Here is a 43,899-nt window from a genome sequence, read left to right as displayed (position 1 = left end):
GTATTGGGGCGGGTAACCGGGCTGGTACTCGGCGGGATAGCCCGGTGGCGGATACGCCGGCGGCGGGTAGTCGGGGGGCGGCGGCGGTGCTGGCGGTTCCCACGGAGCCCCAGGCTGTTCCGGCGCCTCGCCGGCGGCGGGAGACGGTTCGGCCTGGTCGTCGTGGGCGCGTTCGCCGAAGCCATCGCCGGGCGCTGTCATGGTGTTCAACCTAGCCGATGCGTGGGTGGCGATTCGGCCGCGAAGCGGCGTGCGTCGCCGCGCTGCGTCGGACGCCGCCGCCTTTTCCTCAGGTCGGGCCGGCGCCCCTGGATAGGCTAGAAGGCCCCGAGATGTGAGGTTGGCCAGGGCGGAGGAGAATGAGCACCAATGACTAGTCCTTTCCAGCCCGGTCAAGTTCCCGGCGCCACGCCCCCGGGCGCGGCGGCCGGTCGGCGCGGGGTCCCCTCGCTACCGACACCGCCCAAGGGCTGGCCGGTCGGGTCCTACCCCACCTACGCCGAGGCGCAGCGCGCCGTGGACTACCTCTCCGAGCAACAGTTCCCGGTTCAGCAGGTGATCATCGTCGGCGTCGACCTGATGCAGGTCGAACGCGTCACCGGCCGGTTGTCGTGGCCCAAGGTGCTCGGCGGTGGCGTGCTCAGCGGGGCATGGCTGGGCCTATTCATCGGGTTGGTGCTCGGCTTCTTCAGCCCGAACCCGTGGGCCGCGCTGGCGACGGGTCTGGTCGCCGGCGTGTTCTTCGGGTTGATCACCTCCGCCGTGCCGTACGCGATGGCCCGTGGCACAAGAGATTTCAGTTCGACCATGCAGTTGGTCGCCGGCCGGTACGACGTCCTCTGCGATCCGCAGAACGCGGAGAAGGCTCGGGATCTCTTGGCGCGCTTGGCAATCTGAGGCCACGCGCAGTTGTGAACTCGGTGGTGAATCGTCACGGGCGTCTGTGCCGGATGGGCGTCATCGCGTTGGCGACGATCACCATCGCCGCGGCGGTGCCGGCCTGCGGGTCCGTCCCCAGCGGCCTGGTGATCACCTTCTTCACGCCGGCCACCGATTCGGCGTCCTTCAGCGCGGTCGCCCAAGAGTGCACCCGGCACATGGGAGGCCGGTTCGCCGTCCAGCATGTGAGCCTGCCGCGGGGACCCGGCGAACAGCGGGTGCAGCTGGCGCGGCGGCTGAGCGCACACGACCGCGGGCTCGACGTGATGGCGCTGGACGTGGTGTGGACCGCGGAGTTCGCCGAGGCGGGCTGGGCACTGCCGCTGTCCGACGACCCCGAAGGCCGGGCCGAGACAGATGCCACCGTTGACACCTTGCCCGGCCCGCTGGCTTCGGCCCGCTGGAAAGGGAAGCTGTATGCCGCACCCGTCATCACCAATACGGAATTGCTATGGTATCGGCCCGATCTGGTGGGTCAACCGCCGCGGGACTGGGACGCGATGGTGGCCGAGGCCACCCGGCTGCACGCCGCGGGCCAGCCGGCCTGGATCGCCGTGCAGGCGAACGAGGGCGAGGGCCTGGTCGTCTGGTTCAACACGCTGCTGGTGAGCGGCGGCGGTCAGGTGCTCTCCGAGGACGGCCGCCGGGTCACCCTCACCGACACACCCGCGCACCGGGCCGCGACCGTCCACGCGCTGCGCATCCTCAGGTCGGTGGCCACCGCCCCCGGGGCCGACCCGTCGATCACCCGGACCGACGAAGGCACGGCGCGGCTGGCGGTCGAACAGGGCAAGGCCGCACTGGAGGTCAACTGGCCCTACGTCCTGGCGTCCATGCTGGAAAACGCCGTCAAGGGCGGGGTCCCCTTCCTTCCGCTGAACCGGGATCCGGCGCTGGCCGGCAGCATCAACGGCGTCGGCACGTTCGTGCCCAGCGACGAGCAGTTCCGCATCGCCTACGACGCCAGCCAGAAGGTCTTCGGCTTCGCGCCGTATCCCGGTGTGGCTCCGGGCCGCCCGGCCAAGGTGACGATCGGCGGGCTGAACCTCGCCGTGGCCAGCACCACGCGCCACCGCGCGGAAGCCTTCGAAGCCGTGCGGTGTCTGCGCAGCCTGCAGAGCCAGAAGTACGTGTCGATGGAAGGCGGCCTGCCCGCGGTGCGGACGTCGTTGTATTCCGACTCGCAGTTCCAGGCCAAGTATCCGATGTACACGATCATCCGCCGGCAACTCACCGACGCGGCCGTGCGGCCGGCGACGCCGGTGTATCAGGCATTGTCGCTGCGGTTGTCGGCGGCGCTGAGCCCCATCACCGGGATCGACCCCGAGCGGACGGCCGACGAGCTCGCCACCCAGGCGCAGAAAGCCATCGACGGCGAGGGGCTGTTGCCTTGATCGCGACAGCAGTAGAGGGCGAGCGGGTGGCCGTCGCGCGGCATGCGCGGTCGCGAAATCGGCTATCGGAGCGGCGACTTGCGCTTGCGCTCGTCGCGCCGGCGGCGATCCTGATGTTCTCGGTCACGGCCTACCCGATCGGTTACGCGGTGTGGCTGAGCCTGCAGCGCAACAACCTGGCCATGCCCGACGACACCGCCTTCGTCGGATTGAGCAACTATCAAACGATCCTGACCGACCGTTACTGGTGGACGGCGCTGGCCGTAACCCTCGGCATCACAGTGGTTTCCGTGTCGCTCGAGTTCGTGTTGGGCCTGGCGCTGGCGTTGGTGATGCACCGCACCCTGGTCGGCAGGGGCGTGGTGCGCACCGCGGTGCTCATCCCGTACGGGATCGTCACGGTGGTCGCATCGTACAGCTGGTACTACGCGTGGACGCCGGGAACCGGTTATCTGGCGAACCTTTTGCCGCACGGCAGCGCGCCGTTGACCCAGCAGATCCCGTCGCTGGGCATCGTGGTCCTTGCCGAGGTATGGAAGACCACGCCGTTCATGTCGTTGCTGCTGCTGGCCGGGCTGTCGCTGGTGCCCGAGGACTTGCTGCGGGCGGCCCAGGTTGACGGCGCCGGGCCGTGGCGCCGGCTGGTGCGCATCACGTTGCCCATCATCAAGCCGGCGGTCGTGGTCGCGTTGCTGTTCCGTACGCTGGACGCCTTTCGCATCTTCGACAACATCTACGTGCTGACCGATGGCGCCAACAACACCGACTCGGTGTCAATCCTGGGTTATGACAACCTATTCAAGGGATTCAACGTCGGATTGGGCTCGGCGATCAGCGTGCTGATCTTCGTCTGTGTGGGCATCATCGCGCTCGTCTACATCAAGGTGTTCGGCGCGGCGGCGCCCGGTGGTGGTCTCGATGGTCGGTGAACGGTCATGGGCCGGGGGGCGCCGCGCCCCGCGGACGGTGGCGTGGGCGGTGATCGACACCGTCGTGGTGGTGTACGCGCTCCTGCCGGTGATGTGGATTCTCAGCCTCTCGCTCAAGCCGACGTCAATGGTCAAGGACGGCAAGCTGATCCCGTCGTCGGTGTCCTTCGAGAACTATCGAGGCATCTTCCGGGGCGACCTGTTCAGCTCGGCGCTGATCAACTCGATCGGGATCGGTTTGACCACGACCGCGATCGCGGTGGTGCTCGGCGCGATGGCGGCGTACGCGATTGCGCGGCTGGCCTTTCCCGGCAAGCGGGCGTTGATCGGTGCCACCCTGCTGGTCACCATGTTTCCGGCGATCTCGCTGGTCACTCCGCTGTTCAACATCGAACGCTTCGTCGGGCTGTTCGACACCTGGCCGGGCCTGATCCTGCCCTACATCACGTTCGCCCTTCCGCTTGCCATCTACACGTTGTCGGCGTTCTTCCGGGAGATTCCCTGGGATCTGGAGAAGGCGGCCAAAATGGACGGCGCCACTCCGGCCCAGGCCTTCCGCAAGGTGATCGTGCCGCTGGCCGCGCCCGGGGTGGTGACTGCCGCGATCCTGGTGTTCATCTTCGCTTGGAACGACCTGCTGCTGGCGCTCTCGCTGACCGCGACGAAATCGGCGATCACGGCGCCGGTGGCCATCGCGAATTTCGGGGGCAGTTCGCAATTCGAGGAGCCCACCGGGTCGATTGCGGCCGGCGCGGTCGTGATCACGGTCCCGATCATCGTTTTTGTTCTAATCTTCCAACGACGAATCATCGCCGGGTTGACCTCTGGCGCTGTGAAGGGATAGCGCGCGATGGCCGAGATTGTGCTGGACCATGTCAGCAAGAGCTACCCGGACGGCGCCACCGCGGTGAGCGATCTCAGCATCACCATCGCCGACGGCGAGTTTCTCATCCTGGTCGGGCCGTCGGGGTGCGGCAAGACCACGACGCTGAACATGATTGCCGGCCTCGAGGACATCTCGTCCGGTGAGCTGAGCATCGGCGGCGAACGGATGAACGAGAAGCCGCCCAAGGATCGCGACATCGCGATGGTTTTCCAGTCGTACGCGCTCTACCCGCACATGACCGTGCGGCAGAACATTGCATTCCCGCTGACGCTGGCGAAGATGAAGAAGGCGGAGATCGCCAAGAAGGTCGAGGAGACGGCACGAACCCTCGACCTGACCGAGCTCTTGGACCGCAAGCCCTCTCAATTGTCGGGCGGGCAACGACAGCGGGTCGCGATGGGCCGGGCAATCGTGCGGCAGCCCAAGGCCTTCCTGATGGACGAGCCGCTGTCCAACCTGGACGCGAAGCTGCGCGTCCAGATGCGTGGCGAGATCGCCCGGTTGCAGAAGCGGCTCGGCACCACGACCGTCTACGTCACGCACGACCAGACCGAGGCCATGACGCTGGGGGATCGGGTGGTGGTGATGCACGCCGGAATAGCGCAGCAGATCGGCACACCGGACCAGCTTTACGAAGAGCCGGCCAACCTCTTCGTCGCCGGATTCATCGGCTCCCCGGCCATGAATTTCTTACCGGCCACGTTGACGCCGATCGGTCTGACGTTGCCCTTCGGGGAGGTGATGTTGACACCGGAAGTCCGCGAGGTGATCGCGCAACACCCGCCACCGAAGAACGTCATCGTCGGGGTGCGGCCGGAGCACCTGCAGGACGCCTCGTTGATCGACGGGTACCAGCGGATCAGGGCGCTCACGTTCGAGGTGAAGGTGGACTTGGTCGAGTCGCTGGGGGCCGACAAGTTCGTGTACTTCTCCACCGCGGGGTGGGCGGCGCGCTCCGCGCAACTCGACGAGCTGGCCGCGGAGGCCGACGCACACGAAAACCAGTTCGTGGCAAGGGTTCCCGCGGAATCCAAGGCGGCGATTGGACAGTCGATCGAGCTGGCGTTCGACACCACGAAGCTCGCCGTTTTCGATGCCGACTCCGGGGCGAACCTGACCGTTGCTGCGGCGCAGCGGCGGTGAGCCAGATCCTGGACCAGGTGCGCGCGCATCTGCGCCGCCACTTCACCGATGCCGAACCCGATTCGGCGAGCGTCACCTTCCTCGGTGCCGAGCCCATCGAAGTGCTGCGTTTCCGCGGGAGCGACCGCGTGATGCATTACGTGTCGGTGGGCTGCTCGCGCTATCCGATGACCGACCCGACGCAGGTCGTCGACGACCGCACGCGCGGGCCCCGCGCCGAAGTCGTGCTGCGCCTGCGCGATCCCGGCCCGGTCACCGGTATCGCCCGAAGCCTCGCGGTACTCGCGGCGACGCCCGCCGTCGAGGGTCTGGTGCTGACGGCCGACGCGTTGGTCGATCTCGGCTCGCCGCTGTGGGCAAGGGCGGCGGGACGGGTGCCGTTCACCGCGGTGTTGTTGGGCCCCGGCGAGATCGACGATCTGCCGCTGGAACCACCTTACGACCCGGTGCGATTCCTCTCGGCGACCCCCGTCACCGCGACCGAGGCGGCCTGGGTGCGGCTGAAGGGCGCCGAAGCCATGCGACAGGCGTGGGAGAACGACGGCGTCGACGTGCTGAACCCGAATCGGCCTGCCGCACAACCGAGCTGAACCGGTCGAGTGTGCGGTCAAGGCGTTCAGGGTGTACCCAGGGCGATTAAATCGCAAAGACTCGACCCTGGTTGCACACTCAAATCCCCAGGCGCACAACGGAATAAGCGGGCTACAGCCAGTTGTTGCGCCGGAATTGGAAGTAGAGCACCAGGCAGGTCAGCGTCATGGCGGCCATGACGCCCGGGTATCCCCACGTCCAGTTCAGCTCGGGCATGAAGTGGAAGTTCATCCCGTAGATCGCGGCGACCATCGTGGGGACCGCCAAGATACCGGCCCACGCCGCCATCTTGCGCATGTCGTTGTTCTGCTGCATCCCGACCCGCGCCAGCGCCGCCTGGATCAGTGAGTTGAGCATGTCGTCGTAGCTGGCGATGTGGTCGGCGGCCTCGGAATGGTGGTCGGCGAGGTCGCGCAGGTAGCGCCGCACCTCTTTGGAGATGAGGTCCTTGTTCTCGATCTGAATCCGGTGGAACGCGCCGGACAGCGGGTTGACGCACCGGCGAAGTTCGACGACCTCACGCTTGAGCAGATAGATCGGTTCGACGTCGATCTTGCGGCCCGGGGCGAACGCCACTTCCTCGATGCTGTCGATGTCGGATTCGATGAGGTGGCTGACCACCAGGTAGTGGTTCACGACCTCGTGGGCGATGGCGTGCATCACCGCGTACGGGCCCAGCCGCAGCTGCTCGGGGTCCGACTCCATCCGCTTGCGGACCTCGGAGAGCCCCCCGTGTTCGCCGTGGCGGACGGTGACCACGAAATCCTTTCCGACGAAAACCATCACCTCGCCGGTTTCGACGATCTGGCGGGCCTGCGCCACCGATTCGTGCGGCACGTAGTTGACCGTCTTGAGGACAAGGAACAGGGTCTCGTCGTAGCGTTCCAGCTTCGGCCGCTGGTGCGCGCACACGGCGTCCTCGACAGCCAGCGGGTGCATGCCGAAAAGATCCGCGACTTCCTGCATCTCGGTCTGATCGGGTTCGCGCAGTCCGACCCAGACGAACGCGTCGTGCCCGAGCGTTTCGATCTGGCGCACCTTCTCCCGCGCCGCGGCATAGCTGAATTTTCCGGGCAGCCGGTGGCCCTCGGCGTAGACGGCGCAGTCGACCAACGTGTCGTTGGGGGTCTGCGGCTGGGGATCCGGGCGTCGTTCGCGCGGCTCGTGCGCGAGCGGCCGAAGCGCTTCGGGCAGTGCGTCGAAACCCTGGAACACCTCCACCTCCGATCGCTGCGCAGGTCTGACCGGCGGTGCTCCATGCTACGCGTCCAGGGTTCCCAAAGCGCGACGATCCGGCCGTGGGACACCAGGCGGGTGTCGGACCGGGGGTTGGCGGCCCAGCAGAGTGCGCTAGTTTCGAGCCGAGACCCGAATCTGCATGACTACCTCCACAAGGAGCATTTCGACGTGAGCGCAAGTCCTCTCAAGGTTGCCGTCACCGGCGCCGCCGGCCAGATCGGCTACAGCCTGTTGTTCCGCCTGGCGAGCGGTTCGCTGCTGGGCCCCAACCGTCCGATCGAGCTGCGCCTGCTCGAGATCGAGCCGGCGCTCAAGGCGCTCGAGGGCGTCGTGATGGAGCTCGACGACTGCGCGTTCCCGACGCTGGCCGGGGTCGAGACCGGCTCGGACCCGAACAAGATCTTCGAGGGTGCCAACCTGGCCCTCCTGGTCGGTGCCCGCCCCCGTGGGCCGGGCATGGAGCGCAGCGACCTGCTGGAGGCCAACGGCGCCATCTTCACCGCGCAGGGCAAGGCCCTGAACTCGGTGGCCGCCGACGACGTCCGCGTGCTGATCACCGGCAACCCGGCCAACACCAACGGCCTGATCGCGATGAGCAACGCGCCCGACATCCCGAAGGAGCGGTTCTCGGCGCTGACCCGCCTGGACCACAACCGGGCCATCTCGCAGCTGGCCAAGAAGACCGGCGTCGCGGTCACCGACATCAAGAAGATGACCATCTGGGGCAACCACTCGGCCACCCAGTACCCCGACATCTTCCACGCCGAGATCGGCGGCAAGAACGCCGCCGAGGTCGTGGGCGACCAGAACTGGGTCGAGAACGACTTCATCCCGACCGTCGCCAAGCGCGGCGCCGCCGTCATCGACGCGCGTGGCGCGTCGTCGGCCGCCTCGGCCGCCTCGGCCACCGTCGACGCCGCCAGGGACTGGCTGCTGGGCTCGCCCGACGGTGATTGGGTCTCGATGTCGGTGATCTCCGACGGCTCCTACGGCGTGCCCGAGGGCTTGATCTCGTCGTTCCCGGTCACCACGAAGGACGGCAACTGGACGATCGTCACCGGCCTGGAGATCAACGACTTCTCCCGCGCCCGGATCGACAAGTCGACCGGCGAGCTGGCCGACGAGCGCAACGCGGTCACCGAGCTGGGTCTGATCTGACCGCAGCCCCCCGCGCCGATCGCAAGCGCGGCGGAGCCGGGGGCCGGGGGTACCGCCCGCTTGCGGGGGACGGGCTGCCTCCGACCTGGCCCGGAAATCCGGTCCCGCGCAGATTAGGGCTACTAATCGGTAGTCGCCTACCCTGGGGCGCGTGTCCGAGTTGATTGAATCGATACAGACTCGCGCCGAGCACGGCGCGATCACCGACGCGGAGATCTTCGAGGCACACGTAGGCGGCAAGCTTTCCGTAGGCCTGACGGCCCCGCTGGACACCCAGCGCGCGCTGTCCATCGCCTACACCCCGGGGGTCGCGCAGGTCAGCCGCGCGATCGCCGCGGACCACAGCCAGGCCGCGCGCTACACCTGGGCGAACAGGCTGGTCGCCGTCGTCAGCGACGGCAGCGCGGTGCTGGGCCTGGGTGACATCGGACCTGCCGCGTCGCTGCCGGTGATGGAGGGCAAGTGCGCCCTGTTTCAGGCGTACGGCGGCCTCAACGCGATCCCGATCGTCCTGGACACCAAGGATCCCGACGAGATCGTCGAGACCCTGGTGCGGCTGCGCCCGACGTTCGGCGCCGTCAACCTCGAGGACATCTCCGCGCCGCGGTGCTTCGAGATCGAACGGCGAGTCATCGAAGCGCTGGACTGCCCGGTGATGCACGACGACCAGCACGGGACGGCGATCGTCGCGCTGGCGGCGCTGATGGGCGCCACCAAGTTGCTCGGCCGCGACATGACGTCGTTGCGGGTGGTGGTCTCGGGCGCCGGGGCCGCCGGCGTAGCCTGCACGAATCTCCTTCTGGCCATGGGTGTTTCCGACATCACCGTGCTCGACTCGCGGGGGATTCTGCACACCGGCCGCGATGACATGAACAGCGTCAAGATGGTTTTGGCGCAGCGCACCAACCCCGGCGGCCTCACGGGCAGCATGGCCGAAGCGCTGCGCGGCGCCGACCTGTTCCTCGGGGTGTCGGGCGGTGTGGTGCCCGAGGAGATGATCGCGACCATGGCGCCCGAGGCGATCGTCTTCGCACTGTCGAACCCCGACCCGGAGATCCACCCGCAGGTCGCGGCCAAGTACGCCGCGGTGGTGGCCACCGGCCGCAGCGACTTCCCCAACCAGATCAACAACGTGCTGGCCTTCCCGGGCGTGTTTCGGGGGGCGCTGGATGCCGGGGCGCGCCGGATCACCGAGAAGATGATGGTCGCCGCGGCCGAAGCGATCTTCTCGGTCGTCAGCGACGACCTGGCCTTCGACCGGATCGTCCCCAGCCCGCTGGACCTGCGCGTCGGGCATGCGGTCGCCACGGCGGTGGCCCTGGCCGCCGATCCCGCAGACATCGCGGGGTGAGAATCGGCTGGCTGGCGGTGCCTTTGCTCGCCGCCGTACTCGCCGCGGCCGGCTGCGGGACCGACGCCGGGGACCACCGCCCCCGTCTGGAACTGGTGGTCGGTTCCGGCGCGGATCCCGAGGCCCGGCTGCTGGCCGGCGTTTACGTGGCCGCGTTGCGGTCATACGGTTTCGCGGCGCACGCGGAAACCGCCGACGATGCGATGGCGCGCCTGGACTCGGGCGCCTTCACCGTCGTCCCGGCCCTGACCGGGCGCGAACTGCAGAGCCTGCAGCCCGGTGCGACGGCGATGTCCGACGCCGAGGTCTACCGCGCGATGGTGGCCGCGCTGCCCGAGGGTGTCGCCGCGGGCGACTACACGACGGCCGCTGAGGACAAACCCGCGCTGCTGGTGTCGGGGTCCACCGCCAAGGCGTGGGGCGGCAGCGATGTCAGCGCCGACCTGAGCACGCTGCCGAAGCACTGCGCAGGCTTGACCATCGGCAGGGTCACCGGGCGTCCGGCCCCCTCGGCCGTCGGCACCTGTCGGCTTCCCGCCGCGCGCGAATTCCCGGACGACACAACGATGTTCGCCGCGGTAAGGGCCGGACAACTGACGGCGGGGTGGACGACCACCGCCGACCCCGGTCTGCCCGCCGACCTCGTCACGCTCGCCGACGGCAAGCCGGCGCTGATACGGGCCGAGAACGTGGTGCCGCTGTATCGGCGCAACGCGCTGAGCGATCGGCAACTGCTGGCGATAAACGAGGTGGCCGGCGTGCTGGACACCGCGGCCCTGGTGGACATGCGCCGTCAGGTTGCCGGCGGCGCCGACCCGCAGGCGGTCGCGGGCGGGTGGTTGGCCGAGCACCCGCTGGGACGGTGAGCCGTCAGCGCTTGGGCATCAGCCGGTGCACCACCTGCTGCACTCGTCGCATGACGGGCCCGCCCAGCAGCCGCTCAGGTCTCGACCCGGTCAGCCGCACCACCAGGTCCATGGCCTTCACGTCGGGGCCGACCAGCACCCGAGGCTTGTCTTTGCGCACCGCCGCCAGGATGATCTGGGCCGCCCGTTGCGGCGTCGTCTTGGCCTGTTGCTCCTCGAACAGTTCCGCCAGGCCATCCTGGTCGAGCCCGTCGGCGAAGACGGCGTTGCGGGCGAAGCCGGTCCGCACGCCACCGGGGTGCACCGTCGTCACCCGGACCGGGTGGCCGGCCAGCACCATCTCCTGCCGCAGCGCCTCCGTGAAACCCCGGACGGCGAACTTGGCCGAAACGTAGGCCGCCTGGCCGGGAGCCGAAAACAGGCCGAGCGCGCTGGAGATGTTGATGACGTGGCCGTCACCGGAGGCGATCAGGTGGGGGAGGAAGGCCTTGGTGCCGTTCACGACCCCCCAGTAGTCGACGTCCATCACCCGCTCGATGTCCTTGAACCGGGTGTCTTCGATGGACCCGACGAACGTGATGCCCGCGTTGTTGTAGATCTGGTTCACCCTGCCGAAGTGCTCGTGGACCGCGTCGGCGTAGGCCAGGAACGCCTCGCGCTCGGTCACGTCGAGCCGGTCGGCTTTGACCTCGGCGCCGATCGCCTTCAGTTGCGCCTCGGTCTCGGCCAGTCCCTCGACGTCGACGTCACTGATCGCGACCTTGGCGCCCTCGCGCCCCAGCTCCAGGGCCAATGCCCGGCCGATCCCCGAACCCGCGCCGGTGACGACGGCGACCTTCCCGGCGAACTCATGCATGGGTACTCCCTAGTGGCAGCGTGACCGCGTTGAGGCTATCCGTTACGCGCGATCACCGCTATGGCGCGTCATTGCTTGGGCATCATGCGGCCCATGACGGATCCGAACAGCTGCTGATATCCGGCGCCGGTCAACCGCACCAAAGCGTCCAACACCTTGGCGTCGGTGCCGACCAGCACCCGCGCCTTCTTCTTGCGCACGGCGTCCAGGATGATCTGGGCGGCCCGTTGCGGGCTGGTCCTGGCGAGCCGTTTGTCGAACACGCTGGCCAGCTGTTCCCGGTCGAGCCCCTCGGCGGCGGTGGCGTTGCGGGCGATCGCCGTTCTGATCCCGCCGGGGTGGACCGTGGTGACCGCCACCGGGTGCCCGGCCGCCAGCATTTCCTGCCGCAGGGCTTCGGTGAACCCCCGCACGGCGAACTTGGCCGAGTTGTAGGCCGCCTGCCCGGGCACCGAGAAGAGCCCGAACACGCTGGAGACGTTGATGACGTGACCGTCGCCGGAGGCGATCAGGTGGGGCAGGAACGCCTTGGTGCCGTTGACGACGCCCCAGAAGTCGACGTCCATCACCCGCTCGATGTCCTTGAACTGGCTGATCTCCACGTCGCCGGTGAAGGCGATGCCGGCGTTGTTGTAGATCTGGTTCACCTTGCCGAAGTGCTCGCGCACGGCGTCGGCGTAGGCCAGGAACGCCTCGCGCTCGGTCACGTCGAGCCGGTCGGCTTTGACCTCGGCGCCGATCGCCTTCAGCTGCGCCTCGGTCTCGGCCAGCCCCTCGAGGTCGACGTCGCTGATCGCGACCTTGGCGCCCGAGCGGGCCAACTCGACGGCCAGCGCCTGGCCGATACCCGAACCCGCGCCCGTCACCACGGCGACCTTGCCGGCGAACCCCTGCATGAGGCCTCTTTCCTATCGGCTCGTTTTGCGTCGAGGCTAGCCGGTACCGGCGGTCCCCGGTACCGGCGGGTGGCGCTGGGCTGAAGTTCGATTGCCCGGCTCCTTACTCGCGCCGTCCCGGCGAACTATATTGCCCGGCTCCTTAGTCGCGCCGTCCCGGCGGTCGCCGTCGCCGGGCGCGCCGTCGCCGGTCAGCGGAAGGCCGTGTCGAGGATCTCCTGCTGCTCGACCGCGTGCACCTTCGACGAGCCCGACGACGGGGCGGACATCGCCCGGCGGGAGATCCGCTTGAGCCCGGTCAGCTTGTCGGGTAGCAGCTCGGGCAGCTCGAGGCCGAAGCGCGGCCACGCGCCCTGGTTGGCCGGCTCCTCCTGCACCCAGAAGAACTCCCTGGCGCCGGGGTAGCGGTCCAGTGTCTCGTTGAGCCGCCGCTTGGGCAGCGGGGCGAGCTGCTCGATGCGCACGATCGCGACGTCGTCCCGGTTGTCCTTGGCCTTGCGCGCCACCAGCTCGTAGTAGATCTTGCCGCTGGTCAACAGGATGCGGGTGACCTTGCCGCGGTCACCGATGCCGTCCTCGTAGGTCGGCTCCTCGAGCACAGAGCGGAACTTGATCTCGGTGAAGTCCCGAACGTCGCTGACGGCGGCCTTGTTGCGCAGCATCGACTTCGGCGTGAACACGATCAGCGGCCGCTGGACACCGTCGAGGGCGTGCCGGCGCAACAGGTGGAAATAGTTGGACGGAGTCGAGGGCACCGCGATCGTCATCGAACCCTCGGCCCACAGCTGCAGGAAGCGTTCGATGCGGCCGGAGGTGTGGTCGGGACCCTGGCCCTCGTGGCCGTGCGGCAGCAGCAGCACCACGTTGGACAGCTGGCCCCACTTGGCTTCGCCCGAGCTGATGAACTCGTCGATGATGGACTGTGCGCCGTTGACGAAGTCGCCGAACTGCGCCTCCCACAGGACGAGCGCGTCCGGGTTGCCGACGGTGTAGCCGTATTCGAAGCCGACCGCCGCGTACTCCGACAGCGGGGAGTCGTAGACCAGGAACTTGCCGCCGGTGGGGGTGCCGTCGGGGTTGGTCGCCAGCAGCTGCAGCGGGGTGAACTCCTCGCCGGTGTTGCGGTCGATGATCACCGAATGCCGCTGGGAGAAGGTGCCGCGCCGGGTGTCCTGGCCCGACAGCCGCACCAGCTTGCCCTCGGCGACCAGCGAACCCAGCGCCAGCAGCTCCCCGAAAGCCCAGTCCACCTTGCCCTCGTAGGCCATCTCGCGGCGCTTCTCCAGCACCGGCTGCACGCGCGGGTGGGCGGTGAAGCCCTCCGGCAGGGCGAGGAACGCGTCACCGATGCGGGACAGCAACGCCTTGTCCACCGCGGTGGACAGGCCCGCGGGCAGCATCTGGTCGGCCTCGACCGATTCGCTCGGTTGGACGCCGTGTTTCTCCAGTTCGCGGACCTCGTTGAACACCCGCTCCAGCTGACCCTGGTAGTCGCGCAGCGCGTCCTCGGCCTCCTTGAGCGAGATGTCGCCGCGGCCGATTAGCGCCTCGGTGTAGCTCTTGCGGGCGCCGCGCTTCACGTCGACGACGTCGTACATGGCGGGGTTGGTCATCGAGGGGTCGTCGCCCTCGTTGTGGCCGCGGCGCCGGTAGCAGATCATGTCGATGACAACGTCCTTGTGGAACTCCTGGCGGAAGTCCACGGCCAGCTTCGCCACCCAGACGCAGGCTTCCGGGTCGTCGCCGTTGACGTGGAAGATCGGCGCCCCGACCATCTTGGCGACGTCGGTGCAGTACTCGCTGGACCGTGAGTACTCCGGCGCGGTGGTGAAACCGATCTGGTTGTTGACGATGATGTGGATGGTGCCGCCGACGCGGTAACCCGGCAGGTTGGCCAGGTTCAGGGTCTCGGCGACGACGCCCTGGCCCGCGAAGGCCGCGTCACCGTGCAGCATCATCGGGACCACCGAGAACGCCTTCTGGCTTTCGGCGGCGCCGTCGAGCAGGTCCTGCTTGGCCCGCACCAAACCCTCCAGCACCGGGTCGACGGCCTCGAGGTGGGAGGGGTTGGCGGTCAGCGACACCTGAATGTCGTTGTCGCCGAACATCTGCAGGTACACGCCGGTGGCTCCGAGGTGGTATTTGACGTCGCCCGAGCCGTGCGCCTGCGACGGGTTGAGGTTGCCCTCGAACTCGCTGAAGATCTGCTTGTACGGCTTGCCGACGATGTTGGCCAGCACGTTGAGCCGGCCGCGGTGCGGCATCCCGATGACCACCTCGTCGAGGCCATGCTCGGCGCACTGGTCGATCGCCGCGTCCATCATCGGGATCACGCTCTCGGCACCTTCCAGCGAGAAACGCTTCTGCCCAACGTATTTGGTCTGCAGGAAGGTCTCGAAGGCCTCGGCGGCGTTCAGCCGGCTCAGAATGTACTTCTGCTCGGCGACGGTCGGTTTGACGTGTTTGGTCTCCACCCGCTGCTGCAGCCACTGCTGCTGTTCGGGCTCGAGGATGTGGGTGTACTCCAGCCCGATGTGACGGCAGTAGGCGTCGCGCAGCAGGCCCAGCACGTCGCGCAGCTTCTTGTACTCGCAGCCGGCGAACCCGTCGACCTTGAACACCCGGTCGAGGTCCCACAGCGTCAGGCCGTGGTTGAGGATTTCCAGGTCCGGGTGGCTGCGGAACCGGCTGCCGTCCAACCGCAGCGGGTCGATGTCGGCCATCAGGTGGCCGCGGTTGCGGTAGGCCGCGATCAACTCCATCACCCGGGCGTTCTTGTCGACGATCGAGTCCGGGTTGTCGGTGCTCCACCGCACCGGCAGGTACGGGTTGCCCAGTTCGCGGAAGATGTCGTCCCAGAACGTGTCCGACAACAGCATCTCGTGGATGGCACGCAGGAAGTCCCCGGACTCCGCGCCCTGGATGATCCGGTGGTCGTACGTGGACGTCAGGGTGATCAGTTTGCCGATCCCCAACTCGGCGATGCGTTCCTCGCTGGCGCCCTGGAATTCGGCGGGGTATTCCATGGCGCCGACGCCGATGATGGCGCCCTGGCCCGTCATCAGCCGCGGGACCGAGTGCACGGTGCCGATGGTGCCGGGGTTGGTCAGCGAAATCGTCACGCCGGCAAAGTCTTCGGCGGTCAGTTTGCCGTCGCGGGCCCGCCGGACGATGTCCTCGTAGGCGGAGACGAATTCCGCGAAGCGCATCGTCTCGCAGCCCTTGATGCCGGCCACCACCAGCGAGCGCTTGCCGTCTTTGCCCTGCAGGTCGATGGCCAGGCCCAGGTTGGTGTGCGCGGGGGTGACGGCGGTCGGCTTGCCGTCGACCTCGGCGTAGTGCCGGTTCATGTTGGGGAACTGCTTGGTCGCCTGCACCAGCGCGTAGCCCAGCAGGTGGGTGAAGGAGATCTTGCCGCCGCGGGTGCGCTTGAGCTGGTTGTTGATGACGATCCGGTTGTCGATGAGCAGCTTGGCCGGCACCGCGCGGACGCTGGTCGCGGTCGGCACCTCCAGCGACGCGGACATGTTCTTGACGACCGCGGCCGCGGCGCCGCGCAGCGTCTGCAGCTCGTCGCCTTCGGCCGGTGGGGGAGTCGGGGCTTTGGCCTTGGCCGGGGCCGCCGCGGGTGCGCCGCCGGCACCGTTGCCGCTCCCGGCGGCCCTCGCGGGGGCAGCGGCCGGGCCGGACGGCGGGGCGGCGGGCGCGGGCTTTGCTTGCGGGGCGCTCGCGGCGGGCTGGCCGTCACCGGTGGCCGGGGCGCTCGAGGGCGGTTCGCCGGTCGGCTCCGGGTTGTAGTCGACCAGGAACTCGTGCCAGCTCGGATCGACCGACGAGGGGTCATCGCGGAACTTGCGGTACATCTCCTCGACCAGCCATTCGTTTTGCCCGAATGGTGAACTTATGTTGCTCACGACCGCTGTTCGCCTCAATTCCTCTGTCCTGCAAGCGCTTTAAGCAGCTGCTGCGCGGCGCCTGTACGTTTGTCAGCCCCGGATTGTGGAGCATGTCACACCAAAGTCGATGCTCAACGTTTCCGCCCTATAAAGGCTAACCTTTCGCCAGCAATCCGCCAGGGAGAAGGGGGTAGCGGGGGCGCCCGCTAGCCGGCTTCGTGGTAGGGCGGCACCAGGTGCAGCGCCCGGGGCCAGCGCACCGGAGGGGGTCCGAACGCCCGATCGGCGTTGCGGACGATCTTGCGGCCGGCGAAGTAGTTGCCGACGGCGCCGACGACGATGCCGATGCCCACCGGCAGCAGCTTGCCGAACATCAGGGCACCGCGCCGCAGCGTGTACCGCTTGACCCACGACTTGAGCAACCGCGAGTTCAGCCGCGACATCGACGACAGCGGCAGGGCGGCCACGCTCTCGGAGATCCAGCCGCCGTTGGTGCGGGCCGGGCCGAGCAGCTCGACCGCCTCCTTGCTGTGGTCGCCGGCCAGCACGGCCAGCACCAGGGCCCGGCGCCGTTCCCGGTGCTCGGCGGGAATGTCGTAGACCACGGCGACGGCCAGCACGAAGAACGCGGTGGCTTCCAAAAACGTCACGGTCTCCGCCGCGGCGGCGGACAGCGCGCTCAGCGTGCCGATTCCGGGGATGGTCGCCGCCGCGCCCACCGCCATGCCGCTGGCGGTGACCATGCCCACATAGCGCTTCCGCAGCTTGGCCAGGATGTCGGCCGGGCCGCTGCTCGGGTGCGCGTTGCGCAGCCGGGACACGTAGGCCTCGACCGCCGGGCCCTGGATCCGCGAGCTCCGCTCGATGACCTGGGCCAACGCGCGCGCCGACGCCTTCGGCCGGCCGATGGTGGCCGGCCGCGCCTGGTCCGCTTGCGACAAGCTGAAAAATCGGTTCGAAGACCGCTTCCGTCGGGCCCGCATCTTGCCTCTCCTGAAATGCCGTCCTACCAGGCTAACCTGCCCGCCGGCGCAGACCGCGCGAACACGAAACCTGCCCCGGTGGTGTACCCCGGATCGGAGCCATGGCTTCCCCCGATTGTCCCAGCGGCAATAATGCAGGCTGGATGTCCGTGACGGTCCGGGCCGGTCGACCAGGCGGCCCCGTGCGGGCGGGCATCGTCGGGAGCGGAAACGAGGTGGGTAGATGACCACGGCGACGCCTCCGTCGTCCGGGGGCACCCGGCGCGCGGCGCCGAACTTGCCTCACGCCACCAAGCGCTGGGACTTCCTCACCCGGAGCTCGCCGCAATCCCACAAGCCCTGGAACGCGCTCTGGGCGATGATGATCGGCTTCTTCATGATCATGGTCGACTCGACCATCGTCGCCATCGCGAACCCGACGATCATGACCAGCCTGCGCATCGGCTACGACACCGTGGTGTGGGTGACCAGCGCCTACCTGCTGGGCTATGCGGTGGTGCTGCTGGTCGCGGGGCGGCTCGGCGACCGGTTCGGCCCCAAGAACCTGTATCTGATCGGCCTGGTGGTGTTCACCGTCGCCTCGGTGTGGTGCGGGCTGGCGGGCAGCGCCGCCATGCTGATCGCCGCCCGCGTCGTGCAGGGGGTCGGCGCCGGCCTACTCACCCCCCAGACCTTGTCGACCATCACCCGCATCTTCCCGCCGGAGCGGCGCGGCGTCGCGGTGAGCCTCTGGGGTGCCACCGCCGGCGTCGCCAGCCTGGTCGGCCCGCTGGCCGGCGGCGTGCTGGTGGACGGGCTGGGCTGGCAGTGGATCTTCTTCGTCAACGTCCCGATCGGCGTCGCCGGTCTCGCGCTGGCGTACTGGCTCGTCCCGGTGCTGCCCACCCAGTCGCACCGCTTCGACCTGGTCGGAGTCGCGCTGTCCGGGGCGGGCATGTTCCTGATCGTGTTCGGGCTGCAACAGGGCCAGGCCGCGCACTGGGAGCCCTGGATCTGGGCGATGATCGTCGCCGGCATCGGGTTCATGACGGTGTTCGTGTTCTGGCAGTCGATGAACACCGACGAGCCGCTGATCCCGCTGGTGATCTTCCGGGACCGCGACTTCGGGCTGTGCAACGCCGGCGTGGCCGTCGTCTCGTTCGCCGCGACGGCGATGATGCTGCCGCTGACGTTCTACGCGCAGGCGGTTTGCGGGCTGTCGCCGACGCGCTCGGCCCTGCTGATCGCGCCGATGGCGATCGCCAACGGGGTGTTCGCCCCGTTCGTCGGCAGGCTGGTCGACCGCTACCATCCGCGGCCGGTCCTCGGGTTCGGTTTCTCGGTGCTGGCGGTGGCGCTGACCTGGCTCACCTTCGAGATGTCGCCGGTGACGCCGATCTGGCGGCTGGTGTTGCCGTTCTTCGCCACGGGCGTCGGCATGGCGTTCGTGTGGTCGCCGTTGACCGCCACCGCCACGCGTAACCTGCCGCCGGGCCTGGCCGGCGCGGGCTCCGCCGTGTATAACTCGGTCCGCCAGCTCGGCGCGGTACTCGGAAGCGCCGGCATGGCCGCGTTCATGACCGCACGGATCGGCGCCGAGATGCCGCCGCGGCCGCGCGGTGGTGCCGAGGTCGAGCCGACCGCCGGCCTGCAACTGCCGGAGTTCCTGCGCGACCCGTTCGCGGCCGCCATGTCGCAGTCCGTGCTGTTGCCCGCGTTCGTCGCGCTGTTCGGGATCGTGGCCGCGCTGTTCCTGGTCGGGTTCGTCCCGTCGGCGACCGCCGGTGACCAGGCCGGGGCGGGCGACGGGGTCGACGACGACTACGACGACGACGAGTACGTCGAATTGATCCTGCTTCGGGAAGCCGAGCCCGCACCCGTCCGGCGGGCGGGCTACGCGCACGAGGGCGGCGCCGCACCGAAGGCCGATCGGATCGTCCGTCCGCGCCCCGCACCCGCCGGCGCGCGGACCAGCCGGCGGGACGACCCGGTGCCGGAGGGTGGGCCGATCGGGCTGGCGCACAACGGTTCTCATGTCGACAGCCGCCAGCGTTTCCGTCCGGTCACCGAGCTTTCCGCGCGGCCCTACCGGCCCGCCCCGGCCGATCGTCCCGCGCCACCGGGACGGCAGCAGAACGGCTCGGCGCGGGCTCAGCGGCACCGCCGCGATCCCGACGACACGGGCGGCCACGGCCGGCACTCGTCCGGCAACTAGGCGCGCGGCCGGCCGTCAGGCCGGCTCCGTGAGCGCCAGGAACGCGCCGAGGTCGGTCAGACCGGCGGGCGTGGTGGGCAGGTACTCGGTCAGCGACGCCGAGCGCACGACGACCGCCGCGAACTGGGCCCGGCTGATGGCGACGTTGAGTCGGTTCCTGTTGAGCAGGAAGGAGATTCCGCGCGGCACGACGTCCGCGGAGGAGGCCGTCATCGAGATGAACACCACGGGCGCCTGGGCGCCCTGGAACTTGTCGACCGTGCCGACCCGGATTCCCCCGAGCCCGGCACCGGCCAGCCGCCGGCGCAGCAGCGCCACCTGGGCGTTGTAGGGCGCCAGCACCAGCACGTCGGAAGCGGTGAGGGGCCGGGTGCCGTGCTCGTCGGTCCACGGCGTGCCCAGCAGTCGATCGATCTCGGCGGCGATCGCGTCGCCCTCCTCCGTGCTCTCGGTCGAGTTGCCGTGGTGCCCGACGGTGAGGGTCCGCACGCCCGGCCGGCATCCGGCAAGGCGCCGGGCGGCGGCGCACTCGTGGGAATGCAGCCTGCCCTCATACGCCAGCGCGGAGACTGCGGCGCAGACCGCGGGGTGCATGCGGTACGACCGGTCCAGAAAATAGCCCCGTTCGTCGGGCAGGGTGCGCTGGCCGTCCACCAGCCAGTCGAGCGCGGACGTGTCGACCGGCTCGGGATGTGTGCCCTGGCTGACCTGCGGCAGTTGCTGAGGGTCCCCGAGTAGCAACAGGTTTGCGGCCGCCGGCGCCACGGCGATGGTGTTGGCCAGGCAGAACTGGCCGGCCTCGTCGATCACCAGCAGGTCGAGGCTGCCCGGCGGCACCCGCTTGCCGTTGGCGAAATCCCATGCGGTCCCGCCGATCACGCAGCCGGCGGTGTCGGCGATGAACGCGGCGTAGGCGCTGCTGTCGATCTCCTGCCAGCGCGGAGCGTGGTGGTCGTTGCGCTTTTTCGCCACCCGCGCCGGGTCGAGCCCGGCGTCGATCACGCAGCCCAGCAGGTTCTCCACGGTGGCGTGCGCTTGCGCCACGACGCCGACGCGCCAGCCATGGCCGGTGGCCAGCCGCTCGATCACCCGCGCGGCGGTGTGCGTCTTGCCGGTTCCGGGCGGCCCGTGCACCGCCAGGTACGACGAATCCAGGTCCAGCACCGCGGTGGCGATGTCGGTCGCGAGGTCGGCGCCGCGCGGCAGTGCGGAGCCGCTTCGTGTGCGGGGCGCGCGGCGCAGCAGCACGTCGAGGACGGCGCTGCGGGGCAGCCGCGGCAAAGCGGCCGCCACCGCGGCGGCCGTCGCCTCGATCGACTCGCGCAGGGCCGCCGTCGGGATCGGCGGGCCCGGGGTCAGCGCGAACGGGAGTTGATGGAACGGCTCCCCGTCGTTGCCCACCCGTTCGACGATGGTCACTTCGGTGGGCAGCGCCGGATCGTCGGCCGCGACCACGGTGGCCCGTCCGGCAGCGCGCCGGTCGCGATCGCCGGACATCCCCGGCGGAGCCGGTGGGTCGTACAGCGCGAACACGTCGGTCGTCAGCTCGCCGCGCGCCAGCTCGCCGCACAGGCGCACCCGTCGCTGCGGCTTGCGGGCGCGGGGAGGGGTGCTCCAGTCCGTGCTGACCGACGCGTGCTCGGCGACGAAGACATCGGTGTCGTCCGCCCACTCCTCGATGGGGAAGTTCAACCGGTCGAAGTGCGCCCACCAGAACGGCTTGTCCTCGCGCCGGTGGTAGCCGCGCGCCGCGGACAGCAGCGCGACCGCCGTCTGCTCGGGCGTGCGGTCGTCGACGGCGGCGTCGCCGGTGAAGGCCGACAGGGTCAGCGAAAGCCGGTCACGGTCCTCGACGGTGTTGCCGCCCCGGACGGGCTGGGCGCCGACGGGCACGACCCCGGATTCGTAGGCGCGCAGCATCAGCCAGTTGCGCAGTTCCTGGGTCGAGCGGCAGTCGTACTGGTTGTATTCCTCGATCTCCTTGAGCACGGACGCGGCCTCGTCGCGGCGGCCGTCGGCCTGCAGTTCGCAGTACCGGGCGTAGGAGGTGATCGAACCGGCGGCCGTGGTCACGTCACCGGCGCGCAGTTGCGCCCCCATGTACAGCGGCTCCAGCGCTTTCAGGCTGAACGACTCCGCACCCACCCGAATGCTCTTGCGCACCAACGGGTAAAGGTCGACCAGCGTCCCGCTGCGCAACAGTTCGTCCACCTGGTCCTCGCCGGCGCCGTAACGGCCGGCCAGCCGCAGCAGCGCCGTCTTCTCATAGGGCGCGTAGTGGTAGATGTGCATGTTCGGGCGGCGCTTACGCCGCTTGGCCACCAGCGCTAAGAAATCGGTCAGGGCCTTGCGTTCGTCTGCCCGGTTGTGCGCCCACAACGGACGGAACGCGCCGGCGGGCCCGGCTTCCAGGACGCCGAACAGGTATTCCAGACCCCACTCCCGCCCGTCGACGGTCCACAGCGGGTCGCCCTCGAAGTCGAAGAACAGGTCGCCGGGGTCCGGTTCGGGCAGCAGGGCCAGGGGCTGCGGGTCGACGATCTCGTAACACGGACGCCCCGTTTCGCGTTGCCGCACTTGGAGTCTCGCCTGGCCGGCCAGTTTTTCGAGGGCGCCGGGCGCCAGGTCCGGCACCGGACCGGCATGCTCGGCCAGCGCGGACACCGTGGCGATCCCGGCGTCGATCAGCTTGTCCCGCTGGCCCACTCGCATGCCGGCGACCAGCAGCAGGTCGTCAGTGGCCTCCAGCTGCTCGGTGCACAGCGGGCACCTCAGGCAGGCGCCCACGTCGTCGTCGTCCCAGCGGACCGCGGCGCCCCCGGCATGATGTTCGTCGAGGAGCCGCTGCAATCGCGCGCGCTGGGATCGGTACACCGGAACCAGGTCGTGGACGCGATAGCGCGCGGCCGTCCCGTCGCCCAGGTGCAGCTCGGCCTCGGGCGCCACCGGGACGCCGGAGGCGGCGAGCGCGTCGGCGTACGCGGCCAGTTGCAACAGCGCGGTGACGTTCGCCGACCGGGCCAGCTTGGTGTCGACGACCCGGTACCGCTCGCCGTCCCGCACCAGGAAGTCGGCGAAGCCGACGAAGCGGCCGTCGAACATGGCGGCCTGGTAGACCGCGGGCGCACCGCCGTCGATGGCGCGCCGGGTCGCCTCGGCGGCCGCCGCGAGGCCGGCGGGCGTGTAGGCCGGGCGGCCGATCACCGCGACGCCGGCGCCGAACTGCTCGCGCAGCCGGTCCAGTTCGCGCCGCTCGTGTTCGTTCCCCAGGACGGCGGTCCGCGCGAGGAGCTCGTCTTCGGCCGGCGCGGCGGGTCCCCGGCCGAGTTTCGCGTCGAATTCCCGCAACAGCGCGTATTCGCAGCGGGCGGCGGCGGCAAGGTCCGACGCGCTGTAGACGATGCTGTCGCCGGTGACGAACACAGCAGCAACTGTAGGTGAGGGGACCGACGGCAAAGGGTCTCGCCGAGACGCCTAGCGGCCCGGAGCGTTACCGATCAGCTCGACGCCGTTGCCGTTCCAGTGGAATCGCACGTCGGTGTTCAACCCGTTGATGCCGCTGGGATAGGTCAGCGCCACCGTGTCCCCGGTGGTCTGGGCGGGGTCGACCCCGTTGAACCCGTAGGTGTCGGGCACGCCCTGCGGGATGAACTGCCCGAGATGGAACAACACCGCGCGGGTGGTGGGGTTGACGGCGTTGGTGTTCGCCTTGACGATCACCGCCGACAGCTGGGCGCACTGGTTGTAGTTGCCGGCCAGCGGCTCGGGGTTCCACGGTTGCTGGCTGCGCGGATCGCGGGGCAACTCCGAGACCACCTTCGCGATGACGGGCGAAGCGAGGTTGACCGCGCACGGGTCGGCCGGCGGGGCGAGGCTGCCGGGCGGCGCGGCGGCGCCCGAGGGCTGCGCCGGGGCGGTGATGGACGGGGTCTCGGTGGTCGTCGTGGCCTGCGGCGTCTTCGCGACCGTGGAGTCCCCCGAACCACACCCGGTCAACGTCAGGGCGAGCAGAGCGACGGCGGCCGGGCCGGTCAGTGGCCCGGTACGGCGGGGTAGCGACCACACATCGGGCACCGTACCGTCACCGCCCGCGCGGGTGTGACAGGCATGGCCGGACCCGGCGCGGCTGTGCTCATGATCACGCGCCCCGCGGCGCTCAGGTTCCCCCACCGACGATCCGACCAAGACCACTAGACTCCTTGGACGATGACCCTCCCGGACAGCTCGCCCGAGGCTGCCTCTACGACGTTTGCCGACCTGCAGATACACCCCTCCGTCCTGCGGGCGATCGCCGACGTCGGCTACGAGTCACCCACGGGCATCCAGGCCGCGACGATTCCCGCGCTGATGGCGGGCTCGGACGTCGTCGGGCTGGCGCAGACCGGCACCGGCAAGACCGCGGCCTTCGCGATCCCGATCCTGTCCAAGATCGACGTCGCCAACAAGGCGACCCAGGCGCTGGTGCTGGCGCCCACCCGGGAGCTGGCGCTGCAGGTCGCCGAGGCGTTCAGCCGGTACGGGGCACACCTGCCGAAGGTCAACGTGCTGCCGATCTACGGCGGCTCCTCCTACACGGTCCAGCTGGCCGGGCTGCGGCGCGGTGCCCAGGTGGTGGTCGGCACTCCCGGCCGGGTCATCGACCACCTCGAGCGCGGAACGCTGGACCTGTCCCACGTCGACTACCTGGTCCTCGACGAGGCCGACGAGATGCTCACCATGGGTTTCGCCGAAGAAGTCGACCGCATCCTGTCCGAGACGCCGGAATACAAACAGGTGGCCCTGTTCTCGGCGACCATGCCGCCCGCGATCCGCAAGCTGACCACCAAGTACCTGCACGATCCGCTCGAAGTCAGCACCAAAGCCAAAACCGCCACCGCCGAGAACATTTCGCAGCGATACATTCAGGTCGCCGGCCCGCGCAAGATGGATGCGCTGACCCGGGTCCTCGAAGTGGAGCCGTTCGAGGCGATGATCGTCTTCGTGCGCACCAAGCAGGCCACCGAGGAGGTCGCCGAAAGGCTGCGCGCCCGAGGGTTTTCCGCCGCCGCCATCAACGGCGACATCCCACAAGGCCAGCGCGAACGGACCGTCGCCGCGCTGAAGGACGGCGGTATCGACATCCTGGTCGCCACCGACGTGGCCGCGCGTGGGCTCGACGTGGAGCGGATATCGCACGTGCTCAACTACGACATCCCACACGACACCGAGTCCTACGTGCATCGCATCGGTCGCACCGGCCGGGCCGGCCGCTCGGGGACCGCGCTGTTGTTCGTCTCCCCCCGGGAACGCCACCTGCTCAAGGCGATCGAAAAGGCCACGCGGCAAACGCTCACCGAGGCCGAGCTGCCCACCGTCGAGGACGTCAACGCCCAGCGGGTGGCGAAGTTCGCCGATTCCATCACCGCCGCACTGGGCAGTCCGGGCATCGAGTTGTTCCGCAAGCTGGTCGAGGACTACGAACGCGAACACGACGTCCCGTTGGCCGACATCGCCGCGGCGCTGGCGCTGCAGTCCCGCGACGGCGAAGAGTTCCTGATGACACCCGAGCCGCCGCGTGAACGCCGCGAGCGGCACGCCGAATATCGCGAGCGCCCCGAAAAGCCAAGGCAATCACGGCCCTTCACCACATATCGCATCGCCGTCGGAAAGCGGCACAAGGTGGGCCCGGGCGCGATCGTCGGCGCCATCGCCAACGAGGGGGGCCTGCATCGCAGCGATTTCGGCCACATCGCCATCGGCCCGGACTTCTCGCTGGTGGAGCTGCCGGCCAAGTTGTCCCCCTCGACGCTGAAAAAGCTCGAGCGCACCCGCATCTCAGGCGTGCTGATCAACCTTCAGCCCGATCGGTCGGCGACCAAGCCGCGCGGCCGTGACGGCGGAAAGCCGCGCAGGAAACACTCCGGATGACCCTGTCCGAAGAACAAGACGCCCAGGGCGGACTGGAGCAGACCGCCCACGTCGACCGGGTCGCGTCGCTGACCGGAATCCGCGCCGTCGCCGCCCTTCTCGTCGTCGGCACGCACGCCGCCTACACCACGGGCAAGTACACGCACGGCTATTGGGGGCTGGTCGGCTCCCGCATGGAGATCGGCGTGCCGATCTTCTTCGTGCTGTCCGGCTTCCTGCTGTTCCGCCCGTGGCTGAAATCGGCCGCCACCGGCGCGCCGCCCCCGTCGCTGAGCCGCTATGCGCGGCACCGGGTTCGCCGCATCATGCCGGCCTACGTCATCACCGTGCTGTTCGCCTACGTGCTGTACCACTTCCGGGAGGCGGGACCCAACCCCGGGCACACCTGGCTCGGGCTGGTGCGCAACCTGACGCTGACGCAGATCTACTGCAACGGCTATCTGGGCAAGTACCTGCATCAGGGCCTGACCCAGATGTGGAGCCTCGCGGTCGAAGCGTCCTTCTACGTGCTGCTCCCGCTGCTGGCATACGTGTTGCTGGTGCTCGTCTGCCGCCGGCGGTGGCGGCCGAGGCTGCTGCTGGGCGCGCTGGCCGGTTCGACCCTGATCAGCCCGGCCTGGCTGATCCTCGTGCACACCGATCACTGGTTTCCCGACGGCGCGCGGCTCTGGCTGCCCACCTACCTGGCCTGGTTCCTCGCCGGAATGTTGCTGGCCGTGCTGCAGGCGATGGGCGTGCGCGGCTACGCGTTCGTCGCCATACCGCTGGCCGTCGTCTGCTACTTCATCGTCTCCACCCCCATCGCCGGCGCGCCCACCACGTCGCCGGCCACGCTGAGCGAGGCCTTGTTCAAGACGTGCTTCTACGCCGTGATCGCCGCGCTCGCGGTGGCGCCACTGGCGCTGGGGGATCAGGGTTGGTATTGGCGGTTGCTGGCGACGCGGCCGATGGTGTGGCTGGGGGAGATCTCCTATGAGATCTTCCTGATCCACCTGATCACCATGGAATTCGCCATGGTCTACATCGTGCGCGCCCACGTCTACACCGGTTCGATGCTGAACCTTTTTCTCGCGACGATGCTGCTGACCATTCCGCTGGCCTGGCTGCTGCACCGCTTCACCCGCGTGCGGACCTGAGCGCCACGCGCTAGCCGCGCGCGGAAACCGGTGTCACGATCGGCGCGACGAACTCTTCGATCATCGCGCGCTCGTCGGCGTCGTCTCGGCCGGGAAACTGCAACAGCGACGTGATCACGCGCACCACCCAGCGCGCCCGTCGCTCCACGACGGCGGGGTCTTCGGGGCCGAGCGAGCCGACGAACGCGGCGGCCAGCGCGGTGATCACCTCGGACTGCCCGGCCACCTCGGCACCGATCGGGGGTCGGGTAACGGCGAACCACGACGCCAACGCGCGGCTGCCGCGCACCATCCCCAGCGTGGCGACGATGCTCGCGACGAGCCGTTCCCGGGGATCGTCGATCCCGCCAATCTGCTCCTTGATCGCGCGGCTGAGCCGACGGGTTTCGCGGTGCACGTAGGCGGTCCGCAGCGCCTCGCGGTTCTCGAAGTACCGGTACAGCGTCGCGCGGGAACAGCCTGCGGCTCTGGCGATTTCGTTCATGCCGATCGAAGCCTGGTCGCGCTCGGTGTAGAGCCGCTCGGCCGCGTCGAGGATCCGGTCGACGGCCGCTTCGCTGCGGTTCGCGCCCAGCCAGTCGTTCGGCATCAGGACTTCACCCGGATCGGTACCGACAACGGGCGGCGCACGTAACTGCCGCCCGACCATACGATCGCGGACTCGTCGACCTCGAAATCCGGGCAGCGGGTGAGCAGTTCGGTCAGCGCGACGCGGGATTGCATCCGCGCGGCCGCCGCGCCCAGGCAGTGGTGTGCGCCGTGGCTGAAGGTCAGGATGTTGCGCGGGCAGCGGGTGACGTCGAGTTCGCCCGCGTTCGGCCCGTATTGGCGCTCGTCGCGGTTGGCCGACCCATACAGCAGGAACACTTTGCGACCGGCGGGGATGGTGGTGTCGCCGATCGTCACGTCGCGGGTGGTGGTTCGGGCCAGCCCCTGCACCGGCGAGGTCAGCCGCAGCAGCTCCTCGACGGCGTCGGGGACCAACGCCAAATCGTCGACGAGAAGCCGCCGCTGGTCGGGCCGCTGATGCAGCAAAGGCATTGACCCGCCCAGCATTCCGGTGGTGGTGTCGTTGCCGCCGGTGACCATGGTGAACGTGAACGCCAGTATCGACAGCGTGCCGGCGATGTCGCCGGCCCCGCCGCTGCTGCCGATTCCGGCAGATACCAGGTGCGAGATGGTGTCGTCCCCGGGTTCGGTGCGGCGGCGTTCGATCAAGTGAGTGAAGTAGGCCATCATCGACCCGACCGCGTCGCCCACCGTCTCCAGCGCCCCGGCTAATCCAGCTTCCAGGCCGCCGTCCGCGGTGTTGGCGGCGACGATCACGTCCGTCCACCGGTCGAATTGGGTCCTATCCGCTTCGGGAACGCCGAGGTAGTGCGCGACGACCATCGACGGCAGCGGTTTGAACAGCTCGGTGACGATGTCGCCGCCGCCGGCCGCGCGCAATCGCTCGATGCGTTCGACGACGAACTCGCGCACCTTGGGCTCCACCGCCTCCACCTGTCGGGGCGTGAAGCCGCGCGACACCAGTTTGCGAAACTCGGTGTGTACCGGCGGGTCCTGCATGACGAACGGTGGATTGTCTTGCAGTCCAATCATTTCCAGGTCGCCGTAGGTGACGGTCAACCCCTGCGCGGAGGAGAAGGTCTCGTGATCGCGCGCCGCGGCCCATACGTCGGCGTGCCAGGATAGCACGTAGTAGTCGTGCTCGGGCCGGTTGGTCGGGACGACGTGGTGCACCGGATCCCGGTCGCGAAGCGCCCGGTACATCGGCCACGGATTCGCCCAGGTGTCGGCGGTGGCCAACTCGAAGACGGCAGGCGCACCGTGAGACATAATCGCAGCCATGTCTCATTGGTACGACAATGCGGCTCAGATGTCAATGCCCGCGGCCGGCCCGGTGCCTCAGTGCCCGGCTGGCCGGGCGCTCGGCAGCAGGTGCCCGGCCGGCCGGGCGCTCGGGCAGGAACGGAACTAGATGCCGGCGCCGGGGTTCAGGATGCCCTGGGGGTCCAGGGCCTGCTTGATGCGCCGGTTGAGATCCATCACCTCGGGCCCGAGATAGCCGGCCAGCCACGGCCGCTTCAGCCGGCCGACGCCGTGCTCGCCGGTGATCGTGCCGCCGAGTCCCACGGCCAGGTCCATGATCTCGCCGAAGGCGAGATGGGCCCGCTCCGTCATCGCGGCGTCCGCGGGGTCGTACACGATCAACGGGTGCGTGTTGCCGTCGCCGGCGTGGGCGATGACCGAGATGGTCAGGTCGCGTTCGGCCGCGATGTCCGCGATGCCGGTGACCAACCGGCCCAGCGCCGGCAGCGGCACCCCGACATCCTCGAGTAGCAGCGACCCCTTCGCCTCGACCGCGGGAATGCAGAACCGGCGCGCGGCGACGAAAGCCTCGCCCTCGTCGGGGTCATCGGTCGAAAACACCTCCACCGCACCGCATTCCGCGAACACGGCGGCCATGATCTCGGCGTCTTGTGAGCCCGCGCGCCCCCGTTCGTCGGAGCCGGCCACCAGCATGGCGGCCGCCCCGCGGTCCAGGTCCATGCGCAGGGTGTCCTCGACGGCGTTGATGGCCACCGCGTCCATGAACTCCAGCATGGACGGGCGCAGCCGCGCGGTGACCCCGAGAACCGCATCGACGGCCGCCTCGACGGTTGCGAAGGAGGCCACGACGATGCTGGATGCGTTCTGCTTGGGCACCAGGCGCAGCGTGACCTCGGTGACGACGCCCAGGGTGCCTTCGCTGCCGACGAAGAGCTTGGTCAGCGAAAGCCCGGCCACGTCCTTCAAACGGGGGCCGCCGAGCCGGACCGCCGTACCGTCGGCCAGCACCACCTGCATGCCCAGCACGTAGTCGGTGGTGACGCCGTACTTCACACAACACAGGCCGCCGGCGTTGGTGGCGATGTTGCCGCCGATGCTGCAGATCTCGAACGACGACGGGTCGGGCGGGTACCACAGGCCGTGCTCGGCGGCGGCCTCCTTGACCTCGGCGTTGAACAAACCGGGCTGGCACACCGCGGTGCGGGTGACGGGGTCGACGGTGATGTCGCGCATCTTCTCCGTCGACAGCACGATGCCGTTGTCCAGCGCCGTCGCCCCGCCGGACAGGCCGCTGCCGGCTCCCCGGGTCACGACCGGCACTCCGTGCGCACAGGCCCAGCGCAGCACCGCCTGCACGTCCTCGGTGCACCGCGGTCGGACCACCGCCAAGGGCTTGCCGGCGGACGGGTCGAAGGCGCGGTCCTGGCGATAGCCCTCGGTGACGGTCGGGTCGGTGACCACCATCCCGTCGGGAAGGTCGGCGATCAGGCTCGCCAGGACATCAGCATTCACGACCCGATCCTACGAGCCCGCCAGCGCTGTATAGCGATCTTGCCGCTGGTGCCACCCCGAGGATCACGGCCGCGTTCAACCCGACCACCGGCCGGGCGCCACGGCCGATGTGGAGATCGACGCCGTGACCGCGGCCCGCCCCGACCTGGCGGGCGCTCAGGTGATCGGCATGACGATGACCGATGTTCTCCGCCAAGCCATTGCCGATCCCGCCACGTTTCGCGAGGAGATGACGCGGCACCGAGCCGAGACGCCACAGCAGGCGCGCGGCGCGATGCGGGCGGCGCAGACCCAACAGGACCCGATGCTCGGCGGGGACTGCTCACCGACGAGGAATTCGAACAGTAAGGCGCAGAATCCTCGGTGACTGACGAATCACAGCGGCGAATGCCGGGGCGCTTCGAACTCTGGCGCGCGGTCCAATTCGCGCAGCGACGGCAGCCGCACGGCGATCAGCCCGATCAGCAGGATCGGCACCGCCAAGGCGAGGAATGTGACCGTCAACCCGCCGGCATCGGCGAGCGGGCCGGCCACCAGCAATCCCAACGGCCCCGCGGCGTACATCAGGCCGGTCATCACCCCGACCACCCGGCCGCGCAATCGGTGCGGCGCGCGGGTCTGCATGACGTAGTTGTAGATGGGCTGGATCGGCCCGTACACCAGGCCGGTCACCGCGCACAGCAGCAGGATCACCGGCAGCGGCGGCAGGAAGGCGATGCCCACCGTCGCCGCGCCGAAGGTGAGGGTCGCCGTCAGCACGGCCGTCCGCCGGCGGGTGTGTCTCGACAGCACCGCGTAGCCCAGCGCGCCCGCGACGCCGCCGACCCCGAGCGCCATCAGCGCCCAACCCAGCTGTGCGGGCTGATGCCGGTCGGCGAAATACTTTGGGAACAGCACGCTTTCCATCGGCAGATAAAGGGCGGTCACGGCCAGGTCGATCAGGCCGAGCGTTCGCAGCACCCGCAGGTTCCAGACGAACCGCAGCCCTTCGGCGATGCCGGACATCAACCCCTCGGGTCGGTTTGCATGGTACGGCTTGCCGGCGCCCTCGAGCCGCAGCGCGCCAATCGCCAACAGGGACGCACCGAAGCAACCCGCCGTGACCCACATCGTGTTCACGCCGCCGACCGTGGCGATCATCAGGCCGCCGATGCCCGGGCCCACGATGTACGCCAGGTTGAGGATGGCCTCGTAGACACTGTTGGTGCGGTCCAGCGACCAGCCCGCGCGCGCGGCGGCCTCCGGCAGCATCGACTGCCGCGCCGTCGTCCCGGCCGGGTCGAACGCGGCCGCGCAGAAGGCCAGCACCGCCAGCTCGGCGACGTTGATCGCGTCCACACCGAACAGCCGGGCGGTCAGCGGGACGGCGGCCACCGCCGCACAGGACAGGGAATCGGAAACCAGCGAAATCAGGCGACGCCCGAAAAAGTCGACCGCGGTGCCGGCGACCAGCGTGGACAGCACCAACGGGAGCGTCATGGCGGCGGCCACGATCGACGCGTCGCGTGCGCGGTCATGGTGCTGCAGCGCCAGCCAGGGGAACGCGATGATCGAAATGCCGGTACCCGTCGTCGCCAGCAGTGTGGCGGACAGGATCAGAAACGCCGGGCCGCGGCTCGGATGGCTCATGGGTATCCCGGGGAGAATGTAGCCGCTGGCCCGCCGCGCGACCACCGAATATTCGGGGCGTTCGGCCGTCGACCACCGGCCGACTGCAGGATGTTCATGTGCTTGTCCACCCGCGTACCGGTCAGCCGTTCGATTCTCCCGTGGTGCCCGGGACCGGATGGCCGGGCGATCCGGCGACCCCGCAGACCGCCGCGGCCGCCGACGCCGCACAGGCGGCCGCGCTGGCCCGCGCGACCACGTCGATACCCGAACTCGACGCCCTGGTCAGCGTCTGCCGCGCGTGCCCGAGGCTCGTCGACTGGCGCGAGGACGTCGCCGTCCTCAAGCGCCGCGCCTTCGCCGACCAGCCGTATTGGGGCCGGCCGGTGCCGGGCTTCGGGTCGGAGCGGCCCCGGCTGTTGATCGTCGGGTTGGCGCCCGCCGCGCACGGCGCCAACCGGACCGGACGCATGTTCACCGGCGACCGATCCGGCGATCAGCTCTACGCGGCGCTGCACCGCGCCGGGCTGGTGAATCAACCGACCAGCGTGGACGCCGCGGATGGGTTGCGCGCGAGGCAGGTTCGCATCGTGGCACCGGTGCGGTGCGCGCCTCCGGCCAATGCCCCGACACCGCTGGAGCGTGACACCTGCTGGCCGTGGCTGGAGGCCGAATGGCGGCTGGTGTCCGGGCACGTGCGCACGATCGTGGCGTTGGGCGGGTTCGCCTGGCAAATCGCGCTGCGGCTGCCGGGCGCGTCCGCGATGCGCAAACCGCGGTTCGGCCACGGGGTGGTCGCGCAATTCGCGCCCGGAGTGCGGTTACTCGGCTGCTACCACCCGAGCCAGCAAAACATGTTTACCGGTAGGTTGACACCAGCAATGCTCGACGACGTTTTCCGCGACGCGAAAAGGCTGGCAGGGATCAAGTGACTGACGTTCTGGTGTCCGGCGCCAGCGTGGCCGGTGCGACGGCGGCTTATTGGCTTGGGCGGCACGGCTATTCGGTCACCGTGGTGGAGCGACACCCCGGGCCGCGGCCGGGCGGTCAGGCGATCGACGTGCGCGGCCCGGCGCTGGGGGTGCTGGAACGCATGGGGCTGCTGGCCGCCGCCCAGAAACGAAAGACGCAAATCCGCGGCGCCTCCGTCGTCGACCGCGACGGTAACGAACTGTCGCGCGACACCGAGGCCACGCCGACCGGCGGGCCCATCGATAGTCCCGACGTCGAGCTCTTGCGCGATGACCTGGTCGAATTGCTCTACGGCGCAAGCCAATGGACGGCCCAATACCTCTTCGACGACACCATCACCGGCCTGGACGACGACGGCGCCGCCGTGCACGTGACGTTCCAGCGCGCCCCCGCACGCAGCTTCGACCTGGTCATCGGTGCCGACGGACTGCACTCCAACGTGCGCGGGTTGGTGTTCGGCGCCGAGGAGCAATTCATCGAAAGGCTGGGCACCCACGCGGCGATCTTCACCGTGCCCAATTTCCTGGACCTGGACTACTGGCAGACCTGGCACTACGGGGATCACTCGATGGCCGGTGTCTACAGCGCCCGCAACAACACCGAGGCCCGGGCCATGTTGGGTTTCATGGACACCGATTTGCGGATCGACTACCGCGACACCGAGGCGCAGTTCGCCGAGTTGGAGCGGCGGATGGCCGACGACGGCTGGGTGCGGCCCCAACTGCTGCAATACCTGCGCGGCGCGCCGGATTTCTACTTCGACGAGATGTCGCAGATCAAGATGGACCGCTGGTCGCAGGGCAGGGTCGCGCTGGTCGGCGACGCAGCATATTGCTGCTCGCCGTTGTCGGGTCAGGGCACCAGCGTGGCGCTGCTGGGCGCCTACATCCTGGCCGGCGAACTCGCCGCCGCGGGTGACGACTACGAGCTCGGTTTCGCGAACTATCACAAGGAGTTCAACGACTACGTCAAGCGCAATCAATGGCTGGTCGTCGACAACATCCCGGGCGGGGCGCCGATACCGCAGGAGGTCTTCGACCGCATCGTCAGCTCGATCACGCTGAAGGATTACTGACAGTCCTTCGGCCGAGCAGACGCAAAATCACCCGATAGGCCGGGCGGGCGTGCGATTTTGTGTCTGCTCGCGAGAAGGCCGGGAACGTTCGCGCGGGCTCCGGCGTTGACGCCTGCGTGCGTCTTTCCGTCCTTGATCTCGTCCCGGTGCGCACGGACCAGACGACCGGCGATGCGCTCGCGGCGACCGTGCGGCTGGCGCAGGCCGCGGACCGGCTCGGTTTCACGCGCTACTGGGTCGCCGAGCACCACAACATGCCGTCCGTCGGCGCGACCAGCCCGCCGGTCCTGATCGCCTATCTGGCCGCGCAAACCTCGCAGCTGCGCCTCGGGTCCGGCGGCGTCATGCTGCCCAATCACGCGCCGCTGGCGGTGGCCGAGCAATTCGCGCTGCTGGAGGCCGCCGCCCCGGGCCGCATCGACCTGGGCATCGGCCGAGCGCCCGGCTCCGACCCGGTCACGTCGTACGCCCTGCGCGCCAGCCGCGGCGACGAAGACATCGAGAAGTTCCCGGAATACCTCGACGACGTGGCGGCGCTGATGAGCGCGCGCGGCGTGGTGGTGCCGCTGCGCTCGGGCGACTACCGGCTCAAGGCCACCCCGGCCGCCGCCGGCGAACCGCGGCTGTGGCTGCTCGGCTCGTCGATGTACTCAGCGCACTTGGCCGCCGCCAAGGGGCTGCCGTACGTGTTCGCGCATCACTTCTCCGGCCACGGAACCGAAGAGGCGCTCGAGGTCTACCGCTCCCGCTTCCGGCCCAGCTCCCTGACGCCCGAACCCCTGACGTTCCTGACGGTGAACGCAGCGGTCGCCGAAACTCGTGACGAGGCAACGGCTTTGATGCTGCCCAATCTGCAGATGATGGCAAAGCTGCGCACCGGGCAACCGCTCGGGCCGGTGCCGCTGGTCGAGGAGGCCGAACGTGCGGAGCTGACGCCGCAGCAGCACATCGTGGAGAGCGGGCTGCGGCGTGCGGTCCTGGGTACGCCGGCCGAGGCCGCCGAACAGGTGCGGGAGCTCGCCCGACGGTTCGACGTGGACGAGGTGATGGTCAACCCGGTGGCCTCCGCGCGCCGCGGCACGGCCCCGTCCACCGCGCCGGCGCGGGTGGCCACCCTGGAATTGCTCGCCAAGGAGTTGTTCTGACGGTCAGTCCGTCAGTGCCGACCGCTCGGAATCGACGCGGCCCGCGGTGGCGGTCCTGGCGGTGACCCAGCGCCGCAGGTCTTCGGGCGGCAGCGGCGGGCTGTGCACGAAACCCTGGGTGATCGTGCAGCCGTAACGCCGCAGCGCGGTCAGGGTGACTTCGTCTTCGACCCCCTCGGCGACCAGGTCGGCGCCCAGGTTCTGCGCCAGATCCACGGTGGACTGCACGATGGCGACCGACCGTGGGTCCTGGGCCAGCCGCGCCACGAATCGCCTGTCGAGTTTGAGCTCGTCGACCGAGACGTCCTGCAGGCGCGCCAGCGAGGACCATCCGGTGCCGTAGTCGTCCAGCGAGATGCGAACGCCGAGAAGCTGCAGAGCGGCGACGGTGTTGCGGGACCGGTCCGAATCCACGAGGGCGCTCTCGGTGATCTCGACGATCAAGGCGTCGGGGGGTAAGCCGTGGGTCCGCAGCAGTCGCTCGATGGTGACCGCGAGGTCGAGGTCGAGCAGGTTCGTGGTCGACAGGTTCACGGCGACCGTCAGCGGAATGCCCTGGTCACGCCACGACCGGACCTGCTCGAGCGTGAGGTTGATGGTGCGGTTGGCCAGCGTCCGCATCAAGCCGGCACGTTCGGCGGCCGGCAGGAACTCCTCCGGCAGCAGCAGCCCGCGGTCGGGGTGCTGCCAGCGCAGCAGCGCCTCGACGCTGTGGACGCTTCCGTCGGTCGCGTTGACCTTGGGCTGGTAATGCACGGTCAACTGGTCGCCGTCGATCAGCGCGGCGCGCAACTCCCCGACGAGGTTGGGGTCGTGGTCGCGATCCATCTCGAAGCCGGACTCGTACACCGCGATCCTGCTGAGGGCCGACTTCGCGTGCGGAATCGTCGCCTCGGCCCGGTTCAACAGTTCCTGCGGATGGTCGCAATGGTCGGGATACAGCGCAATGGCGATGGAGGCGTCGATTTTCACGCTGATCGCGTCCAACTCGAACGGGATCCTCATACCCTCGAGCAACCGACCGGCCTGGGCGCGGGCGGCGACGAGGTCCGACCCCTCGCCGAGCAGGATGGCGAACTCCTCGTCGCTCACCCGCGCGAGCAGATCATCGCGCCGCACACTGTGCACGAGGCGATTTGCGATGTGCCACAACAGTTCATCTCCGAAGTGGCGACCGACCGATTGGTTGATCTCCCGCAGCTTGTCAAGGTTGAGCAAAAGCAGCGCACGATGCGATGGCCCCCGGGCGTTCGACGCGGAAGCCGACAGCTCGGTCAGCGCCGTCGCCAGTGACCGCCGGTTGGGCAGGGTCGTCAGTTTGTCGGTCATGGCCTGCAGGTGGCTCTCGGCCAGCAAGCTGACGTCGCGGAAGGTCACCGAGAACCGCGCGGCGACCGCGACGAGGCTGAGCGCGGCGAGCGTCGAAGCCAGCCGTGAATCGTGCCCCAGGATGGCGACCCCGAGCGCCACGATGGTGCACGTCACGGGAACCGCGTAGGAGCCGAGTCCGCGCCGCTGCGCCGGAGCCGCCGACGACCAACGCGCCCAGCTGGCTATCGCGACCAGCAGCGACGAGGCCGGCCAGAGCGCGTCGAGCGGGCTGCCCACCCGGTACGAGCCCGCCGATGTCTGGAACAGGTAGGCCGTGTCCGCGACGGCGAAGCCGACCAGCCCGACGACGAGAAAGCCCCAGCGAAACTCGCTGCGCCACCCCAGGATTGGCAACATGCTGACGGCCAGGGCCAGCAGCACCAGATCGCCCCACGGGTATACGAGGCCCACCAGTACCGTCGCCGGAACCCGGGCCGCGGCGGCGTGCATGGGCCCGGCATGCAGCGCCGCGGCCAGCGCGGCCACCGCCAACGCGCACACCAGGGAATCGATGCGGATGGGCATCGGCACCCGCTTCAGGCTGGATCGCATCAGCAGCAAGATCCCGGCATAGACGAACGGATAAAAGGCCAGGTATTCGGGATCGGCCACGGACGGTGACTGAGCGCTCGGCACCCATACCGCGTAGACGACGTCGCCGAGCGCCGACAACGCCATGCCCGCCGCGATCAGGGACCACGCGAGCCGGTCGGCCTTGAGGCGGTATGCGCGGACGGCGATCAGCCCGGCCGCCAGGAGGTTCAACGCCGAATACAGCGATTTGGCGAAGAAGACGCTGTGGCTGGCGTTCGGGGCGAGGGCGCTGGTGACGGCGAAGGAGACGACGCCGATCGTCAAGACCGCGAGGACGATCCGGATCGTCGTCGGGGGCCACCGGACGCCGTCGACGCCCTCTTGTCTATGCGCCGGTCGTTGCGCTTGCCGTTGCGCCGGTATCGACGTCGCGGCGTCACCGGCCCGCCTCAGCAGCGGGTCGGTGCCCGCCTCGGTGACCGTCGGGGGCGACTCCGCGGCCCGGGCGGCCGGAAACGAGTAGGAGAGCGGCAGATCGGGCACGAAGGTGCGAACACACTGGCCGCCTTCGCGTTTGGCGGTGTACATGGCCAAGTCGGCGTGCCGGAGAAGTTGTTCGACGCTGCAATCCGACGAGGCGGTGGCCACCGTGTATCCCACACTCGGTCGGACCGGTATGGGAACGCCGTCGACCAGGATCGGGGCGTGGAACGCCTCGAGGACGCGATGGGCCGCCGCGTGCGATTCCTCGATGGGACCCTCGATGACCACGGCGAATTCGTCGCCACCGAGGCGGGCGATGACGCACTTGTCGTCGCCCAGGGTGGCGGTGAGCCGGCCGGCGACCCGGACCAGAAGTTCGTCACCGGCCGGGTGGCCCAGGGCATCGTTGACCGCTTTGAAATTGTCGAGATCGAGGCACAACACCGCGATGGGCGCTATGTCGCAGCTCTGCCGGGCGACGGCCTGTTCCAGCCGGTCCAGGAAGTACGCCCGGTTGGCCAGGCCGGTAAGGCTGTCGCGGAACGCTTCCCGCGCCACCTCGGACAGCAGGCTCTGGTTCTCCATCAGCACGACGAACTGCCGCACGAGCACCGCGGCCACCAGGATTCCGAGCGCGGCGAGCAACGGCCCGTGCGCCATCAAACCCACGGCGTGGCCCAACCCGACGGCCGCGGCGACCAGCAAGGGCAGATAGGGCAGCCACAGCCGGGTACGCGACCGGATTTCGTCGTCGCGCGAAAACGGCACGAGGGGCTCGTAGACGCTGGACAACGCGGCCAGTGCGAGCATGCCCAGCCCGCCCACTCGGCCCAGGTCCACCAGATCGCTGACCTGGTAGCTGCCGATCCCGCTCTTGAACACCATCGCGATGTCGGAGATGCTGATCGTCGCCACGCCGCCGGCCAGCAGGTTGCGGCTCGGCTCGTCGCCGGGACGCCCCCGGGACAGCATCAGGATGGCGGTCGTCAGCAGGACGACGTCGTTGAAGATCTCGGCCACCGTCGTCGCCCGCGACTCACTGTCGTGGCGCAGCTGCTGGTCCAGGACGAACACCCACGACACGACGAACAACGACGTCGCCACGATGAGACCGTCCAGGACCAGCCGTCGCGGACTGTGGCGGGAGAACCGCGACAACAGCACCAAGGACGTGAAGGCGCCGAACGGCCAGAGCAGCAGCACGATCTCGGACGCGGCCGGATGGGTGGCGTGCGCCAGCTCGGGCCGCACGTCGTAAACGGACCAGATGACCTCACCCGCCGCCCAGCCCAGCAGGGCCATCACCAGCGCCAGCCATCCGTATCTGTGTCGCGGGGACGCGAATCGGGCCGCGTAGCCGGCACACACCGCGGCGAACAGCAGGCACATTGCCAGGGCGATTTCGTCGACCGGTCTGCTGGCGTAGGCGCCTTTCCAGCCGGCCATCGAGGAGGCGATGACCAGCGCGGCCGCCACCGCGTACGCGCCCACGACGGACCAACCGAGGCGAGGCGGCAGCCTGAACCACCGCCAGGGTTTTTCCGCCCACGGTTTCATCGCCGCTCCAGCCGATCCGCGCCGTGCGGTGAGCTATCGGTGTTCACCGCGCGCTAGTGGAGAATAAACCGCCGCGCCAGGTTCAGGGTCAATGCCGTGGGATGCTTGCCCAGGTTGTGACAGCCGCCGGGTGACCAGTGCCCCGGGCCGCGATCCGCTCGGCTACTGGCTGGCGTCGATGCGGGCCAGCGCCGAACGCAGAATCTGGGCGGTCGCGTCCCGATCGGGGTCGCGCCGCAGCAGCATCCCCTTGGCGACCGACAGCTTGTCGCCGTTGCGCCGGGGCAGCACGTGCAGGTGGATGTGGAAGACCGTCTGAAAGGCGGCGCTGCCGTCGTTGATGGCGATGTTGGTCGCGTCGGCCAATTCCGTCGCGCGAGCGGCCCGGGCGATCCGTTGGCCGACCGTGACCATCCCGGCCAGCGTCTCCGGCGGCGTATCGGTGAGGTCGACACTGTGCCGTTTGGGGATGACCAGGGTGTGCCCGCGGGTGAACGGGCGGATGTCGAGGATGGCCAGGTAGTCGTCGTCTTCGCAGATCCGGATGGCCGGGGCCGCCCCGGCGACGATCGCACAGAACACGCAGGACATGTCGCCCACGGTACTGGCCGCGCCGGCATGGGGGATACGCTGCCGCGGTGGACGCTCGCGACGTGGCCCGCGATGTGGCTTTTGCCGGCGCGGCCGCTCAGGCACGGATGCTGGCCGACGGCGAACTCACCGCGCCGGAACTGCTCGAGATCTATCTGGAACGCATCGCGCGACTGGACAGCCAGCTGCGCTGTTACCGCGTGGTGCTCTCCGACAGCGCGCGCTACGAGGCGGCCGTCGCGCAGGAACGCCTGGACGCCGGTGAGCGGCTGCCGCTTCTCGGGGTGCCGATCGCGATCAAGGACGACGTCGACGTCGCCGGTGAGGTGACGACGTACGGCAGCGGTGGGCACCGCCCGGCCGCGACCTCCGACGCGGAGGTGGTCCGCCGGTTGCGCGCCGCGGGCGCCGTCATCCTCGGCAAAACCAATGTGCCCGAACTGATGATGTTTCCCTACACCGAGTCGTTGACCTTCGGCGCGACCCGCAATCCCTGGGACCTCAGGCGGACCCCGGGCGGCAGCAGCGGCGGCAGCGCCGCCGCGGTGGCCGCCGGGCTGGCGCCGCTGGCGCTGGGGTCCGACGGTGGCGGCTCGATCCGCATCCCGGCCATCTGGTGCGGCCTGTTCGGTGTCAAGCCGCAACGGGATCGGGTGTCGCTGGAGCCGCACGACGACGCGTGGCACGGGCTGAGCGTCAACGGCCCGTTGGCCCGGTCGGTGCTCGATGCCGCACTGTTCCTCGATGCGACATCAACGGTGCCGGGGCCGGAGGGCGAGTTCGTGGCCGCGGCGACGCGGGAACCCGGCCGCCTGCGGATCGCCTTGAGCACCAAGGTCCCAACGCCGCTTCCCGTCCGGATCGGTAAGGAGGAGCTCACGGCGGTCGAGCAGGCCGGCGCGCTGCTGCGCGAGCTCGGCCATGACGTCGTCGACGCCGACCCGGACTATCCGCCGTCGGCCATCATGACCAACTACCTGCCCCGTTATCTGCGGGGCATCAGCGACGACGCCGATTCGCTGGCTCATCCCGAGCGTCTCGAAGCGCGCACCCGCAATCTGGCGCACGCCGGTTCGTTCTTCTCGGACCGCCGGATGGTTGCCCTTCGGGACGCGGAGCCGGCCGTCAGCGCCCGCATTCAGTCGATCTTCGACGACGTCGACGTGGTCGTCACGCCGGGCAACGCGACGGGGCCCTCCCGCATCGGCGCCTACCAACGCCGCGGCGCGGTGTGGACACTGCTGGCGGTGGCGCAGCGCGTCCCCTTCCAGCAGGTGTGGAACCTGACGGGACAGCCCGCCGCGGCCGTGCCGTGGGACTTCGACGGTGACGGGCTGCCGATCGCCGTGCAGCTGGTGGGGCGTCCCTACGACGAAGCGACGCTGTTGTCGTTGGCCGCGCAGATCGAATCCGCGCGCCCGTGGGCTCACCGTCGACCGCCGGTGTCATGACGCCGGCACGGAGATTTCCCGCCAGGCCGCCAGCTTCACTCCCGGCCGGACGGCGTGCGCGGGGCTGGTCGAAGGCAGCCGGCGATACTCGACCTGCTCGTCGGCCCCGGCTAGCCTGCGGTACAGCTCGGCGGCCTTCGCGCCGTTGAAGTACACCCGCGTGATCGCGGGGTAGGACGCGAACAGTCGACCGAAATCGTTGGGCACCAAGCTTTTCGGTTCGATAGCCGAATCCGCGCTGCCGGCGCGCCGGCACGCTCGCAACACGTCCCAGAGGGCCACGCCGGCCGACCGCAGCGCGGCCAGCCGGGTTTCGTAGGGGGCGGCGGCGTCGAACCCGAGCAGCTCGCCGGTGATCGGCCAGAACGCATTTCGCGGATTGGCGTAGTACTGGCCCACCGCCAGCGATCGCGCGCTGGGAAACGAACCCAGGATCAGTATCGTGGCGTGTTCGTCGACGACCGGCGGGAATCCCCGCCGCACTGGCGCGCTCATCATCGCTTCACCTCATCACGCGACATCATGACGCGCCCTACCGGCGCCGACCCGCTTCGCGCGCCCCGTTGTACGTTGGCGAAGTGGACGACGACCTGCTCGACGGACTCGAGGGCCGCGCGCGCACCGAGCGGGCGCAATTGGTGGAGTGGCTGATCGGGCAGGGCATCACCCCGGACGAGATCAGGGCGACCAATCCGCCGTTGCTGCTGGCCACCCGCCACCTCATCGGCGACGACGGCACCTACGTATCGGCCCGGGAGATCAGCGAGACCCACGGCATCGACCTGGACCTGCTGCAACGAGTGCAGCGCGCCATCGGTCTGGCCAGGGTCGACGACCCCGATGCGATCATCCACATGCGCGCCGACGGCGAAGCCGCCGCCTACGCCCAGCGTTTCGTCGAGCTGGGCCTGGACCCGGAGCAGGTGGTGCTGGTCGTCCGGGTGCTCGCCGAAGGTTTGTCGCGCGCGGCCGAGGTGATGCGGTACACCGCGCTTTCGGCGATCATGCGCCCCGGCGCGACGGAGCTCGAAATCGCCAAGGCGTCAAAGGCTTTGGTCGGCGAAATCGCGCCCGAGCTCGGCCCGATGATCCAACAGATGCTGTTCATGCAACTGCGCCACATGATGGAGACCGAAGCGGTCAACGCCGCGGAGCGCGCCGCCGGCAAGCCGCTGCCGGGAGCCCGCCAGATCACCGTGGCCTTCGCCGACCTCGTCGGCTTCACCCGGATCGGGGAGGCGGTGTCGGCCGAGGAGTTGGGACATCTGGCCAACCGGCTGGCCGTCCTGGCCCGCGACGTCACCGTCCCGCCCGTGCGGTTCATCAAGACGATCGGCGACGCGGTGATGTTCGTGTGCCCCGAGCCGCTGCCCATGCTCGACGTCGTGGTGAAGCTCGTGGACGCCGTCGACACCGACAACGACTTCCCGCGCCTGCGGGCGGGCGTGGCCTCCGGCATGGCGGTGAGCCGGGCGGGCGACTGGTTCGGCAGCCCCGTCAACGTCGCGAGCCGGGTCACCGGCGTGGCACGCCCGGGCACCGTGCTCGCGGCGGACTCGGTCTGGGAGGCGGTCGGCGACTCCGGCGAGTTCAGTGGGTCGTTCGCCGGCGCGCGCCGACTCAAGGGCATCAAGAACGAGGTCAAACTCTTCCGGATCCGCCGGGGCGACGGGTTCGACGGCGACTGACGCCCGAGCCGGCGGACATGGGCAGGCCCGGACGACTCTAGGGGGCGTGGGCTCCGTCATGCGCGGGTCCTACGCGGCCGGTTTACTACCCTGACTTCCGGCGCTTCGAATTGGTCGTTCCGGGCCTGCTTCGCTACCAAAAATACAACTTCGATCAGCCCAGATCAACGGGTTTTGCGCACTTGGACGGACCTTTGCGCGCGGTCGCCGGGAACTCGCGATGCACCCCGAGGTGCCGTGATCGCGTTCGCGGCCCGCGAAACCCATTCCGTTGCGGTTGTAACGATGTAATCATGTAATTATGAAATCCCATCACGCGCACGGCCGGCGTTACGGCCGCCCCGGGGGCTGGCAACAGGCCCAGCAACCCGACGCCAGCGACGCCGCGGAGTGGTTCGCCGGGCGTCTGCCCGAAGGTTGGTTCGACGGCGACCCGACGGTGGTCGTCGACCGCGAAGAAATCACGGTCATCGGACGGTTGCCCGAACTCGCGGGCTCGGAGAACGAGGAGAGCGAGGCCCGGGCGGCAGGACGCGCTTCGCGCTTCCGCGAGGAAACCCGTTCGGAGCGAATGCATATCGCCGACGAAGCCCAGGACCGCTACGGCCGCAAGGTCTCCTGGGGCGTCGAGGTCGGCTCCAAGGCCGGCGTGGAGCGAATCCTGTTCACGCACATCGCCGTACCGGTGATGACACGCTTGAAGCAACCGGAACGGCAGGTGCTCGACACGTTGGTCGACGCCGGCGTGGCCCGGTCCCGCGCCGACGCACTGGCGTGGTCGGTCAGGCTGGTCGGTGAACACGCCGAGGAATGGCTGGCCAAGTTGCGGAGCGCCATGTCCGCGGTCGACGACTTGCGCGCACAGGGGCCCGACATCCAATAGTTAAGCGCTGCTTGCATTTTCGTGCTATACGTTGTTGACCTTCTCGACGATCTTGTCGACGATCTGGGTGCCCTGATCGACGATGTGGTACCCGCAGGCGTTGACGTCGACGACCACGTTGTTGGCCGCGCTCATGGCGCGCTGGCACTCCCAGCCGTCGGCGCCTTCCTGGGTTTCCAGCACGGCGATCTTGGGGGGAACGCCTTGCACCTGCTCGAACGTCCACCGATAGGTCTTGCCCTTGTTGGTGACCGTCACCGTCTTGCCCGCGCAGCCCTTCCACTTCCCCGCCGAGGTCTGCAGGAAGTCCTTGGCCTTGTCGGCGGAGGGGAAAAGGACGACCGCCTGGTTGACCCAGTGGTCGTAGTTGTCTCCCGGCTCCGACGACACCAGGCCGCTCACCGCCGAGTAACCGGTGCCCGCGTACACCCTGCTCTGGGTGGTGTAGAGCGCACCCTGGCAATCGGGCTGTGACACCGTCAGCGACGAGGTGTCCATGGCCTGAATGGGCTTGCCGGGCTCCATCGTCGAGGAGCCCATCACCGCGTTGATGTTGGAAGCGCCGAGCAGCAGTGCGTTGAGGCGCTCGGCCGGGATCGGGTCGGGAGGCGGCGCCGGCTTGGGCCGCACGACGAGCCAGATGCCCACGCCGCCCACGATGACGACGAGCACCGCGGCGACGGCGGCGATGATGGGCCAGGGGTTGCGCCGTTTGGGTGGGGGCGGGTTCCACCCCGGTGAACCGCTGAAGGGCTGGGGGGTGTGCGGCGGCGGGGTGATGCTCAGGGTGGGGGGGGGGGGGGGGGGGGGGGGGGGGGGGCGGGGGGGGCGG

The 43,899-nt window shown here is 69.1% G+C and carries 34 protein-coding genes and 1 pseudogene; 19 read left to right on the top strand and 16 right to left on the bottom strand.

Features of this window, described 5'->3' with window-relative positions; all coding sequences use genetic code 11:
- Positions 1-210: pseudogene (locus BST44_RS29705) on the bottom strand (DUF4190 domain-containing protein); the annotation flags it as partial.
- A gap of 159 nt (positions 211-369) precedes the next feature.
- On the opposite strand from BST44_RS29705, the gene BST44_RS23075 reads away from it, so the two are divergent.
- Genes BST44_RS23075 through BST44_RS23050 form a run of 6 tightly spaced genes read left to right on the top strand, consistent with a single transcriptional unit; the run spans position 370 to position 5,881 of the window.
- Entirely contained in the window at positions 370-897 is a 528-nt protein-coding gene (locus BST44_RS23075) for a general stress protein (RefSeq protein ID WP_065444895.1), read from the top strand.
- A 53-nt stretch (positions 898-950) separates the two neighbouring features.
- A complete protein-coding gene (locus tag BST44_RS23070) occupies positions 951-2,333 on the top strand; it encodes an extracellular solute-binding protein (RefSeq protein WP_439330750.1) in 1,383 nt (460 codons plus the stop codon).
- Entirely contained in the window at positions 2,333-3,262 is a 930-nt protein-coding gene (locus BST44_RS23065; RefSeq protein ID WP_083179403.1) for a carbohydrate ABC transporter permease, read from the top strand. Before BST44_RS23070 ends, BST44_RS23065 begins: the two co-directional genes overlap by 1 nt.
- On the top strand, positions 3,252-4,106 hold the full coding sequence (locus tag BST44_RS23060) for a carbohydrate ABC transporter permease (RefSeq protein WP_083179404.1): 855 nt from the start codon (positions 3,252-3,254) through the stop codon (positions 4,104-4,106). The genes BST44_RS23065 and BST44_RS23060 overlap by 11 nt, the downstream gene beginning before the upstream one ends.
- A 6-nt stretch (positions 4,107-4,112) precedes the next feature.
- Positions 4,113-5,291, top strand: coding sequence for an ABC transporter ATP-binding protein (locus tag BST44_RS23055; RefSeq protein ID WP_083179394.1), 1,179 nt, complete (start codon positions 4,113-4,115; stop codon positions 5,289-5,291).
- A complete protein-coding gene (locus BST44_RS23050) occupies positions 5,288-5,881 on the top strand; it encodes a suppressor of fused domain protein (RefSeq protein WP_083179393.1) in 594 nt (197 codons plus the stop codon). The genes BST44_RS23055 and BST44_RS23050 overlap by 4 nt, the downstream gene beginning before the upstream one ends.
- A 112-nt stretch (positions 5,882-5,993) precedes the next feature.
- Here BST44_RS23050 and corA read toward each other — a convergent pair whose 3' ends face one another.
- On the bottom strand, positions 5,994-7,097 hold the full coding sequence (gene corA, locus BST44_RS23045; protein WP_083179401.1) for a magnesium/cobalt transporter CorA: 1,104 nt from the start codon (positions 7,095-7,097) through the stop codon (positions 5,994-5,996).
- Positions 7,098-7,289: 192 nt separating this feature from the next.
- On the opposite strand from corA, the gene BST44_RS23040 reads away from it, so the two are divergent.
- The 3 genes from BST44_RS23040 to BST44_RS23030 all read left to right on the top strand — a co-directional run bounded on the left by BST44_RS23040 (position 7,290) and on the right by BST44_RS23030 (position 10,496).
- The gene (locus BST44_RS23040; protein WP_083179392.1) at positions 7,290-8,279 is read left to right on the top strand and encodes a malate dehydrogenase; all 990 of its coding nucleotides are present in this window, start codon (positions 7,290-7,292) and stop codon (positions 8,277-8,279) included.
- Positions 8,280-8,430: 151 nt separating this feature from the next.
- Positions 8,431-9,630, top strand: coding sequence for an NAD(P)-dependent malic enzyme (locus tag BST44_RS23035; protein WP_083179391.1), 1,200 nt, complete (start codon positions 8,431-8,433; stop codon positions 9,628-9,630).
- Entirely contained in the window at positions 9,627-10,496 is an 870-nt protein-coding gene (locus BST44_RS23030; protein WP_083179390.1) for a glycine betaine ABC transporter substrate-binding protein, read from the top strand. Before BST44_RS23035 ends, BST44_RS23030 begins: the two co-directional genes overlap by 4 nt.
- 4 nt (positions 10,497-10,500) lie before the next feature.
- Here BST44_RS23030 and BST44_RS23025 read toward each other — a convergent pair whose 3' ends face one another.
- From BST44_RS23025 to BST44_RS23010, 4 genes are all read right to left on the bottom strand, one after another.
- On the bottom strand, positions 10,501-11,352 hold the full coding sequence (locus BST44_RS23025; protein WP_083179389.1) for an SDR family NAD(P)-dependent oxidoreductase: 852 nt from the start codon (positions 11,350-11,352) through the stop codon (positions 10,501-10,503).
- A gap of 68 nt (positions 11,353-11,420) precedes the next feature.
- The gene (locus tag BST44_RS23020) at positions 11,421-12,248 is read right to left on the bottom strand and encodes an SDR family NAD(P)-dependent oxidoreductase (RefSeq protein WP_083179388.1); all 828 of its coding nucleotides are present in this window, start codon (positions 12,246-12,248) and stop codon (positions 11,421-11,423) included.
- Between the two features lie 191 nt (positions 12,249-12,439).
- Complete coding sequence (locus tag BST44_RS23015; RefSeq protein ID WP_083179387.1) at positions 12,440-16,162, bottom strand: multifunctional oxoglutarate decarboxylase/oxoglutarate dehydrogenase thiamine pyrophosphate-binding subunit/dihydrolipoyllysine-residue succinyltransferase subunit; 3,723 nt, start codon at positions 16,160-16,162, stop codon at positions 12,440-12,442.
- 188 nt (positions 16,163-16,350) lie between these two features.
- Positions 16,351-17,127, bottom strand: coding sequence for a hypothetical protein (locus BST44_RS23010; protein ID WP_083179386.1), 777 nt, complete (start codon positions 17,125-17,127; stop codon positions 16,351-16,353).
- A gap of 223 nt (positions 17,128-17,350) precedes the next feature.
- Between BST44_RS23010 and BST44_RS23005 the strand changes: the two genes are divergently transcribed.
- The gene (locus tag BST44_RS23005; protein WP_083179385.1) at positions 17,351-19,321 is read left to right on the top strand and encodes an MFS transporter; all 1,971 of its coding nucleotides are present in this window, start codon (positions 17,351-17,353) and stop codon (positions 19,319-19,321) included.
- Positions 19,322-19,336: 15 nt separating this feature from the next.
- On the opposite strand, the gene BST44_RS23000 is transcribed toward BST44_RS23005, so the two are convergent.
- Both BST44_RS23000 and BST44_RS22995 read right to left on the bottom strand, forming a co-directional pair.
- Positions 19,337-22,744: a TM0106 family RecB-like putative nuclease gene (locus tag BST44_RS23000; RefSeq protein ID WP_083179384.1), complete on the bottom strand. Its 3,408-nt coding sequence runs from the start codon at positions 22,742-22,744 to the stop codon at positions 19,337-19,339.
- A gap of 51 nt (positions 22,745-22,795) precedes the next feature.
- Positions 22,796-23,395 carry an LppP/LprE family lipoprotein gene (locus tag BST44_RS22995; RefSeq protein WP_083179400.1) on the bottom strand — a complete coding sequence of 200 codons (600 nt, stop codon included), beginning with the start codon at positions 23,393-23,395 and terminating at the stop codon, positions 22,796-22,798.
- 132 nt (positions 23,396-23,527) lie between these two features.
- Here BST44_RS22995 and BST44_RS22990 point away from each other — a divergent pair, with 132 nt between their 5' ends.
- Together BST44_RS22990 and BST44_RS22985 are read left to right on the top strand one after the other, a co-directional pair.
- Positions 23,528-25,228 (top strand): DEAD/DEAH box helicase, encoded by a 1,701-nt coding sequence (locus tag BST44_RS22990; RefSeq protein ID WP_083179383.1) that lies wholly within the window; start codon positions 23,528-23,530, stop codon positions 25,226-25,228.
- Positions 25,225-26,364: an acyltransferase family protein gene (locus tag BST44_RS22985; RefSeq protein ID WP_083179382.1), complete on the top strand. Its 1,140-nt coding sequence runs from the start codon at positions 25,225-25,227 to the stop codon at positions 26,362-26,364. The genes BST44_RS22990 and BST44_RS22985 overlap by 4 nt, the downstream gene beginning before the upstream one ends.
- A 10-nt stretch (positions 26,365-26,374) precedes the next feature.
- Here BST44_RS22985 and BST44_RS22980 read toward each other — a convergent pair whose 3' ends face one another.
- The 3 genes from BST44_RS22980 to BST44_RS22970 form a co-directional block, all read right to left on the bottom strand.
- On the bottom strand, positions 26,375-26,953 hold the full coding sequence (locus BST44_RS22980) for a TetR/AcrR family transcriptional regulator (RefSeq protein ID WP_083179381.1): 579 nt from the start codon (positions 26,951-26,953) through the stop codon (positions 26,375-26,377).
- Positions 26,953-28,215 (bottom strand): cytochrome P450, encoded by a 1,263-nt coding sequence (locus BST44_RS22975; RefSeq protein WP_167380247.1) that lies wholly within the window; start codon positions 28,213-28,215, stop codon positions 26,953-26,955. The genes BST44_RS22980 and BST44_RS22975 overlap by 1 nt, the downstream gene beginning before the upstream one ends.
- A 126-nt stretch (positions 28,216-28,341) precedes the next feature.
- Positions 28,342-29,709, bottom strand: a complete 1,368-nt coding sequence (locus BST44_RS22970) for an FAD-binding oxidoreductase (RefSeq protein ID WP_083179380.1) — start codon at positions 29,707-29,709, stop codon at positions 28,342-28,344.
- A gap of 109 nt (positions 29,710-29,818) precedes the next feature.
- Between BST44_RS22970 and BST44_RS22965 the strand changes: the two genes are divergently transcribed.
- Complete coding sequence (locus BST44_RS22965) at positions 29,819-30,076, top strand: hypothetical protein (protein ID WP_083179379.1); 258 nt, start codon at positions 29,819-29,821, stop codon at positions 30,074-30,076.
- A gap of 8 nt (positions 30,077-30,084) precedes the next feature.
- Here BST44_RS22965 and tap read toward each other — a convergent pair whose 3' ends face one another.
- Complete coding sequence (gene tap / locus BST44_RS22960) at positions 30,085-31,338, bottom strand: multidrug efflux MFS transporter Tap (RefSeq protein WP_083179397.1); 1,254 nt, start codon at positions 31,336-31,338, stop codon at positions 30,085-30,087.
- Positions 31,339-31,421: 83 nt separating this feature from the next.
- Between tap and BST44_RS22955 the strand changes: the two genes are divergently transcribed.
- The 3 genes from BST44_RS22955 (at position 31,422) to BST44_RS22945 (ending at position 34,509) form a co-directional block, all read left to right on the top strand.
- Positions 31,422-32,249 (top strand): uracil-DNA glycosylase, encoded by an 828-nt coding sequence (locus BST44_RS22955; RefSeq protein ID WP_083179398.1) that lies wholly within the window; start codon positions 31,422-31,424, stop codon positions 32,247-32,249.
- Complete coding sequence (locus tag BST44_RS22950) at positions 32,246-33,364, top strand: FAD-binding protein (RefSeq protein ID WP_083179378.1); 1,119 nt, start codon at positions 32,246-32,248, stop codon at positions 33,362-33,364. Before BST44_RS22955 ends, BST44_RS22950 begins: the two co-directional genes overlap by 4 nt.
- Positions 33,365-33,480: 116 nt before the next feature.
- On the top strand, positions 33,481-34,509 hold the full coding sequence (locus BST44_RS22945) for an LLM class flavin-dependent oxidoreductase (RefSeq protein WP_083179377.1): 1,029 nt from the start codon (positions 33,481-33,483) through the stop codon (positions 34,507-34,509).
- Between the two features lie 3 nt (positions 34,510-34,512).
- Here the strand turns inward: BST44_RS22945 and BST44_RS22940 are convergent, their stop codons facing one another.
- Together BST44_RS22940 and BST44_RS22935 are read right to left on the bottom strand one after the other, a co-directional pair.
- Positions 34,513-38,343, bottom strand: a complete 3,831-nt coding sequence (locus BST44_RS22940; protein WP_244184912.1) for a bifunctional diguanylate cyclase/phosphodiesterase — start codon at positions 38,341-38,343, stop codon at positions 34,513-34,515.
- A 273-nt stretch (positions 38,344-38,616) separates the two neighbouring features.
- Complete coding sequence (locus tag BST44_RS22935; protein WP_083179396.1) at positions 38,617-39,045, bottom strand: HIT family protein; 429 nt, start codon at positions 39,043-39,045, stop codon at positions 38,617-38,619.
- 62 nt (positions 39,046-39,107) lie between these two features.
- On the opposite strand from BST44_RS22935, the gene BST44_RS22930 reads away from it, so the two are divergent.
- A complete protein-coding gene (locus BST44_RS22930) occupies positions 39,108-40,496 on the top strand; it encodes an amidase (RefSeq protein WP_142274657.1) in 1,389 nt (462 codons plus the stop codon).
- Here the strand turns inward: BST44_RS22930 and BST44_RS22925 are convergent.
- The gene (locus tag BST44_RS22925; protein ID WP_083179395.1) at positions 40,491-40,991 is read right to left on the bottom strand and encodes a DNA-deoxyinosine glycosylase; all 501 of its coding nucleotides are present in this window, start codon (positions 40,989-40,991) and stop codon (positions 40,491-40,493) included. The genes BST44_RS22930 and BST44_RS22925 overlap by 6 nt on opposite strands.
- Before the next feature lie 68 nt (positions 40,992-41,059).
- Here BST44_RS22925 and BST44_RS22920 point away from each other — a divergent pair, with 68 nt between their 5' ends.
- On the top strand, positions 41,060-42,184 hold the full coding sequence (locus tag BST44_RS22920; RefSeq protein WP_083179374.1) for an adenylate/guanylate cyclase domain-containing protein: 1,125 nt from the start codon (positions 41,060-41,062) through the stop codon (positions 42,182-42,184).
- Positions 42,185-42,485: 301 nt separating this feature from the next.
- Positions 42,486-43,067 carry an ATP-binding transcription factor AbmR gene (abmR, locus tag BST44_RS22915; RefSeq protein WP_083179373.1) on the top strand — a complete coding sequence of 194 codons (582 nt, stop codon included), beginning with the start codon at positions 42,486-42,488 and terminating at the stop codon, positions 43,065-43,067.
- A 24-nt stretch (positions 43,068-43,091) separates the two neighbouring features.
- On the opposite strand, the gene BST44_RS22910 is transcribed toward abmR, so the two are convergent.
- On the bottom strand, positions 43,092-43,899 hold an 808-nt coding region (locus tag BST44_RS22910), incomplete at its 5' end, for a sensor domain-containing protein (RefSeq protein WP_244184910.1).

The organism is Mycobacterium scrofulaceum, from assembly GCF_002086735.1.
GTDB lineage: Bacteria > Actinomycetota > Actinomycetes > Mycobacteriales > Mycobacteriaceae > Mycobacterium > Mycobacterium scrofulaceum.
Note: the sequence above shows the minus strand (reverse complement) of the source record. Positions and strands in the feature narration are given on the sequence as shown.

What these genes read in the sequence shown, in the direction of transcription:
- BST44_RS23075 (WP_065444895.1), top strand. Translation starts at nt 370, where the DNA reads ATGACTAGTCCTTTCCAGCCCGGTCAAGTTCCCGGCGCCACGCCCCCG.
- BST44_RS23070 (WP_439330750.1), top strand. Translation starts at nt 951, where the DNA reads ATGGGCGTCATCGCGTTGGCGACGATCACCATCGCCGCGGCGGTGCCG.
- BST44_RS23060 (WP_083179404.1), top strand. Translation starts at nt 3,252, where the DNA reads ATGGTCGGTGAACGGTCATGGGCCGGGGGGCGCCGCGCCCCGCGGACG.
- BST44_RS23055 (WP_083179394.1), top strand. Translation starts at nt 4,113, where the DNA reads ATGGCCGAGATTGTGCTGGACCATGTCAGCAAGAGCTACCCGGACGGC.
- BST44_RS23025 (WP_083179389.1), bottom strand. Translation starts at nt 11,352, where the DNA reads ATGCATGAGTTCGCCGGGAAGGTCGCCGTCGTCACCGGCGCGGGTTCG.
- BST44_RS23020 (WP_083179388.1), bottom strand. Translation starts at nt 12,248, where the DNA reads ATGCAGGGGTTCGCCGGCAAGGTCGCCGTGGTGACGGGCGCGGGTTCG.
- BST44_RS23010 (WP_083179386.1), bottom strand. Translation starts at nt 17,127, where the DNA reads ATGCGGGCCCGACGGAAGCGGTCTTCGAACCGATTTTTCAGCTTGTCG.
- BST44_RS23005 (WP_083179385.1), top strand. Translation starts at nt 17,351, where the DNA reads ATGACCACGGCGACGCCTCCGTCGTCCGGGGGCACCCGGCGCGCGGCG.
- BST44_RS22990 (WP_083179383.1), top strand. Translation starts at nt 23,528, where the DNA reads ATGACCCTCCCGGACAGCTCGCCCGAGGCTGCCTCTACGACGTTTGCC.
- BST44_RS22985 (WP_083179382.1), top strand. Translation starts at nt 25,225, where the DNA reads ATGACCCTGTCCGAAGAACAAGACGCCCAGGGCGGACTGGAGCAGACC.
- BST44_RS22980 (WP_083179381.1), bottom strand. Translation starts at nt 26,953, where the DNA reads ATGCCGAACGACTGGCTGGGCGCGAACCGCAGCGAAGCGGCCGTCGAC.
- BST44_RS22975 (WP_167380247.1), bottom strand. Translation starts at nt 28,215, where the DNA reads ATGGCTGCGATTATGTCTCACGGTGCGCCTGCCGTCTTCGAGTTGGCC.
- tap (WP_083179397.1), bottom strand. Translation starts at nt 31,338, where the DNA reads ATGAGCCATCCGAGCCGCGGCCCGGCGTTTCTGATCCTGTCCGCCACA.
- BST44_RS22940 (WP_244184912.1), bottom strand. Translation starts at nt 38,343, where the DNA reads ATGGCCGGCTGGAAAGGCGCCTACGCCAGCAGACCGGTCGACGAAATC.
- BST44_RS22935 (WP_083179396.1), bottom strand. Translation starts at nt 39,045, where the DNA reads ATGTCCTGCGTGTTCTGTGCGATCGTCGCCGGGGCGGCCCCGGCCATC.
- BST44_RS22925 (WP_083179395.1), bottom strand. Translation starts at nt 40,991, where the DNA reads ATGAGCGCGCCAGTGCGGCGGGGATTCCCGCCGGTCGTCGACGAACAC.
- abmR (WP_083179373.1), top strand. Translation starts at nt 42,486, where the DNA reads ATGAAATCCCATCACGCGCACGGCCGGCGTTACGGCCGCCCCGGGGGC.